Here is a 57,671-nt window from a genome sequence, read left to right on the forward strand (position 1 = left end):
GTGGACCAGTCAACTTATCTGTAGCTGACCCACTGCAATCGGGGGCAAGCCCCCTCCCACATTTTTTAACCGCGGGCGGTCAGTTCGATGATGCAGCAGCGGCCTGTGACGGAGATATCCAGCAAACCAGCGTTACCGTCCAGCTGCAGGCAGTCGTGATGACCCAACACCTGGCCGAGCACCGTCACCTCATCGGCCACGCTGAACACCAGCACCGTCTGCGCGGTGCTGAAAAAACGCTGCATCCCATCGACCCACTGCAACCGCGCATGGTAACGCTGGGGTGAATAGATCAGGTTGAAATCGCGGATCGGCCCACTGATCAGGCGACACGACACCTGGCTGTCGCCCTTGAACGCGAACGCTTGCAGCGGCAACAACCCCTGCTGCTCCTCGCCATCCACGGTCAGGACCATGCCCGCACCGTTGATCACCGTGATCACGCGTTGATAGCCGGTGAAGGAGGAAAACCCGCCCGACTCGCCGATATCGGCAATCGACAGGCGCCAGCCAAAGCCCTCCAGGCCATGGCCGCCATCGCGGCTGATTTCTTCGGTGCTGCCGCCGCCGTTTTTCCACGGCATACGCACGTAATTCGCGGCGCGCCAGACGGTCACTGCACTCATTTACTGAAGCGTCCTTCCAGGCTGTGACGGGAACCGGGGTGGATCAAGCGCGCGGCGGTCACCGGCTGGCGACCGGACCAGGTGCGTCGACGAATCAACAGGCACGGCTCGCTCGGTTCGATCTGCAGCAACTTGCACTCGGCGGCATCGGCGAGGATCGCTTCGACCACATGCTCGCCCTCGGTCAACGGTGCGACCTGGTTCAAATAGGCGTAGGGGGTTTGCTGGGTGAAATCCTGCTGCAGGTATTCCGGCGCGACCAGGGCGTTGACGAAGCGGTCTTCGATTTGCACTGGAATATCGTTTTCAAAGTGAACGATCAGCGAGTGGAATACCCGCCCGCCTTCACGCATTTCCAGGGCGACGGCGCGCTCGGAACCGGCCGCCTCTTCGCCCAGGGTGATGACCTGGCAGGTATGCCGATGGCCGCGGGCGGCGATCTCATCGGCAATGTTATGCACTTCAAACAGCGCCGACTGGCTCTTGGGCTCGGCGACGAACGTGCCGACGCCTTGCATGCGTACCAGCAGCCCTTCGGCGGTGAGTTCACGCAGGGCGCGGTTGATGGTCATGCGGCTGAAACCCAGCTGGCTGACCAGTTCACTCTCCGACGGCACGCGGTAATGGGGCGGCCAGTTGCCGCTGAGGATCTGCTGGCTGATCATTTGTTTGACGCGGGCATACAAGGGCGCCGGACTTTCGTCCAGGTGGGCAGCCAGTGAAGACTTGGCGGGCGGAGTCGGCACGGGGAATCCTTGCAGGGGAAAAAGATGCATAGATTGCCGGAGTTTACCGAGCAGGCAAACGTCTGTATATGTATATACAAATAAACACACGACCGGGGTGCCCTGAACATGTCCGTTTTCTTTGCCGAACGCGCACTGCTGCCTGATGGATGGGCCAACAATGTACGCCTTGAAGTCGGCGTTGATGGCCTGCTGACTCACGTCGCGGCCAATGCCAGCGCAGACGGCGCCGAACGGCTCAGAGGCCCGGTATTGGCGGGTATGCCGAACCTGCACTCCCACGCATTCCAGCGCGCCATGGCGGGCCTGGCCGAAGTGGCCGGCAACCCGAACGACAGCTTCTGGACCTGGCGCGAGCTGATGTACCGCATGGTCGGCAAGATCAATCCGGAGCAACTGCAGATCATCGCGCGCCAGTTGTATATCGAGATGCTCAAGGCCGGTTACACCTCGGTCGCGGAATTTCATTACGTCCACCACGACGTCAGCGGCCAGCCATATGCCGACCGCGCGGAACTGTCGCGGCAGATCAGCCAGGCGGCCGCCAGCAGCGGGATCGGCCTGACATTGCTGCCGGTGCTCTACAGCCACTCCAGGTTTGGCGGCCAGGCACCCAATGAAGGCCAGCGGCGGTTTATCAACAGCGGCGAACATTATCTGGAGCTGCAGGCGCGCCTGAAACCGATCCTCGCCGCACAGCCGGCGCAGCAACTGGGCTTGTGCTTCCACTCCCTGCGCGCCGTCACGCCGCAACAGATCACAGACGTGCTGGCTGCCAGCGACAAGGCCTGCCCGGTGCATATCCACATCGCCGAGCAACAGAAAGAAGTCGACGACTGCCTGGCCTGGAGCGGCAAACGCCCGCTGCAATGGCTGTATGACAACGTCGACGTCGATGAGCGCTGGTGCCTGGTACACGCCACCCATGCCGACCCCGAGGAAGTGACGCGCATGGCCAACAGCCGCGCGATTGCCGGTTTGTGCCTGACCACCGAAGCCAACCTGGGCGACGGGATTTTTCCGGCGGTGGATTTCCTCGCTCAAGGCGGGCGCCTGGGTATTGGTTCCGACAGCCATGTGTCGCTGAGCGTGGTGGAAGAACTGCGCTGGCTGGAATACGGCCAACGCCTGCGCGATCAGCGGCGCAATCGCCTGTATCGCCACGACCAACCGATGGTCGGCCGCACGCTGTTCGATGCCGCACTGGACGGCGGCGCCCAGGCGCTGGGGCAGCCGATTGGGCGGCTGGAAGTGGGCAAGCGCGCCGATTGGCTGGTGCTGGACGGTAACGATCCATACCTGGCGACGGCGACCGAAGACGGGATTCTCAATCGCTGGCTGTTCGCTGGCGGCGATCGCCAGGTGCGCGATGTGCTGGTCAACGGCAAGTGGGTGGTGCGCGACGGGCGGCATGCCGCTGAAGAAGAGAGCAGCCGGGCGTTTACCCAGGTGTTGAGAGAGTTACTCGGTTAACAGGCAACCCATAACAAATGTGGGAGGGGCGGTGCGACGATTCGACTTACCCCCTCCCACAATTGGATTTGTGCTGATCCAGAGTTATTGCGAGGTCTTCGCCATCTGCTTGTCCGACGTGCGCCAGATCAGGCGCGTGGTGTCATAGCCCTGCTGCCTTGCCCTGCTCAGCAGGTCTTCGCGGGTGTCGGCGCTGACCGTCGGCGTGCGCGACAAGATCCACATATAGCGCCGGCTCGGGCTGCCGACGAGGGCAGTCTTGTAATCATCGCTGACATACAACACCCAGTAGTCGCCCTTGGCGACGCCCGGCAACAGCGCGGTAAACCAGTTATTGAATTCCACCCTGAGCTTGTCGGTCTTGCCCGGCACTTGCGGCGTAGCGGTGCCCTTGGCTTCTTCCCACTTCCAGTCGCTGGTCAGGCAGCGGTTGAACACCGACATATCGCCATCCGGCAACAAGGTGTAGCGGGCCTCGGACTGCGCGCAGTTGCGCTGGAAGTACATCGGCAATCGCGCCAATTCATACCAGGTGCCCTGGTAACGCTTGAGGTTGACGTTACCCGCGGTCTTGGGTTGCAGATCATCGCCAGAATGGCTGGCGCAGCCCGCCAAAAACAGGCTGGCGCAAAGGAACACAACAAAACGCATCATTCTTCTTCTCCCGCAGGCTTTCGCCCCGGTTTACTTCAGGCCTTGCCCGGAAAACATCAGAACTTTGTCACCGGCATATTGAACGCTGATAAAGCTGTTTTTATCGCCCCAGGTGCAGCTGGACATACCCAGCGCGCCGGAACAATCGGTCGGCTTACCCAGCAACGACTCCACTTCGGCCTTGGCCATGCCAGCCGACAGCTTCGCGTAATTTTCCTGATTGACCTTGCTGCAAGCGGCCAACAGCACGCAAAAGGCCAGCAAAGCGAGACGGCGTAACGACATGGAATAACTCCTGGAGGGACGAGGCAGGTTGGGGGTCTGCCAGAAGCTTAGAAGGGAAAACAGGTGTCTGGTTCCCGACGAACGAAAACAAAAAAGCCCCGAAAACGCTGAAACGTTTCGGGGCTTCTCATCGTTCAAGACTTCACGTCTTGAACGTGCCGAGGGAGCTTGCTCCCTCGCCACACTTACTTCTGGTGATAGCCGGTCACGCGCTCGACTTCTTCCTTCGAACCCAGGAACACCGCCACGCGCTGGTGCAGGCCTTCGGGCTGGATGTCGAGGATGCGCTGGTGGCCGTCGGTGGACACACCGCCCGCCTGTTCAACCAGGAACGACATCGGGTTGGCTTCGTACATCAGGCGCAGCTTGCCCGGCTTGGACGGCTCGCGGCTGTCACGCGGGTACATGAACACGCCACCGCGGGTCAGGATACGGTGTACGTCAGCCACCATCGCCGCGACCCAGCGCATGTTGAAGTTTTTCTTCAACGGGCCTTCTTCGCCTTCCATCAACTCGCTGACGTAGCGCTTGACCGGTTCTTCCCAGTGGCGCTGGTTGGACATGTTGATTGCAAATTCCTGGGTAGCAGCAGGAATCACGATGTCTTCGTGGGTCAGCACGAAGCTGCCCATTTCGCGGTCCAGGGTGAAGCCTTTGACGCCGTCGCCCAGGGTCAGCACCAGCATGGTCTGCGGGCCGTAGATCGCATAACCGGCGGCAACCTGCTGGGTGCCCGGCTGCAGGAAGGCCTTTTCGTTCAGGGCTTCGTTCTGGCTCAGGTGTTCGTTCGGGCAACGCAGCACCGAGAAGATGGTGCCGACCGGGGCGTTGATGTCGATGTTGGACGAGCCGTCCAGTGGGTCGAACACCAGCAGGTAGGCGCCTTTCGGGTATTTGCCCGGGATCTGGTAGGCATTGTCCATTTCTTCGGACGCCATGCCGGCCAGGTGACCGCCCCATTCGTTGGCTTCGAGCAGGATCTCGTTGGAGATCACGTCGAGTTTCTTCTGCACTTCGCCTTGGACGTTTTCAGTGCCCATGCTGCCGAGGACGCCACCCAGCGCGCCTTTGGACACGGCGTGGCTGATTTCCTTGCAAGCACGCGCCACCACTTCGATAAGGAAGCGCAGATCGGCAGGCGTGTTGTTACTGCGGGTCTGCTCGATCAAATAGCGACTCAGGGTAACGCGGGACATGGAAGGCTCCGATGTATGGGGGGGCTAAAAACCCGCGCAGTTTAACGCGAGTCGGGGCGTATTTCCTCCTATCAGAGGATTTAAACCCAATAGAGTTCATGGACGTTATTTAACGTGCTGCCGCAGGCTTGCGCAGCAAACTGTAAGCCATGGCCCCCAGCGCCGCCACACCGAGCAGCAATACGGCCCAGAGTCCGAGTTTTTTCCAGTTCGGTTCGGTGTCGACAGCGGCCACGAGCGCTGGCGACGTGACCCTGACGTCCCCCGCCACCGTGGCCTGCCCCAAGGTGTTGAGGCGCTCGGTGCTGTAGTCGGGGATCAGGGTCGACAGCGGCAGGTTCGCCGCCTTGGCCGAGGCATTCCCCAGCGCCAGGGTGAACGGCGGCTCGCCCCGCGCCAGGAACACCAACTGAGTGGCGCGCACGGCAACCCGCAGGGTCGGCGCGGCGGTGCCCAGGCCGCCGCCACGCTCATCCACCTGCAACTTGAGTTCGGCGACCGCCTGGCCCGGCAACTGCAATTGATCCTGCACCACGTCCTGGCCGTTCTGGGTCAGGCGGTACAGCAAACCATTGCTCAACGGCTGCCAGGCTTGCTTGCTGTCGCGTCGCCCCGACAAGGTCACGGGCGCCAGCGTATTGGGTTGTGTCAATTCCACGCGCAGGCGCTCGACGTTCAGCCCCGCCGGCAACTGCCAGGTGTATTCCCCCGCCTGCAGCCGCGTGCCGGAGAGCGGCTGCGACCACACCCATGGCGTCGGCAGGCTGCTGCGGGTGGCGCTGACCAATTTGGCCGAGGTCAACAGCGGCGCCGCCTGGCCCTGCCACAACAGGCGCAGGTAACGCGCCGTTTGCCCCGGCAGGCTGACGTCGTGCTGCTCGACGCGCTCGTCGGCAAACGACAAGCGCGCCACTTGCCCGTCGCCCCAGGGCGTCCAGTGCTGCAAGTCATCGCTGGCTTCGATGCTGAATCGCTGGAAGCCTTCTTGCTCGTGGCTCCAGTCGAGGCTCAGTTGCTGCAACGGCGCCTTGATCGCACTGGCGTCGAGCACCCAGCCGCGCAGCACCTGCTGGCCGGTCGTGGTTGCCGTGGAGGGGCGCACCTCCAGCAAGGTGCCTTCGGCGCTGGACTTCATCACCACCGCTGGCAAGGTTTCGCGGGTGTCGGCGGCGTACAGCGGGAACCACTTCACATCGGCAACGTTACGGTTCTCGGTGTGTTGCGCAGATTGGCGCGACAGCGCGTAGGCCTGGGGCTCACCGGCGGCATTGAATACGCGCAGGTCGCTGAGGTCGGCCTGGCGCGCGCTCAGTTGCACGGCCAGCGGCAATTCGAGGCGATACCACGGGCCGTTGCCGCTGACACTCAGCGGCACCTGGGCGGAGAAGTCGGCGGGCGTTTCCTGGGCCCATACCGACAATGTCGCACACACGCCCACTACCGCCACGCTCAACTTACCGATCAAGAGGATGCTCCTTCAGTTTCCAACACAGGTTCGGCGCGCTTGGGCGGCAGCGGTGCGAAGTAACCCACCACCAGCAACAACCCGCCCACGCCAATGAACGACACGATCCGCGCCAGGCCGCCACGGTTGCTCAGCTCGACAAAAAACAACTTGGCCACCACCACGGCAATCAACGCCGCGCCGATCAGCCAAACCTCGCGACGATGGCGCAGGTGACCGCCGATCATCAGGCCGAGGGCAATCAGGGTCCAGACGATCGACAAACCGGCTTGCACCAGCATCGACTCCAGCAACGCGTCCAGGTGAAACGGCACGCCGCCCCAATGGTGGGCGGTACGCATCACCAGCGCCGTGAAGAACGCAAACAGCGAAGCCCCCGCCACCCCTTGGGCGATCCATTCGGCACGCGGCCCGCGCTGCGGCGCCGCACTGCGCGACCACAGATACACGCCAAGCAGGGCAAACAGCAGGCCCAGGTCCAGTGGGTTGATCAGCGGCACATAGGGCAACGGCTTGGCCGTACCGTCGCTGAACGTATTGGCCAGCCAGAACCAGCCGAGCATCAGCACCGCCAACGGCAGCGCCGCCAGCACGCGGTACTCCTTGGCATAGGCCGACACCGGCCATGGCCAACTGCGCGGCGCAGCCGCCAGCACCAGGTAGAGGCTCGGCAGGATCGCCCAGCCCAGCCAGCGCCAGGCGTTGTATTCGCTCGACAGCAACAACAGGCCGTAGCGCAGCTCCAGCGCCAGGACGCCGATCAACATCCAGCTACCCAACACATGGGCAACGCTCAGTACTTTGGCCGGAGCCACCGCCGCCAAGCGCCGCAACGAGATGAAATGCACCGCGAACACCGCCAGCCAGGCCAGCCAGCCGAACTGCGCCGCCGGGTGATAGTAGCTATGGGCAGACACCAGCAACACCGCTGCCGCCGCCGGCATCAGCAAGGTGCAGAGCATCGCCAGCGAGGCCCAGCGCAGGCGCGCCGCGAACAGCGTCCAGAGCGCCACGCTCGCCGCGGCGATACCCAGCAGGAACGCGCCCTGCAACTCTTGCGGGATAAACCGCAGCACTTCGCCGATCAGCGCCAGCGCCCACCAGGCCGCGCCCCACACCAGCAACAGGTCAGACAGGCGTTGCAGTTTCAGCACAGCAAACACCGGCGCATGAGGTTCGCGCTGCAAGCGCCAGGCGCCGACCAGAGCGGCCAGGCCCAACACCATCGGCGTCCAGAAACCGCTGTGCGCCAACGGACGCAAACCTTCATTGGTCAACGGCCCGAGCAGTTCCGGCACCGCCAGCAGGAACGACGCGCCGCCGATCAGTTGCAGCAGCAAACCGAACACAAAACTGACGCGCTGTTGCAGGTACAGGCTCAACCAGATGATCAGCAGACCGCTCGCCGCCCACACCCCGCTGGCGCTTTCCCAAGGCAGCACAAACAGCACGGCCAGGTTGATCAACACCAGGCCGGCCAGCAGCACCACCGACAACCCGCGCAACAGGCGCGCGTCGCTGCGCACCATGTCGTCACGGGCCGCCAGCAGCATGCCGCCGATCAGCGCCAGCCCGATCAGCGAGGCCGTCAGCAAACCGCCCCAACCCGCGCTGAATACCGCCGCACCATCACCGCCTTGCAGGCGCAACAGGAACAACGCGCCACCCAGCAGTTGCACGGCGAACGCGGTGAACAGGAAGGTCCGTGAACCGATGCGCAGGCCCACATACAGCGTCGCCAGGCCGGCGAGCGCCCAACTGATGGCGGTGCCCTGGGTCAGCAACAACAGCGGTGCGAGCAGGTACACGAAGGTCAGCCCGAGGCTGGCCAACACCGGCAAGCCCCTGCGCTCCCAAGCCGCCGCCTGTTCGGTGAAGGCGTTGCGCAACTGCGCGAAGCTGAACAGCAACGCGGCACCCAGCAACAGCGCGCCCAATGGCGCACCGTCCAGCATTGTGTGTGCGCCGACGCGCAGTTCACTGAGGAACGCCAGCGCCGAACCCAGTTGCAACAACAGGCCGAACGCCCGCGCCAACGGCCGTTGCTGGCGCAGGCCGAGCCAGAAGATCCCGGCGCCTTCCACGGCCCAGGCCGCTGCGGTCCAGCGCGCGTCGAGGCCCAGGGGAATCGCCAGGCTGGCGAAGATCACGCCCAGGGCCAGACAGGTTTCCGCCAGCAGCAAGGCACGCCCGCCACTGAGCAGTCGGGCCAGGCCCATGTAGATGATGCCCAGGCCCAGGGCGCTGAACGCAGCGGCAAACTCCAGGTGTTGGACCAGTGCGAACTGCAAGCCAAAGCCCACCAGCGGCGGACCGAACAGCAGGCTGCCGTCGACATAATCGCCCTTGGCCGCCGACCAGCGCAGCAGCGCGCCGCGGCTGTCGTCCTCGGGCGCGTCGTTCATCTCCAGCAATTTGCGCCGGGTGAACAGCAGGCCGATGGCCAGGTACATCAGGAAAAACACGATCAGGAACGGCTCGGTGCTCCACAGCAGCTGCGGCGCATACGAACGCAGGCCCCAGGCGAAGCCGATGCCGAAGGTGCCGACAAAGCCGATCAGGTTGAGCAGGCGCCAGGCCTTGAACCAGGCGATGGCGAGGATGCCGGCATTGAGCAGGGCGAAGTAGCTGAACAGCGCCACATGGTTACCGGCGCCGGTGGAAGTCAGGATCGGCGCGGCAAACCCGCCCAGCGCCGCTGCGCAGGCCAGGCCCAACGCATCCTGGGTGATCGCCAGAATCGCCGAAAACAGCGTGACCGCCACCAGCAGGCCCAGCGCCGCGCCCGGGTCGATCAACGGGTGCAGGCGCATTGCGGCAAACACCGTCAGGTACAGCACCGCAATCCCGGTGCCTTGCAGCATCAAGCCGTAATTGCTGTTGCGCAGCCGCAACCACCAGCCCAGGCCCAGCAGGCCCAAGGCGGCGGCGGCAACCCCGGCATAACGCAGTTCGATCGGCACCACCATGCCTTCGGTGGCATAACGCAGCAAAAAGGCCAGGCCGAGGAACAGCAGCACCACGCCGACGCGCAACACGGTATTGCCGCCGAACAGCCAATTGCGCGCGCCGCGGATGGCGCGCTCGATCAGGTTCGGGCCTCGGGGGATAACCGGTTCAGGTGCAGGCGGTTTCTCGGCAGGCGTCCACACATCCGCCGGTAACGCCTGGCTTGGTTCGGCGACAATGGCGACGGGGGTCGGCGCCAGTTCGGCGGGCAGTTCCCAGATAAGCTCCGGGGCCTTGGCCGGCAGGGCGGATTCGGCAACGGGGGATTCGACCAACATACTGTGTGCGAGCGGCGCGGGTTCAGGCGCAGGTTTTTCCAGTTGCGCCAGGCGTTGCTCCAGCGCGGAGAGCGCTTTCTGCGCGGTCTCCAACTGACGGCCTTGTTCATACGTGCGCGAAGCCAGCATCGACAGGCGAATCGCCTGGCCAACGCCCAACCCCAGCAACGCGCCGATGCCCGCGTCGCCGAACGACTCATCGAGCGTCCAGCCGAGCGCCAGCCCAATCAGCATGAAAATCCATTGCATGGTCGATATTCCCTAAGCAAACCGGGACCTAGTATATCGACGCGGGACCAATGTGGGAGGGGGCTTGCCCCCGATAGCGGTGTGCCAGTCACATATCTGCAAACTGACAGTCCGCTATCGGGGGCAAGCCCCCTCCCACATTTTGGTTTTTGGGGGGTTAGTCGAGCGCTTTCCAGATCTCGGTGGCGTATTCGCGGATGGTGCGGTCCGAAGAGAACCAGCCCATCCGCGCGGTATTGAGCACCGCCGAACGCCACCATTCCTTGGAATCATGCCAATGCGCGTCGACCCGGGTCTGCGCCTCCCAGTAGGCATCGAAGTCGGCACACACCAGGAAGCGGTCGTACTCGATCAGCCCATCGATCAAGCCCACATAACGGCCCGGATCGTCTGGCGAGAACACCCCGCCGCGAATCGCTTGCAACACATCGCTCAAACGATGGGACGCGGCGATGTCCGGCCCGGCGTGGAATTCACCGGCGTGCTTGCGGGCCTCCACCTGCTGGGCGCTGAGGCCGAAGATAAACATGTGCTCGCCGCCCACGCGCTCGTGCATCTCGACGTTAGCGCCGTCCATGGTGCCGATGGACAGCGCGCCGTTAAGGCCGAACTTCATGTTGCTGGTGCCCGATGCTTCAAAGCCGGCGGTGGAAATCTGCTCCGACAAGTCCGCCGCCGGGATGATGCTTTCCGCCAGGCTGACGTTGTAGTTGGGCAGGAACACCACCTTGAGCAAGCCGCGCACGGTGGGGTCGTTGTTGACGGTGCGGGCGATGTCGTTGGTCAGCTTGATGATCAGCTTGGCCTGGTGATAGCTCGCCGCCGCCTTGCCGGCGAAGATCTTCACTCGCGGCACCCAGTCGGTCTCGGGCTCGGCACGGATCGCCTGGTACAGCGCCACGGTGTGCAGCAGGTTGAGCAACTGGCGCTTGTACTCGTGGATGCGCTTGACCTGCACGTCGAACATCGCCGCCGGGTTGACCGCAATACCCAGACGCTCATGGATGATCTCGGCCAGCGCGCGCTTGCTGTGCAGGCGTTGTTCGGCAAAGGCCTTGCGGAAGGCCTGCTTCTCGGCAAACGGTTCGAGTTCGATCAGGCGCTGTTCGGGCTTGTCGAGGATGTCCGCGCCCAGCGCGTCGACGAGCATGCCGGTGAGTTGGGGGTTGGCCTGGTACAGCCAGCGGCGGAAGGTGATGCCGTTGGTTTTGTTGTTGATGCGCTCCGGGTACAGCTTGTGCAGTTCGGAGAACACCGTGCTGCGCATCAGTTGGGTGTGCAGGCCGGATACGCCGTTGACGCTATGGGAGCCGAGGAACGCCAGGTTGCCCATCCGCACGCGGCGACCGTTGTCTTCTTCGATCAGCGACACGGCGCGCAGCACGTCGAAATCGTGGATGCCCTTGGCGCGCAGCGAGTCGATGTGCTGCGCGTTGATCAGGTAGATGATCTGCATGTGCCGGGGCAGCATGCGTTCCATCAGGCCGACCGGCCAGGTTTCCAGGGCTTCGGGCAGCAGTGTGTGGTTGGTGTACGACAGGGTTTCGACGGTCACGTCCCACGCCGCTTCCCAGGGAATATCGTGCAGGTCCACCAGTTGCCGCATCAACTCGGCGACCGCGATGGACGGGTGCGTGTCGTTGAGCTGAATGGCGGCATGTTCGCCCAGGCTCAGCACCGAGCCGTGCATGTTCTTGTGGCGGCGCAGCAGGTCTTGCAGCGAGGCCGAGACGAAGAAGTATTCCTGGCGCAGGCGCAGTTCCTGCCCCGCTTCGGTGCTGTCGGCCGGGTAAAGCACTCGGGAGATGCTTTCGGCGCGGGCCACTTCGGCGACGGCGCCCAAGTGGTCGCCGGCGTTGAAGCGCTCCAGGTGCAGGTCTTCCACGGCGCGCGCACGCCACAGCCGCAGGGTGTTGACGCTGGCGCCGCGCCAGCCGACCACCGGAGTGTCGTAGGCCACGGCCCGCACGGTTTCGCTGGGCGACCACACCTGAATCAGCTTGCCGCCGGCATCGGCGAGGGTTTCGACGCTGCCGCCGAAGCCGATCGGGTAGATCACTTCAGCCCGTTCGAACTCCCACGGGTTGCCGAAATCCAGCCAGCGCTCGGTCTGTTCCTGCTGCCAGCCATCGACAATCGCCTGGCGGAACAGCCCGTGCTCATAACGAATGCCATAACCATGGCCGGCAATGCCCAGGGTCGACATGCTTTCCATAAAGCATGCCGCCAGGCGTCCCAGACCGCCGTTGCCGAGCGCTGCATCGGGCTCCAGCAGGCGGATGCGTTCCAGGTCGACACCCAACTCGGTGAGCGCTTCGCGAGCGATCTCCAGCAGGCCGAGGTTGCTCAGGCTGTCGAAAAGCAGGCGGCCGATGAGGAATTCCAGCGAGAGGTAATACACCCGCTTCTGGCCTTTGCGGTAGATTTGCCGCGTATGGTTCATCCAGTGATCGACCATCTGGTCGCGGGCGGCCAGGGCAATGGCTTCGAACCAGTCATGGTCGAAGGCGTGATCCGGGTCTTTGCCCACCGCGTAGGTGAGTTTGGTCAAGACAGCATCGCGAAATGCGGCTACCTCTGCTTCTCGTGCAAGCGGTTCCTGAGACATCGGTGTGACCTCGGGCGAGATTGAAGGAGTTGCTAGAGCCTAGTCGGTCTGACCGGCGGTCGACGCGCTGGTTCGGCAGTTTTTTAACTCATTCACCTTTGCATGAATTTAATGCAGGGGTCGTGCCCGATCACTGTTCGAGCCGCCTTCGAGCTGAAAACCCGAAAATATTGTTCAAAAAACCATCAATCCCGGTATGATCGCGCGCCCGGATACCGCCCCACCTTGGAACCCTGATGAAGCCTCAACTGATCGCCGCTGCGGAACTCGACCGTCTCGAGACCTGGCAGAAATATTCCGCCCACATGTGCGGAGGCTGCGTGTCCAGCTGCTGCACGCTGCCGGTCGAAGTGAAGATCAAAGACTTGATCCGCATTGGCATCGTCGATGAATTCGAGCGCGGCGACCCGCCGAAGAACATCGCCAAGCGTTTGCAGAAGGAAGGCATCGTCGAGCGCTACAACAGCAAATCCGAGATCTTCACCCTGCAGCGCATGAGCAACAACGACTGCCTGTACCTGGATCGTAAGACGCGCTTCTGCACTATTTATGACAAGCGCCCGGATACCTGCCGCAACCACCCGAAAATCGGCCCGCGGCCGGGGTATTGCGCGTACAAGCCCAAGGAAGTGGTGCGCGAGACCAATTTCAAGACGCTCGATAAGTTCTGATCCATGTTTTGCAGGGCTCTCAAGGGCCCTATCGGGGGCAAGCCCCCTCCCACATTTTGAAGGCGTTCACAAATCAAAACTGTGGGAGGGGGCTTGCTCCCGATAGGGCCGGCACCTTCAGCACAAAACCTGCAGACATAAAAAAACGCCCCCGGCCTTTCGACCGGGGGCGTTTTTCATTCAGCCTGAGTTAACTCAGTTCTTGGCTTTCTTGGCAGCGCGGGTACGCTCGCCTTCGTCCAGGATCTTCTTACGCAGGCGGATCGACTTAGGCGTGACTTCGCACAGCTCGTCGTCCTGGATGAATTCCAGGGCCTGTTCCAGGGTGAAGCGAACAGGTGGAACCAGAGCGATGGTTTCGTCTTTACCCGAAGCACGCATGTTGTCGAGCTTCTTGCCTTTGGTTGGGTTGACGCCCATGTCGTTGTCACGGCTGTTCAGACCAACGATCTGACCGTTGTAGATCTCTTGACCGTGTTCAACGAACAGCTTGCCACGCGCCTGGAGGGTTTCCAGGGAGTAGGTCAGCGCCTTGCCGGTTTCAACCGAAACCAGAACACCGTTCTGACGGCCGGACATGTCGCCGGACTTCATGGTGTCGTAGCGATCGAAGATCGAGGTCAGGATGCCAGCACCGTTGGTCAGGGTCAGGAACTGGTTACGGAAACCGATCAGACCACGCGCAGGGATGTTGTATTCCAGACGCACACGGCCTTTGCCATCCGGCACCATGTTGGTCAGGTCGCCCTTACGCAGGCCCATCTCTTCCATGACCTTGCCCTGGGATTCTTCAGGGGTGTCGATGGTGACGTTTTCGAACGGTTCCTGCTTCACGCCGTCAACAGTACGGATGATCACTTCAGGACGACCAACGCCCATTTCGAAGCCTTCGCGACGCATGGTTTCGATCAGTACCGAGAGGTGCAGCTCACCACGGCCGGAAACCTTGAACTTGTCAGCCGAGTCGCCTTCTTCAACGCGCAGTGCCACGTTGTAGAGCAGCTCTTTGTCCAGACGTTCCTTGATGTTACGGGAGGTCACGAACTTGCCTTCTTTACCGCAGAAAGGCGAGTCGTTTACCTGGAAGGTCATGGAAACGGTTGGCTCGTCGACGGTCAGAGGCTTCATCGCCTCGACAGTGTCCGGCTGGCACAGGGTGTCGGAGATGAACAGCGAGTCCATACCGCTGACGCACACGATGTCGCCGGCGAACGCTTCTTCAACGTCGATGCGGTGCAGGCCGTGGTGACCCATCAGCTTCAGAATACGACCGTTGCGCTTCTTGCCGTCGGCGCCGATAGCGACAACCGGAGTGTTCGGCTTGACGCTACCACGAGCGATACGGCCAACACCGATAACACCCAGGAAGCTGTTGTAGTCCAGTGCCGAGATTTGCATCTGGAACGGACCGTCACGGTCAACCTTCGGTGGTGGAACGTGGTCAACGATGGCCTGGTACAGCGGGGTCATGTCTTCCGCCATGGCGGTGTGATCCAGACCGGCAATACCGTTCAGGGCCGAAGCGTAGATAACCTGGAAGTCCAGTTGTTCTTCGGTAGCACCCAGGTTGTCGAACAGATCGAAGATCTGGTCCAGAACCCAATCCGGACGCGCGCCTGGACGGTCAACCTTGTTGATGCACACGATCGGACGCAGGCCGGCTTCGAACGCCTTCTTGGTCACGAAACGGGTTTGCGGCATAGGGCCGTCTTGAGCGTCAACCAGCAGCAGAACGGAGTCGACCATCGACATTACGCGTTCTACTTCGCCGCCGAAGTCGGCGTGGCCCGGGGTATCCACGATGTTGATGTGGTAGCCGTTCCAGTTGATAGCGGTGTTTTTAGCCAGGATGGTAATACCGCGCTCTTTTTCCTGGTCGTTGGAGTCCATCACGCGCTCGTCGTTGAGCTCGTTGCGCTCCAGGGTGCCGGATTGACGCAAGAGTTTGTCTACCAGGGTGGTTTTACCATGGTCAACGTGAGCAATGATGGCGATGTTACGTAGATTTTCGATCACTTGTGTATCTCGATCAGAGGATTCGGTGTGCTGACAGGTCGTGGCAGCGATTAACAGTAGAGTCAGGCCTTGCCGTTACAGCTTGACGGCAGAGTCGGGGGGCCGGTGACGCAGGCCACAGGCAAACAGCCCCGGGCTCTTAGCTCGGTCGATAAACGCGCACATTGGCATGCCCCTCACTGAGCAAATGGTGGGCATGCAGGCGACTCATCACGCCTTTGTCGCAATACAGCAGGTACTGACGGCTGTTATCCAGTTCCTTGAAACGCGCGTTCAATGCATAGAACGGCAGCGTTTGTACGTCGATGCCAGCGATTTCCAGCGGCTCGTCTTCAGCGGCATCCGGGTGACGGATGTCGATGATGATCTGACCGGCCAGGGCTTCGCTGACTTCTTCGATCTGCACATCCTGGCCCAACTCGTCGATGACACGATCGATCGGGACCAGTTTGGCGTTCTCGAGCGCACGCTCCAGAACCGCCATATCAAACTGTTGTTCTTCATACTCCACGCGGTTGCGCTTGGCGTGGGTCTTGGGGTTCACCGAAATGACCCCGCAATATTCAGGCATGTGCTTGGCAAAGTCGGCGGTGCCGATCTGTTCTGCCAGGTCGATGATGTCCTGCTTATGGCTGGCGATCAGCGGGCGCAGCACCAGCTTCTCGGTCACGCAATCGATGAGCGACAGGTTCGGCAGCGTCTGGCTGGATACCTGGGAAATCGCTTCGCCGGTCACCAGCGCGTCGATCTGCAGTTGATCGGCAATTCGGGACGCTGCGCGCAACATCATACGCTTCAATACTACGCCCATATGACTGTTATCGACTTTGCCGAGAATTTCGCCCAGTACTTCCTCGAACGGCACGCTGACAAACAGCACGCGTTGGGAGCTGCCGTACTTCTTCCAGATATAGTGCGCGACTTCCATCACGCCCAATTCGTGAGCACGCCCGCCCAGGTTGAAGAAGCAGAAGTGGCTCATCAGGCCGCGGCGCATGATCTGGTAGGCCGCCACCGTGGAATCGAAACCGCCGGACATCAAGACCAGGGTCTGTTCCAGGGCGCCCAGCGGGTAGCCACCAATGCTATTGTGCTGGCTGTGGATCACAAACAACCGTTGGTCGCGAATTTCCATCCGCACTTCAATTTGCGGCGCCTTGAGGGAAATTCCGGCTGCGCCGCACTCGCGACGCAGCTTGCTGCCGACGTATTTTTCCACATCCATGGAGCTGAACGGGTGCTTGCCGGCACGCTTGCAGCGCACCGAAAAAATCTTGCCTTCAAGCTCGCTGCCAAAGTGCTGTTTGCACTTTTCGGTGATGTCGTCAAAGTCGCCCAGCGGGTACTCGTCGACCTGCAGGAAATGCGCGATGCCCGGCATGCAGCTCAGGCGCTCGGTCATATCCTTCAAGGCCTTGGCGTCGGTGACACGGGTTTCCAGCTCGAGATTGTCCCACACACCGTTCACCACCACAGCCGGGTCCAGATCGCGGAGCACGGCACGGATGTTCTTGGCCAACTGACGGATGAAACGCATCCGTACCGGTCGGCTTTTGATGGTGATCTCGGGGAAGACTTTAACGATTAATTTCATGGAAACAGCGCGCGCAGGGCCTGCCGAAAAAGGGGGGCGCGGATTATAGCGGAAATCGCTCAAGGTTTAACCAGTTAATATGCATCAATGGTGCGGCGCACCAAAACAGGTCATTTGCGCAAATGCGCGCCACATTGCAGTGCGTTATTTATTCCATTTCTGCGGTTTGCACTGTTATAGGGGCCATTTTGACGCAAAAAGGCCATGTTGGCGCACTGGCATGCAATTTGCTCTCTTGTGAGGCAGGTTGCCATGGCGGACTATCCGCGCCGGCATCACCCACATTCTAAGGGCTAACTCCACTACCCAGCCCGAAGCCACCCCGGAGGACACCATGTCGAAGTCGGTTCAACTCATCAAAGATCATGACGTTAAGTGGATTGATCTGCGCTTCACGGACACAAAAGGCACTCAGCACCACGTGACCATGCCGGCTCGCGACGCGCTGGATGACGCGTTCTTCGAAGAAGGCAAAATGTTCGACGGTTCCTCCATTGCCGGTTGGAAAGGCATCGAAGCTTCCGACATGATCCTGATGCCGGACGACAGCACTGCCGTGCTGGACCCGTTCACCGAAGACCCAACCCTGATCATCGTCTGCGACGTGATCGAGCCTTCGACCATGCAAGGCTACGACCGCGACCCACGTGCGATCGCCAAGCGTGCCGAGGAATACCTGAAGTCGACCGGTATCGGCGACACCGTATTCGTAGGCCCAGAGCCAGAATTCTTCATCTTTGATTCGGTCAAGTTCAAGTCCGACATCTCCGGCTCCATGTTCAAGATTTTCTCCGAACAAGGTTCGTGGATGTCCGACCAGGACGTAGAAGGCGGCAACAAAGGCCACCGTCCAGGTATCAAAGGTGGCTACTTCCCAGTTCCGCCATTCGACCACGACCACGAAATCCGTACCTCCATGTGCAACGCCATGGAAGAAATGGGCCTGGTCATCGAAGTACACCACCACGAAGTGGCGACTGCCGGCCAGAACGAAATCGGTGTGAAGTTCAACACCCTGGTTGCCAAGGCTGACGAAGTCCAGACCCTGAAGTACTGCGTACACAACGTGGCTGATGCCTACGGCCGTACCGCAACCTTCATGCCTAAGCCTCTGTACGGCGATAACGGTTCGGGTATGCACGTTCACCTGTCCATCGCTAAAGATGGCAAGAACACCTTCGCTGGCGAAGGTTATGCCGGCCTGTCCGACACCGCCCTGTACTTCATCGGCGGTATCATCAAGCACGGTAAGGCCCTGAACGGCTTCACCAACCCGTCGACCAACTCCTACAAGCGTCTGGTCCCAGGTTTCGAAGCACCGGTAATGCTGGCCTACTCGGCTCGTAACCGCTCCGCATCGATCCGTATTCCTTACGTGTCCAGCCCGCGCGCTCGCCGTATCGAAGCCCGCTTCCCGGACCCGGCAGCCAACCCGTACCTGGGCTTCGCTGCACTGCTGATGGCTGGCCTGGACGGCATCCAGAACAAGATCCACCCAGGCGACGCCGCCGACAAAAACTTGTACGACCTGCCGCCTGAAGAGGCCAAAGAGATCCCACAAGTGTGCGGCAGCCTGAAAGAAGCCCTGGAAGAGCTGGACAAGGGCCGTGCGTTCCTGACCAAAGGCGGCGTATTCAGCGACGACTTCATCGATGCCTACATCGAGCTGAAAAGCGAAGAAGAAATCAAAGTCCGCACCTTCGTACACCCACTGGAATACGAGCTGTACTACAGCTGCTGATCCGGTAGCGTCGCTTAACGTGGCGTGATCGAAAAAGACCTCCTTCGGGAGGTCTTTTTTTGCCCGGGGATTACACAGCTCCGCACCTGCAAACCCAATCAAAAAGGTGGGAGGGAGCTTGCTCCCGATAGCCGTGGATCAGTTGATACCGGTGCTGACCGGCACTCTGCTATCGGGGGCAAGCCCCCTCTCATAAGGAGATCAGCATTGAAACGTCGACTTGTGTTCGCTCTGTTATTCGTCAGTGCCAGTGCCAGTGCGAGCGCTGCGCCGCCCAGCCTCGAACCTTTACTCAACAGCATCGCCGAGCGCCTGGCGATCGCCGACCAGGTCGCCCTGAGCAAGTGGGACAGCCACAAGCCCGTAGAAGACAAGAAGCGCGAGCAAGAGGTGATCGCCAGCGTCGTCGCCCAGGCCCCGAGCTATAAGCTGGACCCTGTCGCCGCCGGGCAGTTCTTCTCGGCACAGATCGAAGCGAACAAACTGGTGCAGTACGCCCATCTTTCTGACTGGCAGTTCCAGGGCAAGGCCCCCGACGATCCGCGCCCGGACCTGGTCAAGCAGATTCGCCCGCAACTGGACCAACTGCAAAAACGCCTGCTGCAGCAATTGGCCGACTTCAGCCCCCAGCGCACCGACCCACAGTGCCCGCAATGGCTGGCCGAGGCGGTGCATGAGCCGCTCAATGAGCCGATGCAGCAGTTGGCGATGATCCGCGCGACCGCCGAGCTGTGTATCTACAAAAACTAAAACGGTACACCCGATCCAAAAATGCGGGAGAGGGCAATCCCTCTCCCACATTTGATTTGTGTGAATTCGCGCTTCCTGAACAATCGTCACAAAATCGCACTATATTGGTGCGATAGCCTGCACCCTTCCCACCGACCCAGCCCATTTTGGTTCGAAACTACCCGATGAAGCTGGCAGAACGCCACAGTTTCGAGCCTTAAACCCTTATTTCAGGGCTTAAACGCTTCTTTTCGGAGCCTTGGTTTGGTTTTTGCATTTTCCTTGTATCAGCGTGTGCCTCAAGCCCGCGCCTTGCTCCAAAAGAGGTCCTGATGACCATCAGCGATGCACTGCACCGTTTGTTACTCGACAACCTGACCACCGCGACCATCCTGCTCAATGACGACCTGCGCCTTGAGTACATGAACCCGGCGGCGGAGATGCTCCTGGCCATCAGCGGGCAGCGCAGCCATGGGCAGTTCATCAGCGAGTTGTTCACCGAGTCGGCCGAAGCCTTGAGCTCGTTGCGCCAGGCAGTGGAGCAGGCACATCCGTTCACCAAGCGCGAAGCGATGCTCACCGCCCTGACCGGCCAGACCCTGACCGTCGACTACGCCGTGACCCCGATCCTGAGCAACGGCAGCACCCTGCTGCTGCTCGAAGTCCACCCGCGTGACCGCCTGCTGCGCATCACCAAGGAAGAAGCGCAGTTGTCCAAGCAGGAAACCAGCAAGATGCTGGTGCGCGGCCTGGCCCACGAGATCAAGAACCCGTTGGGCGGGATTCGCGGCGCGGCGCAGTTGCTGGCTCGTGAGCTGCCGGACGAGCACCTCAAGGACTACACCAACGTCATCATCGAAGAGGCCGACCGCCTGCGTAATCTGGTGGACCGCATGCTCGGCTCCAACAAGCTGCCGTCGCTGGCGATGACCAACGTGCATGAGGTGCTGGAGCGTGTCTGCCAGTTGGTCGAGGCCGAAAGCCAAGGCTGCATTACCTTGGTGCGCGACTATGACCCGAGCATTCCCGACGTGTTGATCGACCGCGAGCAGATGATCCAGGCGGTCCTCAACATCGTGCGCAACGCCATGCAGGCCATCAGCAGCCAGAACGAGCTGCGCCTGGGCCGCATCAGCCTGCGCACCCGCGCCTTGCGCCAGTTCACCATCGGCCACGTGCGCCATCGTCTGGTGACCAAAGTCGAAATCACCGACAACGGCCCGGGCATTCCAGCAGAACTGCAGGAAACCATTTTCTTCCCCATGGTCAGCGGCCGCCCGGACGGTACCGGGCTGGGCCTGGCCATTACCCAGAACATCATCAGCCAGCACCAGGGTCTGATCGAATGTGAGAGCCATCCTGGCCACACCACGTTCTCGATCTTTCTGCCTCTGGAACAAGGAGCCCCATCGACATGAGCCGTAGTGAAACTGTCTGGATCGTCGATGACGACCGTTCTATCCGCTGGGTCCTCGAGAAAGCCCTGCAACAGGAAGGCATGACCACCCAGAGCTTCGACAGCGCTGACGGGGTGATGAGCCGCCTGGCGCGCCAGCAGCCCGACGTGATCATCTCCGACATCCGCATGCCCGGTGCCAGCGGCCTGGACCTGCTGGCGCGGATTCGCGAGCAGCACCCGCGCCTGCCGGTGATCATCATGACCGCGCACTCGGACCTGGACAGCGCTGTCGCGTCCTACCAGGGCGGCGCCTTTGAGTACCTGCCCAAGCCGTTCGACGTGGACGAAGCGGTGGCGCTGGTCAAGCGCGCCAACCAGCACGCCCAGGAACAGCAGAACCAGGAAGCCCCGCCCGCCCTGACCCGCACCCCGGAAATCATCGGTGAAGCGCCGGCGATGCAGGAAGTGTTTCGCGCCATCGGGCGCTTGAGCCACTCCAACATCACCGTGCTGATCAACGGCGAGTCGGGCACCGGTAAAGAACTGGTGGCCCACGCCCTGCACCGCCACAGCCCGCGGGCGGCGTCGCCGTTCATCGCGCTGAACATGGCGGCGATTCCGAAGGACTTGATGGAGTCCGAGCTGTTCGGCCACGAGAAAGGCGCCTTCACCGGCGCGGCCAACCTGCGGCGCGGGCGGTTTGAACAGGCGGACGGCGGCACGCTGTTCCTCGATGAAATCGGCGACATGCCGGCCGATACACAGACCCGCTTGCTGCGCGTGCTGGCGGACGGCGAGTTCTACCGTGTGGGCGGGCATACGCCGGTCAAGGTTGACGTGCGTATCATCGCCGCGACTCACCAGAACCTGGAAACCCTGGTGCATGCGGGCAAGTTCCGTGAGGACTTGTTTCACCGCCTCAACGTGATCCGCATCCACATCCCGCGCATGTCGGACCGTCGCGAAGACATCCCGACCCTCGCACGCCACTTCCTCAGCCGCGCCGCCCAGGAGCTGGCCGTCGAGCCGAAGCTGCTGAAAAGCGAGACCGAGGAATACCTGAAGAACCTGCCGTGGCCCGGCAACGTGCGCCAGTTGGAGAACACCTGCCGCTGGATCACGGTCATGGCGTCCGGGCGCGAAGTGCATATCAGCGACCTGCCGCCGGAGCTGCTCAGCCTGCCGCAGGATTCGGCCCCCGTGACCAACTGGGAACAGGCGCTGCGCCAATGGGCCGACCAGGCCCTGGCACGCGGCCAGTCGAACCTGCTGGACAGCGCCGTGCCGGCCTTCGAACGGATCATGATCGAAACCGCCCTCAAGCACACCGCCGGCCGCCGTCGCGATGCCGCCGTGCTGCTGGGTTGGGGCCGCAATACCCTGACGCGCAAGATCAAGGAACTGGGGATGAAGGTCGATGGCGCGGATGATGACGACGGGGACGAGGGCTGAATCTCAGCCCCACTGAAGATCCAATGTGGGAGGGGGCTTGCCCCCGATAGCGGCATGTCAGTCGGCATCTACATGACTGATCCACCGCAATCGGGGGCAAGCCCCCTCCCACATTTGGATCTGCATAAGGTTTGGCGACCATGCACCGCTTCAATGCACCATGAACCGGCATCGGGCACGGCGCCAACACCTCAAACCCTCGCACCGCAGCCTGAAATCAGACAACCGAAAACGCCAAAGCCCCGTATTCCGGGGCTTTTCGCTGTCTGGAGCGTTTTTTTCGAGCAACTTGGCCAGTGTGGCACGCGCCCTGCAATAACCCTGATACAACCCAGTTTCGGGGACCTTGGTACAGGCAGGCCGAGAATCCCCTCTTTACACCCGGGGTGCTTGATGCGAACCGCGTCGCGCTCCACACCGCTTTCGGGAACCTCGGTACAGGCAGGCCGGGGATTCCCTCTTTAACACGAAGCCGGATGGCTTCATCCCGTTTTGGGAGCCCTGGTACAGGCAGGCCGGGAACTCCCTCTTTTATTGCTCTTGGAGATGGATCTCCAGCCGCCAGCGGCCTTCAGCTTCCTCTCCCGACCATTCCCCACGCAACGGCCGCGCCGCCACCAGGTTGAGCAACAGGCCGCCATCGGTCTTGCGCACGCGCCAGTTCACATCCTTGTCATTGACCTTGAGCTGCCCGCTGGCGGCCTTGCCCTGCGCGTCGAACAACAGCGCCACGGTGCCGTCGATATGCTCGCCATGCAGCTTGGGTTCGCTGTTGAACCACACCACCACACCGTCGGCTGCTGGCGTCACCTGCAGCAATTCGACCGGGTCCGGGGCGGTCAGGCGCCCGATCATCAGGCCCACCATCAGGCCGACAATCGCCAAAGAGCCCAAAACCCTTGGCAATAGCTTCGGCCTGGGGTCTTCTTCGAGGGTAGAATGCAGCGCATCTTTGCCTTCGGAGCCGTGCATGTTTCACGTCATCCTTTTTCAACCAGAAATTCCGCCGAATACCGGCAACGTTATCAGGCTGTGCGCCAACAGTGGCTGCCACCTGCATTTGATCGAGCCGCTGGGCTTCGACATGGACGACAAGCGCCTGCGCCGCGCCGGACTGGACTACCACGAGTATGCCACCTTGCAACGCCACGCTGACCTCGCCAGCTGCCTGGAAAGCCTCGGCCACCCTCGGTTGTTCGCGTTCACCACCAAGGGCTCGCGGCCGTTCCATGACGCCAGCTTCGCCGACGGCGACGCCTTCCTGTTCGGCCCGGAAAGCCGTGGCCTGCCGGCCGAGGTGCTCGACGCCCTGCCCGACGGCCATCGCCTGCGTTTGCCGATGCGCGAAGGTTGCCGCAGCCTGAACTTATCGAACACCGTCGCCGTCGCCGTCTACGAAGGCTGGCGCCAACTCGGCTTCAAATAACACACATAACAAATGTGGGAGGGGGCTTGCCCCCGATAGCAGTGGGTCAGCCAACACCTATTCAGCTGACACACCGCAATCGGGGGCAAGCCCCCTCCCACATTTTTAGCGCATCGACTTATTGAACCGTCGACGAACCTTCCTGTTGCATGCGCTGCAGCTCTTGCGCGTACAGGGCATCGAAGTTCACCGGAGCCAGCATCAGCGCCGGGAACGAGCCACGGGTGACCAGGCTGTCCAGGGTCTCGCGGGCATACGGGAACAGGATGTTCGGGCAGAACGCGCCCAGGGTGTGGCTCATGGACGCTTCGTCCAGGCCCTGGATCAGGAAGATACCGGCCTGTTGCACTTCAGCGATGAAGGCCACTTCTTCGCCGTTCTTGACGGTGACCGAGAGGGTCAGCACGACTTCGTGGAAGTCGCCTTCCAAGGCTTTTTGACGGGTGTTCAGGTCCAGCCCGACGCTTGGGGTCCACTCCTGACGGAAGATGGCCGGGCTTTTCGGCGCTTCGAACGACAGGTCACGCACATAGATGCGCTGCAGCGAAAACTGTGGGCCTTGGGCTTCTGCTGCTTCGGTGTTCTGTTGGTCAGTCATCGCAGATCCTTCTTGATCTTGGGTCTTTTAGGGTTTAGGAGTCAGACGTGAAGCAGCGCGTCCAGCTTGCCGGCACGCTCAAGGGCAAACAGGTCATCGCATCCACCGACGTGCTTGGCGCCGATCCAGATCTGCGGCACGGACGTGCGTCCCGCCTTCTGGGCCATTTCGGCGCGCACCTGGGGTTTGCCGTCGACCTTGATCTCTTCGAAGGCAACCCCCTTCTTCTCCAGCAAGGCCTTGGCCCGCATGCAGTAAGGGCACCAATCGCTGGAATACACGACAACCTGGCTCATATCACTTCACCAGCGGCAGGTTGTCCGCGCGCCAGCTGCTGATACCACCAGACAGTTTGGCGGCGGTAAAGCCGGTCTTGAGCATTTCGCGGGCGTGGGTGCCGGAATGCTGGCCTTGAGCGTCGACCAGGATGATGGTCTTGGCCTTGTGCTTTTCCAGCTCGGCCAGGCGCGCGATCAGCTTGTCCTGGGGAATGTTCAGGGCGCCAACGATATGACCGGCGGCAAAATCCTTGGCCGGACGGATATCCACGACAACGGCCTCATCCTTGTTGACCAGCGCGGTCAGCTCCGACGTGCTCAGGCTGCGGCCACCGCGGCTCATTTCATGAGCGATCAGCAGCGCCAGCAGGATGACGAAGGCACCCGCGAGCAGGTAGTGGGCAGTGGCAAATGCAATCAGGTGATCAACCATCAAGGAGGTTCCAGGGCGTTAAAATGGCGGTAAGTATACACAGCCGTCAGGGGGGGCCAACCCCCGTAAAGCGGTGACGTGGTCGGAACTTCGCTTTAAACTGCCACTCCCTTTTCAATCCCCTTCATCAATTACCGCCGCGAGAGGATCTATGACTACGACGCCTAAACCTTTGGTCCTGATAATTCTCGATGGCTTCGGACACAGTGAAAGCCACCACGACAACGCCGTGTACTCGGCCAACAAGCCGGTGCTGGACCGTCTGACCGCCACTTTGCCCAACGGGCTGATCTCCGGTTCGGGCATGGATGTGGGCCTGCCGGACGGCCAAATGGGCAACTCGGAAGTCGGCCACATGAACCTCGGCGCCGGACGAGTGGTCTATCAGGACTTCACCCGCGTGACCAAAGCGATCCGCGACGGCGAGTTCTTCGAGAACCCGACCATCTGCGCGGCCGTCGATAAAGCCGTCGCCGCCGGCAAGGCCGTGCATTTCATGGGCCTGCTGTCCGACGGCGGCGTACACAGCCACCAGGACCACCTCGTGGCCATGGCCGAACTGGCCTTCAAGCGCGGCGCCGACAAGATCTACCTGCACGCCTTCCTCGACGGCCGCGATACGCCGCCGAAAAGCGCGCAATCGTCGATCGAACTGCTGGACGCCACCTTCGCCGCCCTCGGCAAGGGCCGCATCGCCAGCCTGGTCGGTCGCTATTTCGCGATGGACCGCGACAACCGCTGGGACCGCGTGTCCCAGGCCTACAACCTGATCGTCGACGGCCAGGCCGAATTCAACGCCGCCACCGCCCAGGAAGGCCTGGAAGCCGCCTACGCGCGCGGCGAGAGCGATGAGTTCGTCAAGGCCACCACCATCGGCGAGCCGGTGAAAGTGGAAGACGGCGACGCCGTGGTGTTCATGAACTTCCGCGCCGACCGTGCCCGCGAGCTGAGCCATGTGTTCGTCGACCCGGGTTTCAAGGACTTCGAACGCGCGCGCCAGCCGAAAATCGAGTTCGTGATGCTCACCCAATACGCCGCCAACATCCCGGCCCCGTCGGCTTTTGCCCCCGGCAGCCTGGAAAACGTGCTGGGCGACTACCTGGCGAAAAACGGCAAGACCCAACTGCGCATCGCCGAAACCGAGAAGTACGCCCACGTGACCTTCTTCTTCTCCGGCGGCCGCGAAGAACCGTTCCCGGGCGAAGAGCGCATCCTGATCCCGTCGCCGAAAGTCGCGACCTACGACCTGCAACCGGAAATGAGCGCACCGCAAGTCACCGACAAGATCGTCGACGCCATCGAACACCAGCGTTATGACGTGATCGTGGTCAACTACGCCAACGGCGACATGGTCGGCCACAGCGGCAACCTGGCCGCCGCGATCAAGGCCGTGGAATGCCTGGACCTGTGCGTGGGCCGCATCGTCGACGCCCTGGAAAAAGTCGGCGGCGAAGCGCTGATCACCGCCGACCATGGCAACTGCGAGCAAATGTCCGACGAGTCCACCGGCCAGGCCCACACCGCCCACACCACCGAGCCGGTGCCGTTCATCTACGTCGGCAAGCGTGATCTGAAAGTGCGCAAAGGCGGCGTGCTGGCCGATGTGGCGCCGACCATGCTGATGTTGATGGGGCTGGAGAAGCCCAAAGAGATGACCGGCACTTCGATCCTGGTCTGATCTAAACCACATGTGGGAGGGGGCTTGCCCCCGATTGCGGCGTGTCAGCTGAATAGGTGTTGGCTGACCTACTGCTATCGGGGGCAAGCCCCCTCCCACACTAGACTCGCGGTGTTGGGTAGATGTCTTTTCGCCATACCACTGCCGCTCGGCACCTATCTTGCCCAGAAGCCCGAATTGGGCGTTTTTTTTGCAGCGCTTGCCGGGCATACTAGGCCGTCCCTTTCCCTGGTGTCGCCCGCCTCTATGCTTCGCGCCTTGATTACCCTCGCTCTCGTCTGCCTGCTCCAACCGGCATTTGCCGATGAGCGCGCGCAAACCCAACAACAGTTGGACGCTACGCGTCAGGACATCACCGAGCTGAAAAAACTGCTCGGCAAGCTCCAGGAAGAAAAATCCGGGGTGCAGAAAGACCTGCGCGGCACGGAAACCGAGATGGGCAAGCTGGAGAAGCAGGTCCAGGAGCTACAAAAAGAATTAAAGAAGAGCGAGTCGGAACTGGAGCGACTCGACGCTGAGAAAAAAAAACTCCAGAGCGCCCGCGTTGAACAACAACGCCTGATCGCGATCCAGGCCCGCGCCGCCTACCAGAGTGGCCGCCAGGAGTACCTCAAGCTGCTGCTCAACCAGCAGAACCCGGAAAAGTTCGCGCGCACCCTGACCTACTATGATTACCTGAGCAAGGCACGCCTTGCCCAATTGAAGGGCTTCAACGAGACCCTGCGCCAACTGGCCAACGTCGAACAGGAAATCGCCGACCAGCAATCGCAACTGCTCGACCAGAAAAGCAGCCTCGACAGCCAGCGCGCCCAGCTCGACAAGGTGCGCAAGGAGCGCCAACTGGCCCTGGCCAAGCTCAATGACGACGTAAAGGCCCGCGACGCCAAGCTGCAAGCCCGCGAGCAGGACCAGGCCGACCTGGCCAAAGTATTGAAAACCATCGAAGAAACCCTGGCCCGCCAGGCACGCGAGGCCGAAGAAGCGCGACAGAAAGCGCTGATCGCCCAGCAGGAAGCGGAAAAAAAGCGCCAGCGTGAGGCCGAACTGGCAGCCACTACCGACGCTCCGGCCCCACGTAAACCGGCGCACGCAGCGCCCGGGCCGCTGGTTTCCAGCGCGGGCGAATCCTTCGGCGGGCCTTTTGCTTCCGCGCGCGGCAAACTTCCGTGGCCGGTTGATGGTCGACTGCTGGCACGCTTTGGGGAAACCCGCGGCGATGACACCCGCGCCAAGTGGGACGGGGTGATGATCAGCGCGGCCGCCGGCAGCCAGGTCCACGCCGTCCACGGCGGTCGCGTGGTGTTTGCCGATTGGCTGCGGGGCGCCGGTTTATTGGTGATTCTCGACCACGGTAATGGCTATTTGAGTCTTTATGGCCACAATCAGACTTTACTCAAGTCGGCAGGTGATGTGGTAAAAGCCGGGGAATCCATCTCCACTGTCGGTAACAGTGGCGGCCAGGACACCCCGGCGCTGTACTTCGCTATTCGTCAGCAGGGCCGCCCGAGCGATCCTGCACAATGGTGCCGCACCCAAGGATAGGGTCGCATCTACATTAGGAGTTCGTTCGACATGCTGTATTTGTCCCGCCTCACTTCGCTGGCCCTGACGATCGCCCTGGTGATCGGCGCGCCTCTGGCTTTCGCCGACCAGGCCGAACCGGCTGCACCCGCCGGCATGGCCGCGACCACCAAGGCGCCGTTGCCGCTGGAGGAGTTGCGCACCTTTGCCGAGGTCATGGACCGGATCAAGGCAGCCTATGTCGAACCCGTGGACGACAAGACCCTGCTGGAAAATGCCATCAAGGGCATGCTCAGCAACCTCGACCCGCACTCCGCCTACCTCGGCCCGGAAGATTTCGCCGAGCTGCAGGAAAGCACCAGCGGTGAGTTCGGTGGCCTGGGCATTGAAGTCGGCGCCGAAGACGGCCAGATCAAAGTGGTCTCGCCGATCGACGACACCCCGGCGTCCAAGGCCGGCATCCAGGCCGGCGACCTGATCGTCAAGATCAACGGCCAGCCGACCCGTGGCCAGACCATGACCGAAGCCGTCGACAAGATGCGCGGCAAGATCGGCCAGAAAATCACCCTGACCCTGGTGCGCGACGGCGGTGCGCCGTTCGACGTGACCCTGGCCCGCGCGACCATCACGGTCAAGAGCGTGAAGAGCCAGCTGCTGGAGTCGGGCTACGGCTACATCCGCATCACCCAGTTCCAGGTCAAGACCGGCGACGAAGTGGCCAAGGCCCTGGCCAAACTGCGTAAAGACAACGGCAAGAAGCTCAACGGCATCGTGCTCGACCTGCGCAACAACCCCGGTGGCGTGCTGCAGTCGGCGGTGGAAGTGGTCGACCACTTCATCACCAAAGGCCTGATCGTCTACACCAAGGGCCGTATCGCCAACTCCGAACTGCGCTTCTCGGCCACCGGCAACGACCTCAGCGAAAACGTGCCGCTGGCCGTGCTGATCAACGGCGGCAGCGCCTCGGCCTCGGAGATCGTCGCCGGCGCCCTGCAAGACCAGAAGCGCGGTGTACTGATGGGCACCACCAGTTTCGGCAAAGGCTCGGTGCAAACCGTGTTGCCGCTGAACAACGAGCGCGCCCTGAAAATCACCACCGCGCTGTACTACACGCCAAACGGCCGCTCGATCCAGGCCCAGGGCATCGTGCCGGACATCGAAGTGCGCAAGGCCAAGATCACCAACGAGGTCGACAGCGAGTACTACAAGGAAGCCGACCTGCAAGGCCACCTCGGCAATGGCAACGGCGGCGCCGACCAGCCGACCGGCAGCAGCGCCAAGGCCAAGCCGATGCCACAGGACGATGACTACCAACTGGCCCAGGCGTTGAGCCTGCTCAAGGGCTTGAGCATCACGCGCAGCCGTTGATATGCGCGTTGCCCTGATCATCGCTGCACTGTGCAGCCTGGCCGGGGTCGCCCACGCGACCCCGGCCAGCGAACCGCACAAAGCCTACCTGACCCTGATCATCGACGACCTGGGGCAAAACCTGCCCCGGGATCGCCGTGTGCTGGCCCTGCCCGGCCCGGTGACCACGGCGATCATGCCCGACACGCCCCACGCCGCCGAATTCGCCCGCGAAGCGCACAAGGCCGGCAAGATCGTGATCCTGCACATGCCCATGGACCCGGCCACCGGCCCGTTCGCCTGGCACCCCGAGTTGCCTATCGAGGAGCTCGGCAAGCGCCTGGACGCCGCGTTCAAGGCCGTGCCCTACACCGCTGGCATCAACAACCACATGGGCAGCCGCATGACCGCCCAGCCCGAAGCCATGGCCTGGCTGATGGGCGAGCTGCAACGGCGCCACAAGTTCTTTGTCGACAGCCGCACCAGCGCGCAGACCGTCGGCGCCGCCGAAGCGCAGAAGATCGGCCTGGCCAGTGTCTCGCGGGATGTGTTCCTCGACGACGAACGCACCGAAGCCGCGATCACCACGCAATTGCAGAGCGCCATCAAACTGGCCCATAAACAGGGCTCAGCGGTGATGATCGGCCATCCGTATCCACAAACCCTGGCGGTGCTCGAACGCGAGCTGCCCAAGCTCAAGGCCCAGGGCGTGGACTGGATTGATATCAAACTGATGATCAGCGTGCGCAGCAATCAGGCGATGGCAGGGCACGGCAAGAACGGCACCTATCGCTACAAATAGCGCGCCATCATCTGGTCGAGCAGGCCTTCCTCGCGCAACTGATCCAACGCTGCCTGCAACTTGGCCACCGTTTCGTCCGGCACATCCTTGTTCAGCGCCAGGTACAACTGGGCACTGTTGAAGCGAAGGATGGTCTTGAGCCCGGTCACACCGACCTGGCGCGCCAGGTAGCGGCCGGCCGGGTCGCCGGTGGCCCACAGGTCGATCTGGTCATCCAGCAGCTTTTGCGCGTTGTCCTGGTCACGCAGCACCAGCACTGGCTTGAGGCCCTGCTTCTCCAGGGTCTCGGCAATCGCGTCGCCCTTGTACGCGCCGATCTTGTAGCGCCGCGCCTGCGCCAGCTCGTCGAGCCGGATCTTGCTGTCGGCCTTGGCCAGCATCACCCAGTCATCCGGGCCGATAGGGCCGACCCATTTGAACAGCGCTTCGCGCTCCGGCAGGCGGGCCATCACGAACACACCGTAGCCGGGGTTTTCCAGGGCGAGTTTGTAGATCCGCTCCCAAGGAAAGCGCAGAGTGAGGCTGTAGGAAATGCCAGCACGCTTGAAGGTTTCGCGCATGATGTCCACGGCGATGCCTTCGATATTCTCGTCCTTGGCGAAGTTCTTGCCGTTTTTCGCCATGTTGTAGGGCGGGAAGTTTTCCGTCAGCAACACCAGGGAGGCGTCAGACGATTCTTCGGCTTGGGCCACTCCGATCATGAACACGGAGGTACTGGCGAGCGCGAGCAACAGGTCTTTGAACATGAAAGTTACCGGAATCCATGGCAAGCGCAGAGAGTGCCGCGCACTTGCCATGGTGTCCAGCAGCGTTTAGCGCACCACGATACCGCGCGCGGCCATGTAAGCCTTGGCCTCGGGGACGGTGTATTCGCCGAAGTGGAAAATACTCGCCGCCAACACGGCGCTGGCGTGGCCTTCGATCACGCCGTCGGCCAGGTGCTGCAGGTTGCCGACGCCACCCGACGCGATCACCGGAATGCCCAGCGCATCGCTGATGGCACGGGTCACGCCGAGGTCGAAGCCGTTTTTCATGCCGTCCTGATCCATGCTGGTCAGCAGGATTTCACCGGCGCCCAGGCCTTCCATCTTCATCGCCCACTCCACCGCGTCCAGGCCGGTCGGCTTGCGCCCGCCGTGGGTGAAGATCTCCCAGCGCGGCGGTTCGCCGGGGCCGGAGACTTTCTTGGCGTCGATGGCCACCACGATGCATTGCGAGCCGAAGTGCTGTGCGGCTTCGCCGACGAACTCCGGGTTGAACACTGCGGCGGTGTTGATCGAGACTTTGTCCGCGCCGGCATTGAGCAGGTTGCGGATGTCTTGCACGGTGCGAACGCCACCGCCCACGGTCAGCGGGATGAACACCTGGCTGGCCATGCGCTCGACGGTATGCAGCGTGGTGTCACGGCCGTCGACGCTGGCGGTGATGTCGAGAAAGGTAATCTCGTCGGCACCTTGCTCATCGTAGCGACGGGCGATTTCCACCGGGTCGCCGGCGTCACGGATGTTCTCGAACTTGACGCCCTTGACCACGCGACCGTTGTCGACGTCCAGGCAAGGGATGATGCGTTTGGCCAGCGCCATGGTCAGTCCTCAGCCGTTGTAGGCATCGCAGTAAGCCTGGGCTTCGGCGACGTCCAGGGTGCCTTCGTAGATTGCGCGGCCGGTGATCGCGCCGATGATTCCAGGGGCCCGGGCATCCAGCAGCGACTTGATGTCACCCAGGTTGTGGATGCCACCGGACGCGATCACCGGGATCCTGGTCGCCGCCGCCAGCGCAGCGGTGAACGGTACGTTGCAGCCCTGCATCATGCCGTCTTTGGCGATGTCGGTATAAACGATGGCGGACACGCCGTCGGCTTCGAACTGCTTGGCCAGGTCGATCACCTGCACCGTGCTGATTTCCGCCCAGCCGTCGGTGGCGACGAAACCGTCCTTGGCGTCCAGGCCGACGATCACCTTGCCCGGGAACGCGCGGCAGGCTTCGGCGACGAAGGCCGGGTCTTTCACGGCCTTGGTGCCAATGATCACGTAGCTTACGCCGGCCTTGACGTAGTGTTCGATGGTTTCCAGGGAGCGGATACCGCCGCCGATCTGGATCGGCAGGTTCGGGTAGCGCTTAGCGATCGCAGTCACCACTTCGCCATTGACCGGCTGGCCTTCGAAGGCGCCGTTCAGGTCCACCAGATGCAGGCGACGGCAACCACCGTCCACCCATTTGGCAGCCATGCTCACCGGGTCGTCGGAAAACACCGTGGAATCTTCCATGCGGCCCTGGCGCAGACGCACGCAAGCGCCGTCCTTGAGATCGATAGCGGGGATAATCAGCATCTGGCAAACCTTATTCGATATTCAGCAATGCTTGGGAAATCAGGGTTTCTCAAGCGACCACAGGTCGCTTTCGATGCTTTCGAACCGTTCCCTAAGGAGCGTCTGCGTATCGAAAATCGCCCTGTTGTAATAGTGCGGCGCAACTTCAATGGTGAACAACTCAAGGATCTCGGCAACCTCGAACGAGCCCAGCTTGAGCTCGAAACGGTCCTCCATGAAGCGCTTGATCTTGTTGGTAGCCTCACGTTCCTGTTCGGGCGTGAGGTTCAGGATCGGCAGCTTCGGTTTCTTGGCCATCTACCAGCGACCGTCCCACGCAGCGAAGTTCTGCAGCAATTGCAGGCCATGGGTATGGCTCTTCTCCGGGTGGAACTGCACCGCAAAACGCGAACCTTCGGCCAGCGCAGCGGCGAAGTCGACGCCGTAGTGCCCGCCACCCACCACCTGGCGCGGGTTACCGGCGGCGATGTAGTAGCTGTGGACGAAGTAAAAGCGCGCCATGTCCGGGATCTCATGCCACAGCGGGTGATCCACGGTGCGCCGCACTTCGTTCCAGCCCATGTGCGGGACTTTCAGGTGCTCGCCGTCTTCATGCAGGTCCTTGCCGAAGAACTTCACTTCGCCTGGAAACAGGCCGATGCAGTCGACGCCGTCGTTCTCTTCACTGCGCTCGAGCAAGGCTTGCATGCCCACGCAAATGCCGAGGAACGGCCGGTCCTGACTGACCTCGCGCACCAGGCTGTCGAAGCCCAGGCGACGGATTTCGGCCATGCAATCGCGAATCGCGCCAACGCCCGGGAACACCACGCGGTCAGCCTCGCGAATCACCGTGGCATCGCTGGTGATCAGCACCTTGCCAGCCCCTACGTGCTCGAGGGCCTTGGCCACCGAGTGCAGGTTGCCCATGCCGTAATCGATAACCGCGACCGTCTGCATTACAGGACGCCCTTGGTCGATGGCATTTGCCCGGCCATGCGCTCATCCAGCTCCACCGCCATGCGCAGCGCGCGACCGAAGGCCTTGAACACGGTTTCGATCTGGTGGTGGGTGTTGGTGCCGCGCAGGTTGTCGATGTGCAGGCTGACGAGGGCGTGGTTGACGAAACCCTGGAAGAATTCCTGGAACAGGTCGACGTCGAAGCCGCCCACGGTGGCGCGGGTGTAGGGCACGTGCATCTGCAGGCCGGGGCGGCCGGAGAAGTCGATGACCACACGCGACAGCGCCTCATCCAGCGGGACATAGGCGTGGCCGTAGCGACGGATGCCTTTTTTGTCGCCGATGGCCTTGGCGAAAGCCTGGCCGAGGGTGATACCGACATCCTCCACCGTGTGGTGGTCGTCGATATGCAGGTCACCCTTGCTGACGATATCCAGGTCGATCAGCCCATGACGGGCGATCTGGTCCAGCATGTGCTCAAGAAAAGGTACACCGATATCAAATCGGGCCTTTCCGGTGCCATCCAGGTTGATCGAGGCTTTGATCTGGGTTTCCAGAGTGTCGCGCTCGACGGACGCCTTACGTTCGGCCATCACCAGCTCCGCAAAATCATTGGGCGAAAAAGGCAGCCATTATAGGGGCGCGGGCGCTAAACAGAAACATCGAAGGGGATAAGACTGACGAGTTGAAGCGAGGAAGGTCGACGCTAGACATGTGCATACAAGCGGGCGCTCCAGGATGGTGCGCCCGCCTGCAGTCAACTTAGTGGAACAGTACCGCCGTCTTCTGCAGGGTCACCCACACACCCCACGCCAACGGAATACCCACCACCAACCAGGCCGCGACAGCCAGCGGCTTGCTGCCGGCGGAGGCTTTCCACTCCAGCACGGTGCTCGAATCGGCACCCTTGTCATGGCCCAGCGCCTGTTCGGCGGCCAGTTCGGCGTCGCTCATGAAGTACTTGTCGGCCACCGGGCGCACCAGCAGGTTGCAGATGAACCCCAGCACCAGCAGGCCGGCGAGGATGTACAAGGTGATGTCGTAGGCGGCGGCGCGCTCGACGCCGATGCTCAACTGATATTCACGCAGGTAGTTCACCAACACCGGGCCCAGCACGCCCGCCGCAGCCCAGGCGGTCAGCAGGCGACCATGGATCGCGCCGACCATCTGGGTGCCGAACAGGTCGGCCAGGTAAGCCGGAACCGTCGCAAAACCGCCGCCGTACATCGACAGGATGATGCAGAACGCCGCCACGAACAGCGCCACGTTGCCCAGGTGCCCGAGGTTCGGGATCAGCGCATACAGGGCAAAGCCCAGGGCGAAGAACACGAAGTAGGTGTTTTTACGGCCCAGGTAGTCGGAGAACGACGCCCAGAAGAACCGGCCACCGATGTTGAACAGGCTCAACAGCCCGGTAAAGCCCGCCGCGATCGCCGCGATCGAGGCCAGTTGCCCGACATTCAGTTGGCCGAACGGCACATCCACACCCAGCAATTTGCCGCCGAACACTTCCTGCAGCAGCGGCGAAGCCATGCCGAGGATGCCGATACCGGCCGATACGTTCAGGCACAGCACCAGCCAGACCAGACGGAATTGCGGGGTTTTCCAGGCGACGTTCACGTGAACGTGACGATGGGTGATCATCGCATTGCTGGCTTTTTTCACCGGCGCGGTCCAGCCCTCAGGCTTCCAGCCGGTCGGCGGAACACGGTAGGACAGCGCGCCACCGATCATGAACACGAAGTAAATCGCCGCCATCACCAGAAAGCTCTGCCACACGCCGACGCTGGTCGGCGAAGCGAAGTGCCCCATCAGCGCTGCCGCCAGGGGAGCCCCCACCATCGCGCCGCCGCCGAAGCCCATGATCGCCATGCCGGTGGCCATGCCGCGCTTGTCCGGGAACCACTTGATCAGGGTCGACACGGGCGAGATATAACCCAGGCCCAGGCCGATACCGCCAATGACCCCGGAGCCGATCCACATCAGCCAGATCTGGTGGGTATAAATCCCCAGCGCCGAAATCAGCAGGCCGCCACACCAGCACAGCGCCGAGACGACGCCCGCCTTGCGTGGCCCGGCATGTTCCAGCCAGCCGCCCCATATCGCTGCCGAGCAGCCCAGGAAGATGAAGAACAGGGTGTAGATCCAGCCCAGCATGGAGATCGGCCAGTCGCACTGAGACGAGAAGACCTGAGCGATAAAGCTCATATCCGGCGCACAGGCCACCGGCGCGCTGATCCCCAGCGCCTTGGACAGCGGCAACCAGAACACCGAGAAGCCGTAGGCCATGCCGATACACAGGTGGATGGCCAGAGCGGCCGGTGGAACCAGCCAGCGGTTGAACCCGGGCTTGGCGATAATGCGCTCCTTGGACAGGAACGCAGGCTGCGCGGCAGCAATACCCGCCGCAGTGCTAGTGCTCATTGGTGTTTCCCCCAGTTATTAGTATGTGTTCGTCAGGCGCGCTCTCCTTCGGCCTTGCACGCAGAGCGTGGCCGTTTTGTTGAATAAAGCTCCATTTAAAGCGCGACGTTACGTCGCAGAAGGCGGACGAACGCGCAGAGATTAGCATCAGTGGATGACAGAAAAACCAAAATGCCACTACCTTTCGCGGATTTTTTGTGTTTTTTGACGCCAAAATACCGCCCCCCTGCGCTAGATACAATGTAACGATCCGTGAACTGACGCAGGCCATCGGGCGCTATACTCTGCGGCTAAATTTTGAAATCGACATACAAGGACTCGCCCATGAAAGCGTTCGGCAAAATCCTGGGTCTGGTACTTCTCGGGCTGTTGCTGATCATTGTGGCTCTCGGCTTTGCCCTGACCCATCTCTTCGATCCCAACGACTACAAAGACGAGATTCGCCAGATTGCCCGCGACAAGGCCCACATCGAGCTGACGCTCAATGGCGACATCGGCTGGAGCCTGTTCCCCTGGCTGGGCCTGGAACTGCACGAAGCCAGCGTCGCGACCCTGACCAACCCGACCCAGCCGTTCGCCGATCTGCAGATGCTCGGCCTGTCGGTACGCGTGTTGCCGCTGCTGCGCCGCGAAGTGCAGATGAGCGATGTGCGCGTCGAAGGCCTGAACCTGCGCCTCAACCGCGACAAGCAAGGCCACGGCAACTGGGAAGACATCGGCAAGAACGCCCCCGAGGCGCCCACCGCTACGCCAACCCCCGTGCAAGCGACGGCACCGGTGACCGAGGTGAAGGCAGAGAAACCGCCGCAGCCCATCCGCCTGGACATCGACAGCCTGACCATCAACAACGCCCGCATCGAATACAACGATGAACAGACCGGCAAGCAGTTCAGCGCCGAAAGCATCCAACTGAGCGCAGGCGCCATCCACGAAGGGGCGAGCATTCCGCTGAAGCTCACCGCGTTCCTCGGCAGCAACCAGCCGGTCATGCGCGTCAAGACCGAACTCAACGGCAACCTGCGCATTCAGCGGGCGCTCAAGCGTTATCAGTTCGAAGACATGCGGTTCAGCGGCGAAGCCACCGGCGAGCCGCTGCAAGGCAAAACCGTGACCTTCTCCACCCAGGGCCAACTGCTGGTGGACCTGGCGGCCAACATTGCCGAGTGGACCAACCTGAAACTCTCGGCCAACCAGTTGCGCGCCCTCGGCGAACTGAAGGTCAATGACCTGGACAAGACCCCGCAGCTCAGCGGCGCCCTGTCGATCGCCCAGTTCGACCTGGCCAAGTTCCTCGACAGCGTCGGCAACCCGCTGCCACCGATGGCCGAGGGCAGCCTGAGCAAAGTCGAGCTGGTCAGCCGCCTCCAAGGCACGCCGACCCGCCTGGCCCTGGAAGACCTCAACCTGAAACTCGACGGCAGCACCTTCACCGGCCGCGTTGCCGTGGACGATTTCGCCAAGCAATCGCTGCGCGTGCAACTCAAGGGCGACACCTTCAACGCCGACAATTACCTGCCGGCCAAGTCCGAGTCCGCCAAGGGGGCAACCGCCGCACGCCAGGCCGAAGTGCAGAACAGCGAAGCCGGCGCCATGGCCGCCGGTGGCACCACACCGCTGCCGGACGCCCCGACCAAAGGCGCCTGGAGCACCGACAAGCTGCTGCCGCTGACCCGCCTGCGCACGCTGGACGTGGAGGCCGACCTGGCCTTCGGCCAACTGACCCTGAGCAAGCTGCCGATCCAGAACGCCATGCTCAAGGCCAGCGGCCTCGACGGCCAGCTCAAGCTCGACAGCCTGAGCGGCGGCCTCTACAACGGCAGCTTCCAGGCCAATGGCAGCCTCGATGTGCGCCAGGACATTCCAGTGCTGGCCCTGCAAAGCCACATCAAGCAAGTGCCGGTCGAGCGCATCCTGCAAGCCCAGGGGCAGACGCCGCCGGTCAAGGGCCAGATCACCCTCGACAGCAACCTCAGCGGCCGCGGCAACAGCCAAAAGGCACTGATCGACAGCCTCAACGGCAACGCCAGCTTCGTGATCAACAACGGCGTGCTGCTCAACGCCAACCTTGAACAGCAACTGTGTACCGGCATCGCCCTGCTCAACCGCAAGACCTTGAGCAGCGAGCCACGGGCCAAGGACACCCCGTTCCAGGAACTCAGGGGCAACCTGACGTTGCGCAACGGCGTGGCCAACAACCCCGACCTGAAGGTGCGTATCCCCGGCCTTACGGTCAACGGCAACGGCGACATCGACCTGCGCGTGCTGGGCATGGATTATCGCGTCGGCATCATCGTCGAGGGCGATCAACGCGAAGTGCCGGACCCCGCCTGCGAGGTAGGCGCCAACTTCCAGGGCATCGAAGTGCCGCTGCGCTGCCGTGGCCCGCTGGAGCTGGGCGCCAAGGCGTGCCGCCTGGACAAGGACGGCCTCGGCCAGGTCGCCATCAAGGCCGCCGGCAACCGCCTCAACGAGAAGCTGGAAGAGAAGCTCGACAAAGTTAACCCGCAGTTGAAAGACGCGTTGAAAGGCCTGTTCAAACGATGAGAAACGAGCAGTTTTCCGAGGCGGTACTGAACTGGTACGACCGCCACGGTCGCCATGACCTGCCCTGGCAACAGGGCATCACGCCCTACCGGGTGTGGGTTTCGGAGATCATGCTGCAACAGACCCAGGTCAGCACCGTGCTCAATTACTTCGACCGTTTCATGGCCTCCCTGCCAACGGTCGAAGCCCTGGCCGCCGCGCCGGAAGACGAGGTGCTGCACCTGTGGACCGGCCTCGGCTATTACACCCGGGCGCGCAACCTGCAGAAGACCGCGAAGATTGTCGTGGCCGAGTACGGCGGCGAGTTTCCCCGCGACGTGGAAAAACTCACCGAACTGCCCGGCATCGGCCTGTCCACCGCCGGCGCGATCGCCAGCCTGAGCATGGGCCTGCGCGCGCCGATCCTCGATGGCAACGTCAAACGCGTGCTGGCACGCTTTACCGCGCAGGAGGGCTACCCCGGCGAACCCAAAGTGGCCAAACAGCTCTGGGCCACCGCAGAGCGCTTCACGCCCCGTGATCGCGTCAACGCCTACACCCAGGCGATGATGGACATGGGCGCCACCCTGTGTACCCGCAGCAAGCCCAGTTGCCTGTTATGCCCGCTGGAAAAAGGCTGCGAAGCCCACATGCTCGGCCTGGAGACGCGCTACCCGATCCCCAAGCCGCGCAAGACCATCCCCCAGAAGCGCACGCTGATGCCCATGCTGGCCAATGGCGACGGCGCGATCCTGCTTTACCGTCGCCCGTCCACGGGCCTGTGGGGCGGTTTGTGGAGCCTGCCGGAGCTGGACGACCTGCAAGACCTCGAACACCTCGCCCACCAGCACGCGCTGGAGCTGGGCAAACAACAGGAACTGCCGGGGCTGATCCACACCTTCAGCCACTTCCAACTGGCCATCGAACCCTGGCTGGTCCAGGTCGAGGAATCCGCCCATCACGTGGCCGAGGCCGACTGGCTCTGGTATAACCTCGCCACCCCGCCGCGCCTGGGCCTTGCCGCCCCGGTGAAAAAACTGCTGAAGCGCGCGGCCGACGTATTGAACGCAGGAGTTTCGTCATGACCCGCACCATCATCTGCCGCAAGTACCACGAAGAACTGCCCGCCCTGGAGCGCGCCCCGTTCCCGGGTGCCAAGGGCCAGGACATTTTCGATCACGTCTCCGCCAAGGCCTGGGCCGACTGGCAGAAACACCAGACCCTGCTGATCAACGAAAAACGCCTGAACATGATGAACGCCGAAGACCGCAAATACCTGCAAGGCGAGATGGACAAGTTCTTTTCCGGCGAGGATTACGCCAAGGCCGAAGGCTACGTGCCGCCTGCTCAATAATTGAGCAAAAACCGGGGTCGGCACGTAAGCGACGGTAATAATTAAATATTTTTTGAAAACTTGCTTGACGACCCCCTGAAAAACCCGTTTAATGCGCCCCGTTGCCCAGATAGCTCAGTCGGTAGAGCAGGGGATTGAAAATCCCCGTGTCGGCGGTTCGATTCCGTCTCTGGGCACCACTATTAAGTTTCAGGTGGTGCAACGATCATCTGAAACACCCAAAAAACCCGCCTAGTGCGGGTTTTTTGTTGCCTTCGATTTACCCATCCCGAACCGGGGTGGCTCACCGTCACCCCAGTACGCAATACCCGCCTCGCGCCGCCTACTTGAGCAAGAACACCAACAACGGATTGTCGTTCAGTCGCCCGTTGAACATCGGCGCCAGGTGTTCCACCGGTGTGCCCTTCAACTGCTCGGTTTCCTTGCGCGCCACGATCACCCAGGACGGCCGTGGCAGCGAGTCCAACTGATCGAGCTGGTTACGCCCGATGAACAGCGGTTGCTCGTCGTGATCCAGGTTCATCATGTAGCGCACGGCCCAGGTGTCCCGCGCAAGGCCGACAAACACCAACGGTCCCGGCTCTTGTGCGCGAAGCGCTTCCACCTGACTGACAAATTGCCGGGTGTCGAACTGCAGGTCCTTGGCCGGCTCTACCACGGTCACCAGCAACAACCACTGCGCCGCCAGTGCGATCGCGCTGAGCCACACCAAACGCCCGGCGCGACGCCAGGCGATCAATGCTGCCCCCTGCAGGATCACCAGCACGCCGATCAGCAACGGCAACGAAACGTCCGGCCAGTAACCGTGCTTCTGCCACCCATGCCGACACACGAAGACTACAACCACGCACAACGCCGGCAGCGCCGCGACGAGCCATGTGTAACAGCGACGCAGCCCGACGAACCAGTTCTGTGCGTGGAGCAGCCCATAGGCGGCGACAGCGGCAAACATCGGCACCATGGGCAGGATGTAATAAGCGCGCTTGAAGTGCGGCACCGACAGCCCGAGCAGAATCATCAAGCCGCAGGCGCCGAGCCGCACGACCAGTCGCACGTCGTCATTGCCCCAGCGTTCCGGCCAGCGATGACGCAGCGCAACCATGCTCGCCAACGCCATGGGGACCACCGGGAAGTAACGGTACAGACTCAGCTGGAAGTAGAAATAGAACGGTTCGCCGATTTCATCGAGGCGCCCGCCGACCTGCATCTTGAACACTTCATCGGCAAAGGCCTGGCCCCCACTGATCCGCGCCAACTGCATCAGCAGCCACCAGCAACACGCCAACAGCAGCAACCCGATAACGCCGTGGATCAGCACTTGCCTGACCCGCTCCCCCGGACGACCCAACGCCCAATACACGCAGGCCACCCCACAGACTTCGATCAAGCCCAATGGCCCGCGAATCGCAAAGCCCAGGATAAACAGCGGGAACACCGCCAGTTGCCGCAGCCTCGAGCCAAGGCGTTCGCCACTGTGCAGCAGGTAGAAGCTGCCTACGCACAACAGCGCCACCATCTGATCCAGGCACACCGAGCGCGACTTTTCGAGCAACTGGGTGGTGAGCAAGGTCAGCAGCACCGTCAACAGCGCCCAGGCGCGACTGGAAGGCGCCAGCAAGCGATAGATCAGCGCCACCACTCCGGCAGAGGCCAGCGCGGTGGGCAGGACGTTCGCCAGGTGGTTGGGCGCACCGAACAGCCGGGCGAATACAAAACTGAAGAACGTCGCCGTACCGGGATAATCCGCGTAGGGCTGGCCGTAGGTAGTGGGGAAAAGACTCGCCCCATGGCGAAACATTTCCTGCATGAACAACGCCCAGCGCCCGTCAAATCCCTGAGGCTGCTGGTCCCAGATCCCCAACGTAAATAACAACAAAGCAATCAGAAAGATGCCCAGAGACTCCAGGCGAAAAGAGTTGCGCTGATCCATCGGTTGTCCTGCCAGGTAGTGAGCGGCGGCTTATGGTGCCCAACACATCCCAAATAGCGCCTGAACAACCCTGAACATTCATGTGCCCGGCCGATCTGCGCGCCACACCAGCGTCGGGATCAGGCGAACGTAGATCAGCTCGCCAATCAACTCGACCAGGGTTTGCAGGATCACCGCCGTCGCCGCCAACCCGCGCACGCCTTCGGGCAACGCCAGCGCCAGGGGCAACACCACCAGCGAGTTACGCGTCGCCGCGCTGAACGTCACCGCGCGCGCCGTCACCGCCGGCAGCGCGAACAGGCGCGCGGCGAACATCCCCATCAATGGCGCCAACAGCACGAAGCCAACGTAGACCGGAATCACCGGCAGCAACAGGCTGATATCGCGCACCACCGCGGTGATTTGCGAACCGATCACCACAAACAGCACCGCGGCCATCGCCGGCACCGGCAACCAGGCCCAGGCATCGTTCCAGGCGTTGACGACCGAGGATCGCCGCGCCAGCGAGGTGGTGATCACCGCCAGCACCATCGGTACCACGATCAATAACAGGAACGCCTCGACAAACGGCCGCACCTCCACCACCACCGCGGACTGCGCGCCCAACATCAACCCCAGGTACACCGGCAACAACACCAACTGCAACAGTAGCAGCAGCGGAGTCGCGGCCAGCATCAAGCGCGAATCGCCCTTGCCGATATGGGTAAACACCACCACGTAGTCGATACACGGCGTCAACAACACCAGCAACGCCCCCACCAGCAACGTCGGGCGCTCCACCAGACCACGCGTCAGTAGCCACACCAGCACGGGCACGAGAACAAAATTGGCCAGCAGCAACGCCGCCAGGAACCGCTGGTTGCCCACGCCTTGGCGCAGTTGCAGAAACGGGATTTGCAGGAACATCGCATACATCAGCACCGCGATGGCCGGCGTGACCAGCACGCCGAGGCCATGCACCAATGACGGCGCGAGCAGACCGAAAGCGGCGGCCAGGAGGACGGTGGCGAAGTAGAGGGGAATCTGGTGGTGTTCGAGGGTGTCGCGGGTCATCAGGACGCTCTCGCTGATTGCAAAGGCGCAAGCCTAAGCATCTACTGGCGTGAGGTCGAGTGGTGTGGCCCGATCACATCCCTGGGATATTCCTGGCGAGTGTGTAACACCATCACTATCTCAACGTGCTCCGTCACCCGATAGACCACCAAGTAGTTTGGATGAACAACCATTTCCCGAGTACCAGACAAGCGACCGTGCTTGAATCCGTATGGCAACGGTCGTAGCTGGCAGCTTGCTCTTCTGTTTCAAACTCCGAAACGATGGGAGAACGTGGAATGCTCATAGAGACCTCCGTAATGGATGCCTGCCAGTCTAATCTGTCCATGGTTGGCTGTCGTTTCTCTCAGATGTGTGGTTTTTTCGGAACAAGCCACTGTGCGCGGGCGTTGTAGGCGTTGTGAGCGCCAGAGATTAGTGAGTCAGCGGAACGAAGTACAAGTGCTGGCAAACTGGCCAACCGTTACCAAAAATAAAAAATCGGCACAGGCCCAAAACGATGAATTTGAATGATGCCTCTTCGCTAACGCCTGCAACTCAACCCAGCCAAAACACTTCCTTCAGGGCACCCGCCGCAGACGGCTACCCGCTTGGCGGCTTCACCTGGCGCCATATCCGAAGCGACCCTACACGCCCGGTCGTCATCATCAACGCCGCCACCTCCGTGCGCTGTCGCCACTATTCACGCTTCGCCGACTACCTGTTCGCCAACGGCTTCGATGTCATCACCTACGACTATCGCGGCATCGGCGAGTCCCGCCGTGGTTCGCTGCGAGGCTTCAAGGCCTCATGGTCGGATTGGGGCCGCCTGGATTTCGAGGCGATATTGCAGCGGGCGCAGCGCGAGTTCCCGGGGCAGCCGATCGACGTGGTCGGTCACAGCTTTGGCGGCTGCGCAGCGGGGCTCGGGGCGTCCGGCGCAGTGATCCGGCGCCTGGTGACGGTGGGCGCGCAATTCGCCTACTGGCGCGATTACGCAGCGAGCGGGCGCTGGCGCATGGTTGGCAAGTGGCATGTGGTGATGCCACTGGTGACGGCGCTGTTCGGCTACTTCCCGGGCAAGCGCCTGGGCTGGCTGGAGGATACGCCGGCCGGCGTGGTACGGGACTGGAGCACGCCGACGCCGAGCTATGAAACACGGCCCAGCGGGCGCGCCTTGGGTGAACTGCCGTTTGCCCGGGTAACGGCGCAAGTGCTGGCGATCAGCATCACCGACGATCCCTTCGGCACCGTGCCGGCCATCGAGCGCTTGCTGAGCTACTTCGCCAGCAGCGAACGCACTCACCTGCGCATCGCCCCTGACGATATCGGAGAAACACAGGTCGGACATTTCGCGTTCTTTCGCAGCGAGTATGAGGATCGGCTGTGGCCGATTGCGCTGGCATGGCTGAAGCACGGCGCGCTAACACCCGGTACACCGGGCCGTCGCATAACGGCGCGCGTCTAGAACCCCTTGGGATTTCCCTCAACCTGCGCTTCAATACCCACCCAGATCCTGAACCAAGGACGTGAGCCCATGGCCTCGCCGAACAAGCAGCAAAAACGTGCCCACCGGGCAAAGGCCAAGGCCAAGCAAAACCGTACCCAACGCGCCGTCGCGAGCAAGCCGGATGCATTTGCCGGCGATGACAGCCGCATCGATCTTGAGTCGGTGGATTTGACTGAATTGTTTGTCGAGATGCGTACTGCCGGCGAAATCAGCCAGCAAGCGCTGTGCGCGGCATTCCTGGCGCACCCGCTGTTGGCATTGGTGCTGGAGCAGGAAGGCGAAGAAGAGGCCACCGACTTTATCCTGGCGGCACTGATCGAATATCGGCAGTGGGCTACCGACACCGAGGATGAAGCGGCAGCCCTGGCGTGGGTCGAGTCGCCGCAGTTCCAGGCGGATTACGTCGCCGCATCCCAGGCGCTGGTGATTTCCCAAGACTGACGCAAAACGCAATGTGGGAGGGGGCTTGCCCCCGATTGCGGTGTGCCAGTCGACATCTAATTGACTGATACACCGCTATCGGGGGCAAGCCCCCTCCCACATTTGAACTGCGGCGCAATCAAGCACCGCACTCCATCACATCAATTCAGTACTGCAGCGCCTACGCTCTGGGCATTGCGACGGCTCGAAACGAGCAGCCCCGCCGCCACCACCAGCAAGCTCAAGACCCCGGTCGCGATGATCTCGACCCGATGGGCTTCCTGGAACAGCATGATCCCCAGCGTACCGACGATGAACACCATCACCGCGTAGGTCAGGCCTGGGAACAACCACATTTTGAACGCGAGCGTCTCGCCCGCCGCAGTACGCTTCTGACGCATGCGCAGTTGCGACACCGCAATCACCAGGTACACCAGCAACGCAATGGCGCCGGAACTGGCCAGCAGGAATTCGAACACCGCCGCCGGTGCCACGTAGTTGGCGAAGACCGCCAGGAACGCTGCGCCGGTGGACAGCATCACCGCCCAGTAAGGCGTGCCGCTTTTGTTGGTGCGCTTGGACACAGCGGGTGCATCACCACGACGGCCCAGGGAAAACAGCATGCGCGAGGCGGTGTACAGCGCCGAGTTGAGGCAGCTGGTCACGGCAACCAAGACCACCAGGTCAACGATCAGCTTGGCATTCGGGATACCCATGCTTTCCAGCACTGTCTGGTAGGAACCTACGGCAGCCAGGGTCGGATCGTTCCAAGGCACCAGGGACACCACGATGAAGATCGACAGCAGGTAGAACAAACCAATCCGCCAGATCACCGAGTTGGTGGCCTTGGTGATCTGCTGGCCCGGGTCCTTCGACTCGGCGGCCGCGATGGTGACAATTTCGGTGCCCATGAACGAGAACATGGTGGTCAGGATGGCCGCCAGCACAGCGCCCATGCCGTTCGGCATGAAGCCCTGGGTGTCGAACAGGTGCGAGACACCGCTGACCTGGCTGGTCGGCAGGAAGCCGAAGATCGCCAGCAGGCCGAGGATCACAAAGCCCACGATCGCGACGACTTTGATCAGCGCGAACCAGAACTCGAACTCACCGTAGTGCTTCACGCTGAACAGGTTGGTCGCCGTCAGCAGCAAGGTGATGATCAGGGTAAACGCCCAGATGGCCACGCCGGGGAACCAGGCATGGAGGATGGTCGCGGCGGCGTTGGCTTCCAATGGAATCACCAGCACCCAGAACCACCAGTACAGCCAGCCGATGGTAAAACCGGCCCAGTGACCGATCGCCCGATCGGCGTAGGTAGAGAACGAACCGGTGTCCGGCGACGCCACGGCCATTTCGGCCAACATCCGCATCACCAAGACCACCAGCGCACCGGCGGCGGCATACGCCAGCAGTACCGCAGGGCCGGCGGCGGCGATCGCGTGGCCGGAGCCGACAAACAAACCGGCACCGATGACGCCGGCAATCGACAACATGGTGACGTGACGCGGTTTGAGCCCCTGTTCGAGGTCATTGGAGCTATGCGTACTACTCATTGACACACCTTTAAACGAGGAATTGCGAAAACGGTCCGCCCGGCGCGTGCCTTTTACGTGAAAAGAAACAAACAGGGCGTTCTTTATTTTTTACGCAATATTTGCGCCAAAATGTTACAAAACCCCGATTGACGCGGGCTGTAGGACGATCCAGCAGCCCTCGCAAGTCATTGAGAATGCTGGCATTCCGCTACAGCGTTACCGAGCGACTCACTTTTACCCGAACGCGCGCACCACAAATACACACAAAAAGTACGTGACGCCCCATAAAAGGGCCGATGATCACCGTTTGCCCGGTTAACCCTTCCAACACCCGCCCAAAGCTGGCACCATCGCGCCCTTTTTCACGCGAAGCCTGCGGGTTTTTCAGGTTCAAACGGCTGTTCGGTTGTTGATGGCGCGACACGCCGCTGTGTCGATGCGACACCTTGCCGCAGACCACCTGTTAAGCATCCGCCGCGCTGTTGGCTGCCATCCGGACGCTATGCTAGGTTGGCGCCTCGCCAGGAAGGCGACCCAACAGCAGGAACGCAACGAACACAATGAGGACCGCACATGGCTCTGGCCGCGCCCGCGCTTGAAATCCGCAACTTGCATAAACGCTATGGTGAGCTGGAGGTACTCAAAGGTATCTCGCTGACCGCTCGCGACGGCGATGTGATCTCGATCCTGGGTTCCTCCGGTTCCGGCAAGTCCACATTCCTGCGCTGCATCAACCTGCTGGAAAACCCGCACCAGGGCCAGATCCTGGTGGCCGGCGAAGAGCTCAAGCTCAAGGCCGCGAAGAACGGCGAGCTGATAGCCGCCGACGGCAAGCAGATCAACCGCCTGCGCAGCGAAATCGGGTTTGTGTTTCAAAACTTTAACCTGTGGCCGCACATGAGCATCCTCGACAACATCATCGAGGCCCCACGCCGTGTGCTCGGCCAGAGCAAGGCCGAAGCCATCGAAGTGGCCGAAGCCCTGCTGGCCAAGGTCGGCATCGGCGACAAGCGTCACGCCTACCCCGCGCAATTGTCCGGCGGCCAGCAGCAGCGGGCGGCCATCGCGCGTACCCTGGCGATGCAGCCGAAAGTCATCCTGTTCGACGAACCCACCTCGGCCCTTGACCCGGAAATGGTCCAGGAAGTACTTAATGTGATCCGCGCGCTGGCCGAAGAAGGCCGCACCATGCTGCTGGTCACCCATGAAATGGGCTTCGCCCGCCAGGTGTCCAGTGAAGTGGTGTTCTTGCACCAAGGCCTGGTCGAAGAGCAAGGATCGCCACAGCAGGTGTTTGAAAACCCGCTTTCGGCGCGCTGCAAACAATTCATGTCCAGCAACCGCTAACGGAGCAACATGCATGCAGAACTATAAAAAATTCCTTCTGGCCGCGGCCGTTTCGATGGCGTTCAGCGCCTCGGCCATGGCAGAAACCCTGAAAATGGGGATCGAAGCGGCCTACCCGCCGTTCAACAATAAAGATGCCAGCGGCAACGTCGTCGGCTTCGACAAAGACATCGGCGACGCCCTGTGCGCCAAGATGAAAGTCGAGAAGTGCGAAGTGTATGTATCGGACTGGGACGGCATCATCCCGGCGCTGAACGCGAAGAAATTCGACTTCCTGGTGTCCTCGCTGTCGATCACCGACGAGCGCAAGCAGGCCGTCGACTTCACCGACCCGTACTACTCCAACAAGCTGCAGTTCATCGCACCTAAAGCCACGGCAGACTTCAAGACCGACGCGGCCTACCTGAAAGGCAAGATCATCGGCGCACAACGCGCGACGTTGGCCGGCACCTACCTGGAAGACAAGCTGCCAGACACCACCAGCAAGCTCTACGACACCCAGGAAAACGCCTACCTCGACCTGACGTCCGGCCGCCTGGACGGCATCCTCGCCGACAAGTACGTGCAGTACGAATGGCTCAAGAGCAAAGACGGTTCCGCCTACGAATTCAAGGGCGACCCGGTGGTCGAGAGCGACAAGATCGGTATCGCCGTGCGCAAAGGCGACCCGCTGCGCGAACGCCTGAACAAAGCCCTGGCAGAGATCAAGGCCGACGGCACCTACAAGAAGATCAACGACAAGTACTTCCCTTTCAGCATCGAATGATCTGAACGGTATGCCCGACGCGCTCCCAGGGGCGCGTCGGCTTTCAGCTTTGCCTGCCGCGATATGAAAACACCATGAATTTCGATCTCTACGGATTCGGCCCGGCGCTCGCCGCCGGCGCGCTGATGACCGTCAAGCTGGCGCTCACGGCCCTGTGCCTGGGGCTGGTACTCGGCCTGGCCGGCGCTTTGGCCAAGACGTCCCCATACAAGCTGCTGCAGTGGCTGGGCGGGACTTACTCGACCCTCGTTCGCGGTATTCCCGAACTGTTGTGGGTGTTGCTGATTTATTTCGGCACGGTCAACCTGATGCGTGCCCTCGGGGAGTTTTTCGGTAACCCCGACCTTTCCCTCAGCGCCTTCGCCGCCGGGGTCATCGCCCTGGGCCTGTGCTTTGGCGCCTACGCCACGGAAGTGTTCCGTGGCGCGATCCTCGCCATTCCCAAGGGCCACCGTGAAGCCGGTGTGGCATTGGGCCTGTCGAAGTTTCGCATCTTCACCCGCTTGATCATGCCGCAGATGTGGCGCATCGCCCTGCCGGGCCTGGGCAACCTGTTCATGATCCTGATGAAAGACACCGCGCTGGTATCGGTGATCGGCCTCGAAGAAATCATGCGCCATGCGCAGATCGGCGTGACCGTGACCAAGCAGCCGTTCACCTTCTTCATGGTGGCGGCGTTCATGTACCTGGGCCTCACCGTGCTGGCCATGACTGGCATGCACTTCCTGGAAAAACGCGCCAGTCGCGGCTTTGCAAGGAGCACCCAATGAACGGCGACTACAGCTGGCTGTCCCATTTCGACCTGGGCCTGAACTGGGCCGTGATCATCAAGTGGCTGCCCAAACTGGCCCAGGGCGCGACCCTCACCCTCGAGCTGGTGGCCATTGCGGTGATTGCCGGCCTGCTACTGGCGATCCCGCTGGGCATCGCCCGCTCTTCGCGCCGCTGGTACGTGCGGACCCTGCCCTATTGCTACATTTTCTTCTTTCGCGGCACGCCGTTGCTGGTGCAACTGTTCCTGGTCTACTACGGCCTGGCGCAGTTCGATGCGGTGCGTAACAGCTTCATGTGGCCGTACCTGCGCGATCCGTTCTGGTGCGCCACCGCCACCATGACCCTGCACACCGCCGCCTATATCGCCGAAATCCTGCGCGGTGCGATCCAGGCCATCCCGCCGGGTGAAATCGAAGCGGCGCGGGCCCTGGGCATGTCCAAGCCGAAGACGCTGTTCTATATCATCCTGCCGCGCGCCGCGCGCATCGGCCTGCCGGCGTACAGCAACGAAGTGATCCTGATGCTCAAGGCCAGCGCCCTGGCCAGTACCGTGACGCTGCTCGAACTGACTGGCATGGCGCGCACCATCATTGCGCGCACGTACCTGCCAGTGGAGATCTTCTTCGCCGCCGGGATGTTCTACCTGCTGATGGCCTATGTGCTGGTGCGCGGTTTCAAACTGCTGGAACGCTGGCTGCGGGTCGATGCCTGCCAGGGACGTTGAAGCGCACTTCCAGGCGCTGGATGCGTTCCTCAGCGAACACCAGGGGCTGTGGCGACCACGGCCCTTCACGCATCGCCAGTTACCCTGGGAATCCCAACATCCCGCGCTCGCCCAGTGGCTGCGCCGGCGCTCGCTGGCCGACGCGGAAAGCAGCCACAACCGGCCCCATGAGCTGCCCGCCCCGGCGCCTTTTCCACAGCTGGCCGCGCAGGCGCTGCGCCTCAGTGCTGTGGATAAGTTACCGACGCAGCCCCTGGCACCCGCCCGCCAGCGCCTGAACGTCGATGTGCCCGGCCGCAAGTGGCAACAGATCGAAGCCTTCGGCGCCGCCCTGGGGTTCGCGCAACCACCGCGGCACTGGCTGGACTGGTGCGCCGGCAAAGGCCACCTCGGCCGCCGCCTGCTGCACAGCGGGCAGCAACTGACCTGTCTGGAATACGATCCGGCCCTGATCGCCGCCGGGCAGGCCTTGAGCGACCACCACCAACTGCCCGTCACCCACCACCTGCAAGACGTACTGGCCGACGTGACGGTCAGCGCCGAACACACACCCGTCGCCCTGCACGCCTGCGGCGACCTGCACGTGCGCCTGCTGCAACTGGCCAGCACTGCTGGCTGCAAGCAACTGGCGCTGGCACCCTGCTGCTACAACCGCATCCGCACCGACCGCTATCAGCCACTGTCGAGCGTCGGCCGCGCTTCGGCGTTACGCTTATCGGTGGATGACCTGGGGCTGCCCCTCAGTGAAACCGTCACCGCCGGCAAGCGGGTGCGCCGGCAACGGGATACGTCCATGGCCAGGCGCCTGGGTTTCGATCACTTGCAGCGCCAATTGCGCCATTGCGACACGTACCTGCCCACGCCGTCCCTGCCCGCCAGTTGGCTGGGTAAACCCTTCGCCGACTATTGCCGCGAGCTGGCCGACCTCAAAGGTTTATCCACAGGCGAGCAGGATTGGACAGCGCTAGAGGCACACGGCTGGCGGCGCTTGGCCGAGGTCAGAAACCTGGAACTGCTGCGAGGGTTGTTCCGCCGCCCGCTGGAGCTGTGGCTGGTGCTGGATCGGGCTCTGTTTCTGCGGGAACAGGGCTACACCGTGGCGGTAGGCAGCTTCTGCGAAACCACCCTGACCCCACGCAACCTTATGGTGCTGGCTGAGCGCGATTAAAGCGCATTTTTTCCTACGCGCGCCCTGTGGATAACTCTGTTGATGAAATCCTTACAGAAGCTGTAACCATCTGCGTTACAGGCCAAATGCCATACTGATCATTTTTTGTGCAGCGAATAAAACGCACGCAAAACAGGCGGTTGCGCCGTGTTGAGAATGGTTCCGCCCAAACCCCATTCGACGCCATCGGCGACCTGCCGATTGTGCATAAGCATTTCGCGTTCAGCGCATAAAGCGTGATTTAGCGGGCTTTTTTCCGTGCGATCAACAACCGGCACAGCCTCTTGAGATCATCGCAGGCGGCGCTCGCCGCCAAGTTATCCAGCGGGTCCGTGGCAAAGGCCAGGGCTTCGCTGATCGATGGATCGCGATGCACCACGTCCAACGGATTGTCGCCCAGGCGCAGTTTGAAGGCATTGACCATGTCCCGGCTGAACGCCGAGTTTTCTTCCAGTTGATTGATCACATAGTGGCAATGTGGCGGGCGTTCACGCTCAAGATAAGGCGCCAGCACCGCGTCCAACTGGTCAAGCGTGCCGAGGCATGCGGCATTCGGCTGGACGACGACCAATACGCTATCGGCCACGCTCAACGCTTGATGCAGATAGACGTTATTACCGGCGGGGGTGTCGATGAGCATGAGCGGGCGCTCGCTCAACCCCAGGGTCGACAGGTGCTGCGCCAACCACTCCGGTTCGCGCGTGAGCCAACGTTGCAGGTTGTCCTTCTGCTTGATATCGGTGTGCCCGAAGGGGATCACGCGGCAGCCGGCAAACCCCGCTTGCAGGAGCGTCTCCCAGCGCGTATTGAGCAGGCTGGCGCGGCCGACGCCCAGGAGCTCCGGGGCCACGCCGAAATGCTGGCGCAATGCGTTTTGAGGGTCCAGATCCAGCGCCACCACCGACTCCCCCAAGCGCTGCAAGCCGCTGCTCAACGCCGTGGCCAGGGTGCTGCGGCCAACGCCGCCATTGACCGAGACCAGCGCCACCACGGTTGGGCGCGGTGTGCTCAAGTCATAATGATGAGGTTGTTCATAGGCCGCTGGCGCACTGGCGCAAAAGCGCGAGCCGTCTTTCTGGTTAGCGCGGGTGCCATCATCGAATGGAAGGGTGCCGAAAAAGTGCAGCCGAGCGTTCCGTGCCTTGGGCTCCCGGGTCAGGCTCTTGCCGGACGGGGCAAACAGATCATCGGTACGGCTCATGGCCATAACTCCTTCACAGTGCCATTAAAGACGTGAAAGGTCGGCAAGATAAGGCTGACCGCAAGTCTTTTTGTCGGCGCTTTGGTTGCGACATTCTGTGACAGGCGTTATGAGGTGTCATTATTTTGATGGAATTGCCGCCACCCTTTCAGACGAGCGGAAAATAGCCAATTTACCGGCACTTATTCAGGATAAATTGCTACAAAGTGATTTCATCGTGCCATTGTTTTTTACCCGGTATCACCGCACCATTGCCGCACCTTCAATGCTGCAAGCTCGGGTATTCGCAGTGGCGATACGCTTTAACTTCCCTCGGTTCCTGTACGGTCTGGCCATCACGCTGTTGCTGGGTGGCGGCCTGCTGGGCAATCTGCTCGCCGATTGGGATTTCAGCCAGATCAGCCGCCGCGCCGAGGCGCTTTACGGGCCCCTGGGCGCCGGGCGCCAGCGTATCGATGCCTGGCAACACCTGCTCACGGCGCAAAAGCAGGTCAGCGAGACCGAACAACTCAACGTGGTCAACTTGTTCTTTAACCGCCAGTTGCACTACGAAGAAGATATCGACCTGTGGCACGAGATCGATTATTGGGCGACGCCCATTCAATCCCTGTGGAAAGGTGCCGGTGATTGTGAAGACTATGCCATCGCCAAATACTTCAGCCTGCGTCACTTGGGCGTGCCGGCCGAGAAGCTGCGCATAACCTACGTCAAGGCCTTGCGCCAGAATCGCGCGCATATGGTACTGACCTATTATGCAAGCCCGGAAGCCATGCCGTTGGTACTCGACAGCCTGATGGACCCCATTCTGCCGGCCAGCCAACGTCCGGACCTGCTGCCCGTCTACGCTTTCAACGGCGAAGGGTTGTGGCTGACCGGCGCGGCGGGCAACAAAAAAGTCGGTGATAGCAAGCGCCTGTCACGCTGGCAGGATGTCTTGAAAAAAATGACCGCCGAAGGTTTTCCGGCCAGTTCGGATAATTAACAGGAGCTACGATGTCACTGTTCAAACAATTGCTGATCGCTATCTGTGTGTTTCTAGTGGTTGCCTTCAGCGGTAGCTTCATCGTCAGCCTGGAAAGCTCGCGTGCGCAGTACGTCAACCAGTTGCGTTCCCACGCCCAGGATGCGGCCACCGCACTGGCACTGTCGCTGACGCCGAACATCGATGACCCGGCGATGACCGAGCTGATGGTCAGTTCGATTTTCGACAGTGGCTACTACGCGAGCATCCGCGTGGTGGACCTGAGCAATAACCAGGTGCTGGTGGAGCGTGCCGCCGAACCTGATGCCAGCGGCGTGCCGGCCTGGTTCGTGAAAATGATCGGCCTCGCGCCGGCCGGCGGCGATGCCATCGTCAGCCGAGGCTGGCAGCAGGCGGCACGGGTCGAGGTGATCAGCCACCCGATGTTCGCCCTGGCCAAACTGTGGCAGAGCGCGTTGGGCAGCCTGGGCTGGTTGCTGCTCTGCGGCGCCGCGAGTGCGGTGCTCGGCGCGCTGTTGCTGCGCCGTCAGTTGAAGCCGCTGGACTATATGGTCGAGCAGTCCCACGCCATCGCGCGGCGCGAATTCATCAGCTTGCCCGACCTGCCCCGCACCCCCGAACTGCGGCGCGTGGTGCAGGCCATGAACCAGATGGTCGAGAAGCTCAAGGCGTTGTTCAATGAACAGACCGAGCGCAGCGAGAAGCTGCGCGTGGAGTCCTACCAGGACAGCCTGACCGGGCTGGCCAACCGGCGCTATTTCGAGATGCAGCTCAACTCGCGGGTCAGCAACCTGGAAGAAGCCAGTTCAGGCTACCTGCTGATCTTGCGGGTCAACGACCTCGCCGGTCTCAACCAGCGCCTGGGCGGGCAACGCACCGACCAACTGCTGCAAGCCGTCAGCCAGCAACTGGTGCGGACCTGCGCCAAGTACCCGGAAACCCAAAACCTGATCACCCGCAGCCGCGGCGGCGAGTTCGCCGTGCTTGCCCCGGGCCTGGTGCGTCACGAAGCGGTGCAATTGGCCCAGGCGCTGGAAACCACCCTGCAGAGCCTGTACGAAACGGGCGCCACAGACATGCAGAGCGTGGCCTACATCGGCCTCGCGCCCTACAACCCCGGCGATGCCTCGGCCGACCTGTTGAAGCTGGCCGATCAGGCCCTGGCCCAGGCTGAAGCCAGTAGCGGCCAAACCTGGGTATGCCTGGAGCGCCAGACCCGGGACACCGTCAGCGACGACCCGCATAGCTGGCACACCCTGCTCGACGAGGCCCTGAATCAGGGGCGCTTCCGCTTGTTTTTCCAGCCGGTGGTCAGTAGCAGCGATACCCGTCAGGTGCTGCACTACAAGGTACTGTCGCGCCTGCTCGACAACCAGGACCAGACCATTGCGGCGGGGCACTTCCTGCCCTGGCTGGAGCGCTTCGGCTGGACCGCACGCCTTGACCAATTGATGCTCGACCTGGTGATCAAACACCTGGCACAACACAACCAATCGGTGGCGTTGAACCTCTCGGCGGCGACCTTGAATGACCCACAAGCCCTGGAGCGGATGTTCGAGCGATTGGCGCAACACCCGACACTCGGTACGCGCCTGACGCTGGAGATCGGCGAAGAGCAAGTGCCCGAGCAAGCCCAGCTGGAGCGTCTCACCCGGCGCCTGCGCAGCCTCGGATACAGCCTCGGCCTGCAACGTTTCGGCGGGCGTTTCAGCATGATCGGCAACCTGGCGAACCTGGGCCTGGCGTACCTCAAAATCGACGGCAGCTACATCCGTACCATTGATCAGGAAAGCCACAAGCGCTTTTTTATCGAGGCGATCCAGCGTGCCGCCCACAGCATCGATTTGCCGTTGATTGCAGAACGCGTGGAAACCGAAGGTGAGTTGCGCGTGATTCGCGAGATGGGCATCGAAGGGGTGCAAGGCCAACTGGTCGGTGAACCCGCGCCGTGGACGTGGAGCGCCGAGTAATCATGCCGGCTTGACGCTCATGCCGTGAAAGAGGTGCGTGCGCCTCAGATCAAACCGCTTTCATCGTCATTGATCAGCTCACTCAAACCGCCCAGCGCCGTCCGTGCCTGGGTACGCTCCATCACCTTGACCTGCGCGGCGGGCGGCAGGTCAGTGATGCGGATCACGCCCTTGGCGGTCAGCACCTGGATCAAGTCATCGAGCACCCGAATCATCTCGGAGTCGCTCTGTTGGAGCTGCTTGAGGCTGTTGTCGATCACATCCGTGGCAAACCACGCCTGAATGTCCTGATGATCCGCCGGTAGAGTCCCGGTGGATTCGGCGAAGGCCTGCGCCTCGACGCGAACCAAAGCGTTGTATTGATCGCGTTGCACGTAGAACATCAGCGTTCTCCCAATAAAAAATCCCTGCAGGCGCCGCACCTGGCTCCTACAGAGATTACACACATTTTCCCGAAGCTGGTGCCCACGGAGCGCCAATCCCGAAAGATTGGCGCTCCAGGGTGATCAGTCGTGATGCTTGACGGTCAGATCACCACCGGCGATCAGGCTGTTGATCGCGGCACTGCCACTGCCCCAGCTGGCGCCATCGACCTTGATCGTAACATCGGCCGTACCGCCACCCTGCGCCGTGAACGAACCACTGCTGCTGACACTCAGCGTCGAGTTGCCCGCCGAGTCGGTGCTCAACTTCAGGTAGTTGGTCAGGTTGGTGTCGTTATTGCCTTGCAGCAAATCAGACAGGTCCAACTTATCGCCTTCGCTGTGCTTGAAGTCGGTGATGGTATCGACGCCAGTCCCGGTGTTGGTATCCCCTTTGAGCCACACGAAGGTATCCGCCCCCGCGCCGCCGGTGAGGGTGTCATTGCCCTTGCCGCCCACCAGGATGTCGTTACCCGCCCCGCCGTTGAGCACGTCGTTACCGCCTTGGCCGAACAGAATGTCGTCGCCGGCGTTGCCGATCAGCTTGTCAGCGCCGTCGTTGGTGCCGTAGATGTTCGACGCGCTGGCCAATGCACCCACGTCAGCGACGTGTTCGGTGATGAACTGGTGCAAGGTACGGTCATCGATGTGATCGACGGTCGTGGCCAGTTTGTCGGCCGCGAACGCCTTGAGTGCAGCACTGCCTTCAAGGTTGTTGTAGCTGATCAGGTCGCCGAACAGAATGTCGTTGCCCGAACCACCGGTGAGGGTGTCGGCGCCGGTATCGGCCGCGTGGCCGGTGATGGCATCCGCCAGCTTCGCGGTGTCGATCGTGGAGACGTTATGATCGGTATCAAACTGCTTGAGCACAGCGGTATCAATGTTCGAGCCCAGACCGATGGCCTCGACGACAACCTTGCCTGGAACCGCGTTGACCAGATCGGAATAGGCCGACTTGGCGTTGCTCATGGCAGTATTGGTACCGCTGTAGACCGACGCCACGTCAAAGCCGCCGCTGCTGTTGGCCACCACGGTGCCTTCGTAGTTTCTGCCGTTATAGTAGGAATAGACGTTGCCGTCGCCATCGACAATCACCTGCGTCTTGCCGTTGATTGTCGCGGTGACCGGGGTGCTCTGACCCAAAACGTAGTTGGAGTTGTTGACGACGCTATCAAAGTAAACATCCGAGCCATTCCGACCGGTCCAGCCCAGGTAAGGGTTGCCATCAACACTGGTGTATACGTTCGGCTCACCGTCGGTAATGAAGTACGTCAGGTTTTTTGCACCCACATTGCTCGTGGCATCGTCGCCTTTGAACCAGTTGGTGGCGGCGTTGAACGCATCCTGATAGTTGGTCATGTCGCTCGATTTTGACGTCATCTGAGTCAACACAGCCTGCAAGGCCGCCTTAGCGGCGTCCTTGTCGGCGAGGTTGACCGAGACCTGCGCTTCGACCCGCGTATCGAAGTCGACCAGCAGTACCTTCACAACACCCGAGTCGCTTTTACCGGCATTGCTGATCAAGGTATCGAACACGCTCGCAAGCTGCGCCTTGATCGACTTCATCGCACTGCTGCCGATACTGCCCGAGGTATCGACGATAAAGGCAATGTTGTAGTTGCTGCCGGCATTGACGATGCCGCCTTTGTCACCGACCACCATGTTGTTGGCCGAGGTACTGCTCAGGTCGACGACATCGGCGGTGCCGCCGCCTTCCGTCACCACATAAGTCTGTGGCGTAACGGTAATGGTGCTGGTGGCCACCGACGAACTCAGGCTGTCAGCGCCTGCGTTGTCCTTCACGGCGATCTCGACAGTGCGATCACCCGTGGTCGGATACTTGCTGGTGCTGGAGTACTGGAACGACTCGAGCAACGACTTGTAGGTGGCCGTGTCAGCCGCGCCCGACAGGGTCAGGACGATTTTGCCACTGACGTCGGTGCCGACGCTGGTCAGGGTGACGCCGTTGTAAGTACCGCCCACGGTCACCAGGCTCGAGCTGAGCTGGTCGCCCGCGCTGGCGTTTTTCAAGGTGATGGTCGCGCTTTG

50 protein-coding genes, 1 tRNA gene and 1 pseudogene (1 of these 52 running past the window's edge) are annotated in these 57,671 nt (G+C 61.7%); 24 read left to right on the top strand and 28 right to left on the bottom strand.

Annotated elements, in window-relative coordinates:
- Nucleotides 1-65 precede the first annotated feature (65 nt).
- The gene (locus INT12_RS22690; RefSeq protein WP_193039625.1) at nt 66-626 is read right to left on the bottom strand and encodes a HutD family protein; all 561 of its coding nucleotides are present in this window, start codon (nt 624-626) and stop codon (nt 66-68) included.
- On the bottom strand, nt 623-1,372 hold the full coding sequence (hutC, locus tag INT12_RS22695; protein WP_017849911.1) for a histidine utilization repressor: 750 nt from the start codon (nt 1,370-1,372) through the stop codon (nt 623-625). The genes INT12_RS22690 and hutC overlap by 4 nt, the downstream gene beginning before the upstream one ends.
- A 108-nt stretch (nt 1,373-1,480) precedes the next feature.
- Between hutC and INT12_RS22700 the strand changes: the two genes are divergently transcribed.
- Nucleotides 1,481-2,845, top strand: coding sequence for a formimidoylglutamate deiminase (locus INT12_RS22700; protein ID WP_193039624.1), 1,365 nt, complete (start codon nt 1,481-1,483; stop codon nt 2,843-2,845).
- Between the two features lie 84 nt (nt 2,846-2,929).
- On the opposite strand, the gene INT12_RS22705 is transcribed toward INT12_RS22700, so the two are convergent.
- From INT12_RS22705 to INT12_RS22730, 6 genes are all read right to left on the bottom strand, one after another.
- Nucleotides 2,930-3,499, bottom strand: coding sequence for a lipocalin family protein (locus INT12_RS22705; RefSeq protein WP_017849913.1), 570 nt, complete (start codon nt 3,497-3,499; stop codon nt 2,930-2,932).
- A 30-nt stretch (nt 3,500-3,529) separates the two neighbouring features.
- Nucleotides 3,530-3,784 carry a hypothetical protein gene (locus INT12_RS22710; RefSeq protein ID WP_017849914.1) on the bottom strand — a complete coding sequence of 85 codons (255 nt, stop codon included), beginning with the start codon at nt 3,782-3,784 and terminating at the stop codon, nt 3,530-3,532.
- A 185-nt stretch (nt 3,785-3,969) separates the two neighbouring features.
- Entirely contained in the window at nt 3,970-4,980 is a 1,011-nt protein-coding gene (locus INT12_RS22715; protein WP_046490869.1) for a class 1 fructose-bisphosphatase, read from the bottom strand.
- Between the two features lie 109 nt (nt 4,981-5,089).
- A complete protein-coding gene (locus INT12_RS22720) occupies nt 5,090-6,442 on the bottom strand; it encodes a DUF3999 domain-containing protein (RefSeq protein WP_193039636.1) in 1,353 nt (450 codons plus the stop codon).
- Entirely contained in the window at nt 6,442-9,981 is a 3,540-nt protein-coding gene (locus tag INT12_RS22725; RefSeq protein WP_193059024.1) for a DUF2339 domain-containing protein, read from the bottom strand. Before INT12_RS22725 ends, INT12_RS22720 begins: the two co-directional genes overlap by 1 nt.
- A gap of 157 nt (nt 9,982-10,138) precedes the next feature.
- A complete protein-coding gene (locus INT12_RS22730; protein ID WP_026140399.1) occupies nt 10,139-12,589 on the bottom strand; it encodes a glycogen/starch/alpha-glucan phosphorylase in 2,451 nt (816 codons plus the stop codon).
- A gap of 236 nt (nt 12,590-12,825) precedes the next feature.
- Here INT12_RS22730 and INT12_RS22735 point away from each other — a divergent pair, with 236 nt between their 5' ends.
- Nucleotides 12,826-13,260, top strand: coding sequence for a YkgJ family cysteine cluster protein (locus tag INT12_RS22735; protein ID WP_017849920.1), 435 nt, complete (start codon nt 12,826-12,828; stop codon nt 13,258-13,260).
- A 195-nt stretch (nt 13,261-13,455) separates the two neighbouring features.
- Here INT12_RS22735 and typA read toward each other — a convergent pair whose 3' ends face one another.
- Nucleotides 13,456-15,276 (bottom strand): translational GTPase TypA, encoded by a 1,821-nt coding sequence (gene typA, locus INT12_RS22740; RefSeq protein ID WP_017849921.1) that lies wholly within the window; start codon nt 15,274-15,276, stop codon nt 13,456-13,458.
- 139 nt (nt 15,277-15,415) lie between these two features.
- Nucleotides 15,416-16,870, bottom strand: a complete 1,455-nt coding sequence (gene thiI / locus INT12_RS22745; RefSeq protein WP_046384997.1) for a tRNA uracil 4-sulfurtransferase ThiI — start codon at nt 16,868-16,870, stop codon at nt 15,416-15,418.
- A gap of 334 nt (nt 16,871-17,204) precedes the next feature.
- Here thiI and glnA point away from each other — a divergent pair, with 334 nt between their 5' ends.
- The 4 genes from glnA (at nt 17,205) to ntrC (ending at nt 22,191) form a co-directional block, all read left to right on the top strand.
- Nucleotides 17,205-18,611 carry a glutamate--ammonia ligase gene (gene glnA / locus INT12_RS22750; protein ID WP_017849923.1) on the top strand — a complete coding sequence of 469 codons (1,407 nt, stop codon included), beginning with the start codon at nt 17,205-17,207 and terminating at the stop codon, nt 18,609-18,611.
- Between the two features lie 207 nt (nt 18,612-18,818).
- Nucleotides 18,819-19,361 (top strand): chorismate mutase, encoded by a 543-nt coding sequence (locus tag INT12_RS22755; RefSeq protein ID WP_193039622.1) that lies wholly within the window; start codon nt 18,819-18,821, stop codon nt 19,359-19,361.
- 311 nt (nt 19,362-19,672) lie between these two features.
- Nucleotides 19,673-20,758: a nitrogen regulation protein NR(II) gene (glnL, locus tag INT12_RS22760; protein ID WP_017849925.1), complete on the top strand. Its 1,086-nt coding sequence runs from the start codon at nt 19,673-19,675 to the stop codon at nt 20,756-20,758.
- Entirely contained in the window at nt 20,755-22,191 is a 1,437-nt protein-coding gene (gene ntrC / locus INT12_RS22765; RefSeq protein WP_017849926.1) for a nitrogen regulation protein NR(I), read from the top strand. The genes glnL and ntrC overlap by 4 nt, the downstream gene beginning before the upstream one ends.
- A gap of 531 nt (nt 22,192-22,722) precedes the next feature.
- Here ntrC and INT12_RS22770 read toward each other — a convergent pair.
- Complete coding sequence (locus INT12_RS22770) at nt 22,723-23,163, bottom strand: hypothetical protein (RefSeq protein WP_017849927.1); 441 nt, start codon at nt 23,161-23,163, stop codon at nt 22,723-22,725.
- Here INT12_RS22770 and INT12_RS22775 point away from each other — a divergent pair.
- On the top strand, nt 23,162-23,617 hold the full coding sequence (locus tag INT12_RS22775; RefSeq protein ID WP_017849928.1) for a tRNA (cytidine(34)-2'-O)-methyltransferase: 456 nt from the start codon (nt 23,162-23,164) through the stop codon (nt 23,615-23,617). The two genes, INT12_RS22770 and INT12_RS22775, sit on opposite strands and share 2 nt — an antisense overlap.
- 118 nt (nt 23,618-23,735) lie before the next feature.
- On the opposite strand, the gene secB is transcribed toward INT12_RS22775, so the two are convergent.
- Genes secB through INT12_RS22790 form a run of 3 tightly spaced genes read right to left on the bottom strand, consistent with a single transcriptional unit; the run spans nt 23,736 to nt 24,926 of the window.
- Nucleotides 23,736-24,215 (bottom strand): protein-export chaperone SecB, encoded by a 480-nt coding sequence (gene secB / locus INT12_RS22780; RefSeq protein WP_017849929.1) that lies wholly within the window; start codon nt 24,213-24,215, stop codon nt 23,736-23,738.
- A 41-nt stretch (nt 24,216-24,256) separates the two neighbouring features.
- Nucleotides 24,257-24,511: a glutaredoxin 3 gene (gene grxC, locus INT12_RS22785; RefSeq protein WP_046384999.1), complete on the bottom strand. Its 255-nt coding sequence runs from the start codon at nt 24,509-24,511 to the stop codon at nt 24,257-24,259.
- Between the two features lies 1 nt (nt 24,512).
- Nucleotides 24,513-24,926 carry a rhodanese-like domain-containing protein gene (locus tag INT12_RS22790; protein WP_017849931.1) on the bottom strand — a complete coding sequence of 138 codons (414 nt, stop codon included), beginning with the start codon at nt 24,924-24,926 and terminating at the stop codon, nt 24,513-24,515.
- A 151-nt stretch (nt 24,927-25,077) separates the two neighbouring features.
- Between INT12_RS22790 and gpmI the strand changes: the two genes are divergently transcribed.
- The 4 genes from gpmI to INT12_RS22810 all read left to right on the top strand — a co-directional run bounded on the left by gpmI (nt 25,078) and on the right by INT12_RS22810 (nt 30,274).
- Nucleotides 25,078-26,604, top strand: a complete 1,527-nt coding sequence (gene gpmI, locus INT12_RS22795) for a 2,3-bisphosphoglycerate-independent phosphoglycerate mutase (RefSeq protein ID WP_046385000.1) — start codon at nt 25,078-25,080, stop codon at nt 26,602-26,604.
- Nucleotides 26,605-26,850: 246 nt separating this feature from the next.
- Entirely contained in the window at nt 26,851-28,146 is a 1,296-nt protein-coding gene (locus INT12_RS22800) for a murein hydrolase activator EnvC family protein (protein ID WP_193059025.1), read from the top strand.
- Between the two features lie 30 nt (nt 28,147-28,176).
- A complete protein-coding gene (locus tag INT12_RS22805) occupies nt 28,177-29,493 on the top strand; it encodes a S41 family peptidase (protein WP_017849934.1) in 1,317 nt (438 codons plus the stop codon).
- Nucleotide 29,494: 1 nt separating this feature from the next.
- Nucleotides 29,495-30,274 (top strand): divergent polysaccharide deacetylase family protein, encoded by a 780-nt coding sequence (locus tag INT12_RS22810; RefSeq protein ID WP_017849935.1) that lies wholly within the window; start codon nt 29,495-29,497, stop codon nt 30,272-30,274.
- On the opposite strand, the gene INT12_RS22815 is transcribed toward INT12_RS22810, so the two are convergent.
- From INT12_RS22815 to INT12_RS22845, 7 genes are all read right to left on the bottom strand, one after another.
- Nucleotides 30,265-31,020: a substrate-binding periplasmic protein gene (locus INT12_RS22815; RefSeq protein ID WP_193040718.1), complete on the bottom strand. Its 756-nt coding sequence runs from the start codon at nt 31,018-31,020 to the stop codon at nt 30,265-30,267. The two genes, INT12_RS22810 and INT12_RS22815, sit on opposite strands and share 10 nt — an antisense overlap.
- 66 nt (nt 31,021-31,086) lie before the next feature.
- Entirely contained in the window at nt 31,087-31,857 is a 771-nt protein-coding gene (gene hisF / locus INT12_RS22820) for an imidazole glycerol phosphate synthase subunit HisF (protein WP_010563131.1), read from the bottom strand.
- 9 nt (nt 31,858-31,866) lie between these two features.
- The gene (hisA, locus tag INT12_RS22825) at nt 31,867-32,604 is read right to left on the bottom strand and encodes a 1-(5-phosphoribosyl)-5-[(5-phosphoribosylamino)methylideneamino]imidazole-4-carboxamide isomerase (RefSeq protein ID WP_017849937.1); all 738 of its coding nucleotides are present in this window, start codon (nt 32,602-32,604) and stop codon (nt 31,867-31,869) included.
- Between the two features lie 39 nt (nt 32,605-32,643).
- On the bottom strand, nt 32,644-32,901 hold the full coding sequence (locus INT12_RS22830) for a DUF2164 domain-containing protein (RefSeq protein WP_017849938.1): 258 nt from the start codon (nt 32,899-32,901) through the stop codon (nt 32,644-32,646).
- Complete coding sequence (gene hisH, locus INT12_RS22835) at nt 32,902-33,540, bottom strand: imidazole glycerol phosphate synthase subunit HisH (protein WP_017849939.1); 639 nt, start codon at nt 33,538-33,540, stop codon at nt 32,902-32,904.
- The gene (gene hisB, locus INT12_RS22840; RefSeq protein ID WP_017849940.1) at nt 33,540-34,133 is read right to left on the bottom strand and encodes an imidazoleglycerol-phosphate dehydratase HisB; all 594 of its coding nucleotides are present in this window, start codon (nt 34,131-34,133) and stop codon (nt 33,540-33,542) included. The genes hisH and hisB overlap by 1 nt, the downstream gene beginning before the upstream one ends.
- 169 nt (nt 34,134-34,302) lie before the next feature.
- Nucleotides 34,303-35,964 (bottom strand): OFA family MFS transporter, encoded by a 1,662-nt coding sequence (locus INT12_RS22845; protein WP_193040719.1) that lies wholly within the window; start codon nt 35,962-35,964, stop codon nt 34,303-34,305.
- A gap of 324 nt (nt 35,965-36,288) precedes the next feature.
- On the opposite strand from INT12_RS22845, the gene INT12_RS22850 reads away from it, so the two are divergent.
- The 4 genes from INT12_RS22850 to INT12_RS22865 all read left to right on the top strand — a co-directional run bounded on the left by INT12_RS22850 (nt 36,289) and on the right by INT12_RS22865 (nt 40,020).
- Nucleotides 36,289-38,508, top strand: a complete 2,220-nt coding sequence (locus INT12_RS22850) for an AsmA family protein (RefSeq protein WP_193040720.1) — start codon at nt 36,289-36,291, stop codon at nt 38,506-38,508.
- Nucleotides 38,505-39,572 (top strand): A/G-specific adenine glycosylase, encoded by a 1,068-nt coding sequence (mutY, locus tag INT12_RS22855; protein WP_193040721.1) that lies wholly within the window; start codon nt 38,505-38,507, stop codon nt 39,570-39,572. Before INT12_RS22850 ends, mutY begins: the two co-directional genes overlap by 4 nt.
- Nucleotides 39,569-39,841 (top strand): oxidative damage protection protein, encoded by a 273-nt coding sequence (locus INT12_RS22860; RefSeq protein WP_017849944.1) that lies wholly within the window; start codon nt 39,569-39,571, stop codon nt 39,839-39,841. Before mutY ends, INT12_RS22860 begins: the two co-directional genes overlap by 4 nt.
- Nucleotides 39,842-39,944: 103 nt before the next feature.
- A tRNA-Phe gene (locus INT12_RS22865) sits at nt 39,945-40,020 on the top strand.
- 143 nt (nt 40,021-40,163) lie between these two features.
- Here INT12_RS22865 and INT12_RS22870 read toward each other — a convergent pair.
- The 3 genes and pseudogenes from INT12_RS22870 to INT12_RS22880 all read right to left on the bottom strand — a co-directional run.
- Nucleotides 40,164-41,771 carry an ArnT family glycosyltransferase gene (locus tag INT12_RS22870; protein ID WP_193040672.1) on the bottom strand — a complete coding sequence of 536 codons (1,608 nt, stop codon included), beginning with the start codon at nt 41,769-41,771 and terminating at the stop codon, nt 40,164-40,166.
- A gap of 78 nt (nt 41,772-41,849) precedes the next feature.
- Complete coding sequence (locus INT12_RS22875) at nt 41,850-42,824, bottom strand: arsenic resistance protein (RefSeq protein WP_193040671.1); 975 nt, start codon at nt 42,822-42,824, stop codon at nt 41,850-41,852.
- Nucleotides 42,825-42,865: 41 nt separating this feature from the next.
- A pseudogene (locus tag INT12_RS22880) lies at nt 42,866-43,039 on the bottom strand (type II toxin-antitoxin system RelE/ParE family toxin); the annotation flags it as partial.
- A 284-nt stretch (nt 43,040-43,323) separates the two neighbouring features.
- Between INT12_RS22880 and INT12_RS22885 the strand changes: the two are divergent.
- Together INT12_RS22885 and INT12_RS22890 are read left to right on the top strand one after the other, a co-directional pair.
- Nucleotides 43,324-44,271, top strand: a complete 948-nt coding sequence (locus INT12_RS22885) for an alpha/beta fold hydrolase (protein WP_046490899.1) — start codon at nt 43,324-43,326, stop codon at nt 44,269-44,271.
- A gap of 69 nt (nt 44,272-44,340) precedes the next feature.
- A complete protein-coding gene (locus INT12_RS22890; protein ID WP_046385011.1) occupies nt 44,341-44,754 on the top strand; it encodes a hypothetical protein in 414 nt (137 codons plus the stop codon).
- Between the two features lie 140 nt (nt 44,755-44,894).
- Here the strand turns inward: INT12_RS22890 and gabP are convergent, their stop codons facing one another.
- On the bottom strand, nt 44,895-46,286 hold the full coding sequence (gene gabP, locus INT12_RS22895; protein WP_193040670.1) for a GABA permease: 1,392 nt from the start codon (nt 46,284-46,286) through the stop codon (nt 44,895-44,897).
- A gap of 555 nt (nt 46,287-46,841) precedes the next feature.
- On the opposite strand from gabP, the gene INT12_RS22900 reads away from it, so the two are divergent.
- The 5 genes from INT12_RS22900 to INT12_RS22920 all read left to right on the top strand — a co-directional run bounded on the left by INT12_RS22900 (nt 46,842) and on the right by INT12_RS22920 (nt 51,047).
- Nucleotides 46,842-47,615 carry an ABC transporter ATP-binding protein gene (locus INT12_RS22900; protein WP_017849951.1) on the top strand — a complete coding sequence of 258 codons (774 nt, stop codon included), beginning with the start codon at nt 46,842-46,844 and terminating at the stop codon, nt 47,613-47,615.
- Nucleotides 47,616-47,628: 13 nt separating this feature from the next.
- A complete protein-coding gene (locus INT12_RS22905) occupies nt 47,629-48,381 on the top strand; it encodes an ABC transporter substrate-binding protein (protein ID WP_017849952.1) in 753 nt (250 codons plus the stop codon).
- Between the two features lie 74 nt (nt 48,382-48,455).
- Complete coding sequence (locus tag INT12_RS22910; protein ID WP_017849953.1) at nt 48,456-49,151, top strand: ABC transporter permease; 696 nt, start codon at nt 48,456-48,458, stop codon at nt 49,149-49,151.
- A gap of 38 nt (nt 49,152-49,189) precedes the next feature.
- Nucleotides 49,190-49,879, top strand: coding sequence for an ABC transporter permease (locus INT12_RS22915; RefSeq protein WP_102618618.1), 690 nt, complete (start codon nt 49,190-49,192; stop codon nt 49,877-49,879).
- Entirely contained in the window at nt 49,860-51,047 is a 1,188-nt protein-coding gene (locus INT12_RS22920; protein ID WP_193040669.1) for a methyltransferase, read from the top strand. The genes INT12_RS22915 and INT12_RS22920 overlap by 20 nt, the downstream gene beginning before the upstream one ends.
- 241 nt (nt 51,048-51,288) lie before the next feature.
- Here the strand turns inward: INT12_RS22920 and bcsQ are convergent, their stop codons facing one another.
- A complete protein-coding gene (bcsQ, locus tag INT12_RS22925; RefSeq protein WP_193040668.1) occupies nt 51,289-52,248 on the bottom strand; it encodes a cellulose biosynthesis protein BcsQ in 960 nt (319 codons plus the stop codon).
- 265 nt (nt 52,249-52,513) lie between these two features.
- On the opposite strand from bcsQ, the gene lapG reads away from it, so the two are divergent.
- Nucleotides 52,514-53,230 (top strand): cysteine protease LapG, encoded by a 717-nt coding sequence (gene lapG / locus INT12_RS22930; protein WP_017849958.1) that lies wholly within the window; start codon nt 52,514-52,516, stop codon nt 53,228-53,230.
- Between the two features lie 11 nt (nt 53,231-53,241).
- The gene (lapD, locus tag INT12_RS22935; protein ID WP_193040667.1) at nt 53,242-55,200 is read left to right on the top strand and encodes a cyclic di-GMP receptor LapD; all 1,959 of its coding nucleotides are present in this window, start codon (nt 53,242-53,244) and stop codon (nt 55,198-55,200) included.
- A 44-nt stretch (nt 55,201-55,244) separates the two neighbouring features.
- Here the strand turns inward: lapD and INT12_RS22940 are convergent, their stop codons facing one another.
- Nucleotides 55,245-55,583: a hypothetical protein gene (locus tag INT12_RS22940; RefSeq protein WP_017849960.1), complete on the bottom strand. Its 339-nt coding sequence runs from the start codon at nt 55,581-55,583 to the stop codon at nt 55,245-55,247.
- 123 nt (nt 55,584-55,706) lie between these two features.
- Nucleotides 55,707-57,671, bottom strand: partial view of a beta strand repeat-containing protein gene (locus tag INT12_RS22945; protein WP_193059026.1) — the final stretch only. Its footprint extends 2,712 nt past the window's final position; only the last 1,965 of its 4,677 coding nucleotides appear in the window; its start codon lies beyond the right edge, outside the window — the gene reads right to left on this strand; it ends in the stop codon at nt 55,707-55,709.

Source organism: Pseudomonas sp. K8, assembly GCF_014889455.1.
GTDB classification, from domain to species: Bacteria; Pseudomonadota; Gammaproteobacteria; order Pseudomonadales; family Pseudomonadaceae; genus Aquipseudomonas; species Aquipseudomonas veronii.

Bases quoted from the DNA above. Each gene is read 5' to 3' on its own strand.
- INT12_RS22690 (WP_193039625.1), bottom strand. From the start codon at position 626: ATGAGTGCAGTGACCGTCTGGCGCGCCGCGAATTACGTGCGTATGCCG.
- INT12_RS22700 (WP_193039624.1), top strand. From the start codon at position 1,481: ATGTCCGTTTTCTTTGCCGAACGCGCACTGCTGCCTGATGGATGGGCC.
- INT12_RS22705 (WP_017849913.1), bottom strand. From the start codon at position 3,499: ATGATGCGTTTTGTTGTGTTCCTTTGCGCCAGCCTGTTTTTGGCGGGC.
- INT12_RS22710 (WP_017849914.1), bottom strand. From the start codon at position 3,784: ATGTCGTTACGCCGTCTCGCTTTGCTGGCCTTTTGCGTGCTGTTGGCC.
- INT12_RS22715 (WP_046490869.1), bottom strand. From the start codon at position 4,980: ATGTCCCGCGTTACCCTGAGTCGCTATTTGATCGAGCAGACCCGCAGT.
- INT12_RS22725 (WP_193059024.1), bottom strand. From the start codon at position 9,981: ATGCAATGGATTTTCATGCTGATTGGGCTGGCGCTCGGCTGGACGCTC.
- INT12_RS22730 (WP_026140399.1), bottom strand. From the start codon at position 12,589: ATGTCTCAGGAACCGCTTGCACGAGAAGCAGAGGTAGCCGCATTTCGC.
- INT12_RS22735 (WP_017849920.1), top strand. From the start codon at position 12,826: ATGAAGCCTCAACTGATCGCCGCTGCGGAACTCGACCGTCTCGAGACC.
- thiI (WP_046384997.1), bottom strand. From the start codon at position 16,870: ATGAAATTAATCGTTAAAGTCTTCCCCGAGATCACCATCAAAAGCCGA.
- glnA (WP_017849923.1), top strand. From the start codon at position 17,205: ATGTCGAAGTCGGTTCAACTCATCAAAGATCATGACGTTAAGTGGATT.
- glnL (WP_017849925.1), top strand. From the start codon at position 19,673: ATGACCATCAGCGATGCACTGCACCGTTTGTTACTCGACAACCTGACC.
- ntrC (WP_017849926.1), top strand. From the start codon at position 20,755: ATGAGCCGTAGTGAAACTGTCTGGATCGTCGATGACGACCGTTCTATC.
- INT12_RS22775 (WP_017849928.1), top strand. From the start codon at position 23,162: ATGTTTCACGTCATCCTTTTTCAACCAGAAATTCCGCCGAATACCGGC.
- INT12_RS22770 (WP_017849927.1), bottom strand. From the start codon at position 23,163: ATGCACGGCTCCGAAGGCAAAGATGCGCTGCATTCTACCCTCGAAGAA.
- secB (WP_017849929.1), bottom strand. From the start codon at position 24,215: ATGACTGACCAACAGAACACCGAAGCAGCAGAAGCCCAAGGCCCACAG.
- grxC (WP_046384999.1), bottom strand. From the start codon at position 24,511: ATGAGCCAGGTTGTCGTGTATTCCAGCGATTGGTGCCCTTACTGCATG.
- INT12_RS22790 (WP_017849931.1), bottom strand. From the start codon at position 24,926: ATGGTTGATCACCTGATTGCATTTGCCACTGCCCACTACCTGCTCGCG.
- gpmI (WP_046385000.1), top strand. From the start codon at position 25,078: ATGACTACGACGCCTAAACCTTTGGTCCTGATAATTCTCGATGGCTTC.
- INT12_RS22800 (WP_193059025.1), top strand. From the start codon at position 26,851: ATGCTTCGCGCCTTGATTACCCTCGCTCTCGTCTGCCTGCTCCAACCG.
- INT12_RS22805 (WP_017849934.1), top strand. From the start codon at position 28,177: ATGCTGTATTTGTCCCGCCTCACTTCGCTGGCCCTGACGATCGCCCTG.
- INT12_RS22810 (WP_017849935.1), top strand. From the start codon at position 29,495: ATGCGCGTTGCCCTGATCATCGCTGCACTGTGCAGCCTGGCCGGGGTC.
- INT12_RS22815 (WP_193040718.1), bottom strand. From the start codon at position 31,020: ATGTTCAAAGACCTGTTGCTCGCGCTCGCCAGTACCTCCGTGTTCATG.
- hisF (WP_010563131.1), bottom strand. From the start codon at position 31,857: ATGGCGCTGGCCAAACGCATCATCCCTTGCCTGGACGTCGACAACGGT.
- hisA (WP_017849937.1), bottom strand. From the start codon at position 32,604: ATGCTGATTATCCCCGCTATCGATCTCAAGGACGGCGCTTGCGTGCGT.
- INT12_RS22830 (WP_017849938.1), bottom strand. From the start codon at position 32,901: ATGGCCAAGAAACCGAAGCTGCCGATCCTGAACCTCACGCCCGAACAG.
- hisH (WP_017849939.1), bottom strand. From the start codon at position 33,540: ATGCAGACGGTCGCGGTTATCGATTACGGCATGGGCAACCTGCACTCG.
- hisB (WP_017849940.1), bottom strand. From the start codon at position 34,133: ATGGCCGAACGTAAGGCGTCCGTCGAGCGCGACACTCTGGAAACCCAG.
- INT12_RS22845 (WP_193040719.1), bottom strand. From the start codon at position 35,964: ATGAGCACTAGCACTGCGGCGGGTATTGCTGCCGCGCAGCCTGCGTTC.
- INT12_RS22850 (WP_193040720.1), top strand. From the start codon at position 36,289: ATGAAAGCGTTCGGCAAAATCCTGGGTCTGGTACTTCTCGGGCTGTTG.
- mutY (WP_193040721.1), top strand. From the start codon at position 38,505: ATGAGAAACGAGCAGTTTTCCGAGGCGGTACTGAACTGGTACGACCGC.
- INT12_RS22860 (WP_017849944.1), top strand. From the start codon at position 39,569: ATGACCCGCACCATCATCTGCCGCAAGTACCACGAAGAACTGCCCGCC.
- INT12_RS22870 (WP_193040672.1), bottom strand. From the start codon at position 41,771: ATGGATCAGCGCAACTCTTTTCGCCTGGAGTCTCTGGGCATCTTTCTG.
- INT12_RS22875 (WP_193040671.1), bottom strand. From the start codon at position 42,824: ATGACCCGCGACACCCTCGAACACCACCAGATTCCCCTCTACTTCGCC.
- INT12_RS22885 (WP_046490899.1), top strand. From the start codon at position 43,324: ATGAATTTGAATGATGCCTCTTCGCTAACGCCTGCAACTCAACCCAGC.
- INT12_RS22890 (WP_046385011.1), top strand. From the start codon at position 44,341: ATGGCCTCGCCGAACAAGCAGCAAAAACGTGCCCACCGGGCAAAGGCC.
- gabP (WP_193040670.1), bottom strand. From the start codon at position 46,286: ATGAGTAGTACGCATAGCTCCAATGACCTCGAACAGGGGCTCAAACCG.
- INT12_RS22900 (WP_017849951.1), top strand. From the start codon at position 46,842: ATGGCTCTGGCCGCGCCCGCGCTTGAAATCCGCAACTTGCATAAACGC.
- INT12_RS22905 (WP_017849952.1), top strand. From the start codon at position 47,629: ATGCAGAACTATAAAAAATTCCTTCTGGCCGCGGCCGTTTCGATGGCG.
- INT12_RS22910 (WP_017849953.1), top strand. From the start codon at position 48,456: ATGAATTTCGATCTCTACGGATTCGGCCCGGCGCTCGCCGCCGGCGCG.
- INT12_RS22920 (WP_193040669.1), top strand. From the start codon at position 49,860: ATGCCTGCCAGGGACGTTGAAGCGCACTTCCAGGCGCTGGATGCGTTC.
- bcsQ (WP_193040668.1), bottom strand. From the start codon at position 52,248: ATGAGCCGTACCGATGATCTGTTTGCCCCGTCCGGCAAGAGCCTGACC.
- lapG (WP_017849958.1), top strand. From the start codon at position 52,514: ATGCTGCAAGCTCGGGTATTCGCAGTGGCGATACGCTTTAACTTCCCT.
- lapD (WP_193040667.1), top strand. From the start codon at position 53,242: ATGTCACTGTTCAAACAATTGCTGATCGCTATCTGTGTGTTTCTAGTG.
- INT12_RS22940 (WP_017849960.1), bottom strand. From the start codon at position 55,583: ATGTTCTACGTGCAACGCGATCAATACAACGCTTTGGTTCGCGTCGAG.